This window comes from Photorhabdus namnaonensis, assembly GCF_001684335.1.
Lineage (GTDB): Bacteria > Pseudomonadota > Gammaproteobacteria > Enterobacterales > Enterobacteriaceae > Photorhabdus > Photorhabdus namnaonensis.
This window is the reverse complement of sequence record NZ_LOIC01000019.1, coordinates 1-44,017: the sequence shown is the minus strand read 5'-3', so window position 1 is coordinate 44,017 and position 44,017 is coordinate 1. Positions and strand designations below refer to the sequence as shown.

25 protein-coding genes, 1 pseudogene and 1 other annotated feature are annotated in these 44,017 nt (G+C 44.8%); of the genes and pseudogenes, 10 read left to right on the top strand and 16 right to left on the bottom strand.

Annotation, left to right across the window (positions count from 1 at the left end):
• Positions 1-68: 68 nt before the first annotated feature.
• A complete protein-coding gene (locus Phpb_RS04645) occupies positions 69-1,190 on the bottom strand; it encodes an MFS transporter (RefSeq protein ID WP_082302528.1) in 1,122 nt (373 codons plus the stop codon).
• A 378-nt stretch (positions 1,191-1,568) separates the two neighbouring features.
• Here Phpb_RS04645 and yaaA point away from each other — a divergent pair, with 378 nt between their 5' ends.
• Entirely contained in the window at positions 1,569-2,345 is a 777-nt protein-coding gene (gene yaaA, locus Phpb_RS04640) for a peroxide stress protein YaaA (protein ID WP_065389384.1), read from the top strand.
• Between the two features lie 57 nt (positions 2,346-2,402).
• Here yaaA and thrC read toward each other — a convergent pair whose 3' ends face one another.
• Genes thrC through thrA form a run of 3 tightly spaced genes read right to left on the bottom strand, consistent with a single transcriptional unit; the run spans position 2,403 to position 7,090 of the window.
• Entirely contained in the window at positions 2,403-3,695 is a 1,293-nt protein-coding gene (gene thrC, locus Phpb_RS04635; protein ID WP_065389383.1) for a threonine synthase, read from the bottom strand.
• Between the two features lie 3 nt (positions 3,696-3,698).
• Entirely contained in the window at positions 3,699-4,628 is a 930-nt protein-coding gene (thrB, locus tag Phpb_RS04630; protein WP_065389382.1) for a homoserine kinase, read from the bottom strand.
• 2 nt (positions 4,629-4,630) lie between these two features.
• Positions 4,631-7,090 (bottom strand): bifunctional aspartate kinase/homoserine dehydrogenase I, encoded by a 2,460-nt coding sequence (thrA, locus tag Phpb_RS04625; RefSeq protein ID WP_065389388.1) that lies wholly within the window; start codon positions 7,088-7,090, stop codon positions 4,631-4,633.
• 25 nt (positions 7,091-7,115) lie between these two features.
• Positions 7,116-7,235: a sequence feature (Thr leader region), on the bottom strand.
• Positions 7,236-7,899: 664 nt separating this feature from the next.
• Between thrA and arcA the strand changes: the two genes are divergently transcribed.
• On the top strand, positions 7,900-8,616 hold the full coding sequence (gene arcA / locus Phpb_RS04620; protein WP_036777051.1) for a two-component system response regulator ArcA: 717 nt from the start codon (positions 7,900-7,902) through the stop codon (positions 8,614-8,616).
• A 72-nt stretch (positions 8,617-8,688) separates the two neighbouring features.
• Here the strand turns inward: arcA and creA are convergent, their stop codons facing one another.
• Positions 8,689-9,174 carry a protein CreA gene (creA, locus tag Phpb_RS04615; RefSeq protein WP_075489390.1) on the bottom strand — a complete coding sequence of 162 codons (486 nt, stop codon included), beginning with the start codon at positions 9,172-9,174 and terminating at the stop codon, positions 8,689-8,691.
• A gap of 382 nt (positions 9,175-9,556) precedes the next feature.
• On the opposite strand from creA, the gene robA reads away from it, so the two are divergent.
• Positions 9,557-10,432, top strand: coding sequence for an MDR efflux pump AcrAB transcriptional activator RobA (gene robA / locus Phpb_RS04610; RefSeq protein WP_036777055.1), 876 nt, complete (start codon positions 9,557-9,559; stop codon positions 10,430-10,432).
• On the opposite strand, the gene gpmB is transcribed toward robA, so the two are convergent.
• On the bottom strand, positions 10,429-11,076 hold the full coding sequence (gene gpmB, locus Phpb_RS04605; RefSeq protein WP_065389381.1) for a 2,3-diphosphoglycerate-dependent phosphoglycerate mutase GpmB: 648 nt from the start codon (positions 11,074-11,076) through the stop codon (positions 10,429-10,431). The genes robA and gpmB overlap by 4 nt on opposite strands.
• 54 nt (positions 11,077-11,130) lie before the next feature.
• Here gpmB and yjjX point away from each other — a divergent pair, with 54 nt between their 5' ends.
• Complete coding sequence (gene yjjX / locus Phpb_RS04600) at positions 11,131-11,661, top strand: inosine/xanthosine triphosphatase (RefSeq protein WP_049583776.1); 531 nt, start codon at positions 11,131-11,133, stop codon at positions 11,659-11,661.
• Between the two features lie 35 nt (positions 11,662-11,696).
• Here the strand turns inward: yjjX and trpR are convergent, their stop codons facing one another.
• Both trpR and sltY read right to left on the bottom strand, forming a co-directional pair.
• Positions 11,697-12,017 (bottom strand): trp operon repressor, encoded by a 321-nt coding sequence (gene trpR / locus Phpb_RS04595; RefSeq protein ID WP_065389380.1) that lies wholly within the window; start codon positions 12,015-12,017, stop codon positions 11,697-11,699.
• 59 nt (positions 12,018-12,076) lie between these two features.
• Positions 12,077-13,993 carry a murein transglycosylase gene (sltY, locus tag Phpb_RS04590; protein WP_065389379.1) on the bottom strand — a complete coding sequence of 639 codons (1,917 nt, stop codon included), beginning with the start codon at positions 13,991-13,993 and terminating at the stop codon, positions 12,077-12,079.
• Positions 13,994-14,363: 370 nt separating this feature from the next.
• On the opposite strand from sltY, the gene ettA reads away from it, so the two are divergent.
• Positions 14,364-16,031 (top strand): energy-dependent translational throttle protein EttA, encoded by a 1,668-nt coding sequence (gene ettA / locus Phpb_RS04585; protein ID WP_065389386.1) that lies wholly within the window; start codon positions 14,364-14,366, stop codon positions 16,029-16,031.
• 38 nt (positions 16,032-16,069) lie between these two features.
• On the opposite strand, the gene Phpb_RS04580 is transcribed toward ettA, so the two are convergent.
• The 4 genes from Phpb_RS04580 to serB form a co-directional block, all read right to left on the bottom strand.
• Entirely contained in the window at positions 16,070-16,816 is a 747-nt protein-coding gene (locus Phpb_RS04580; RefSeq protein ID WP_065389378.1) for an ABC transporter ATP-binding protein, read from the bottom strand.
• A gap of 675 nt (positions 16,817-17,491) precedes the next feature.
• On the bottom strand, positions 17,492-18,727 hold the full coding sequence (nadR, locus tag Phpb_RS04575; RefSeq protein WP_065389377.1) for a multifunctional transcriptional regulator/nicotinamide-nucleotide adenylyltransferase/ribosylnicotinamide kinase NadR: 1,236 nt from the start codon (positions 18,725-18,727) through the stop codon (positions 17,492-17,494).
• Positions 18,728-18,741: 14 nt separating this feature from the next.
• Entirely contained in the window at positions 18,742-20,124 is a 1,383-nt protein-coding gene (gene radA, locus Phpb_RS04570; protein WP_065389376.1) for a DNA repair protein RadA, read from the bottom strand.
• Positions 20,125-20,145: 21 nt separating this feature from the next.
• Positions 20,146-21,123, bottom strand: coding sequence for a phosphoserine phosphatase (gene serB, locus Phpb_RS04565; RefSeq protein ID WP_065389375.1), 978 nt, complete (start codon positions 21,121-21,123; stop codon positions 20,146-20,148).
• A 115-nt stretch (positions 21,124-21,238) separates the two neighbouring features.
• On the opposite strand from serB, the gene Phpb_RS04560 reads away from it, so the two are divergent.
• From Phpb_RS04560 to Phpb_RS04545, 4 genes are all read left to right on the top strand, one after another.
• Entirely contained in the window at positions 21,239-21,877 is a 639-nt protein-coding gene (locus Phpb_RS04560; protein WP_065389374.1) for a YtjB family periplasmic protein, read from the top strand.
• A gap of 469 nt (positions 21,878-22,346) precedes the next feature.
• Positions 22,347-24,011: a ShlB/FhaC/HecB family hemolysin secretion/activation protein gene (locus Phpb_RS04555; protein WP_065389373.1), complete on the top strand. Its 1,665-nt coding sequence runs from the start codon at positions 22,347-22,349 to the stop codon at positions 24,009-24,011.
• A 59-nt stretch (positions 24,012-24,070) separates the two neighbouring features.
• On the top strand, positions 24,071-39,304 hold the full coding sequence (locus Phpb_RS27210) for a hemagglutinin repeat-containing protein (RefSeq protein WP_065389372.1): 15,234 nt from the start codon (positions 24,071-24,073) through the stop codon (positions 39,302-39,304).
• Between the two features lie 14 nt (positions 39,305-39,318).
• On the top strand, positions 39,319-39,591 hold the full coding sequence (locus tag Phpb_RS04545; RefSeq protein WP_065389371.1) for a contact-dependent growth inhibition system immunity protein: 273 nt from the start codon (positions 39,319-39,321) through the stop codon (positions 39,589-39,591).
• A 124-nt stretch (positions 39,592-39,715) separates the two neighbouring features.
• On the opposite strand, the gene Phpb_RS04540 is transcribed toward Phpb_RS04545, so the two are convergent.
• The 3 genes and pseudogenes from Phpb_RS04540 to Phpb_RS04530 form a co-directional block, all read right to left on the bottom strand.
• Entirely contained in the window at positions 39,716-39,973 is a 258-nt protein-coding gene (locus Phpb_RS04540) for a hypothetical protein (RefSeq protein WP_065389370.1), read from the bottom strand.
• Positions 39,974-40,038: 65 nt separating this feature from the next.
• Positions 40,039-40,212: pseudogene (locus Phpb_RS27495) on the bottom strand (IS4 family transposase); the annotation flags it as partial.
• Between the two features lie 124 nt (positions 40,213-40,336).
• Complete coding sequence (locus tag Phpb_RS04530; RefSeq protein ID WP_205634736.1) at positions 40,337-40,801, bottom strand: avidin/streptavidin family protein; 465 nt, start codon at positions 40,799-40,801, stop codon at positions 40,337-40,339.
• 543 nt (positions 40,802-41,344) lie between these two features.
• Between Phpb_RS04530 and Phpb_RS04525 the strand changes: the two genes are divergently transcribed.
• Positions 41,345-41,608 carry a hypothetical protein gene (locus Phpb_RS04525; RefSeq protein ID WP_205634735.1) on the top strand — a complete coding sequence of 88 codons (264 nt, stop codon included), beginning with the start codon at positions 41,345-41,347 and terminating at the stop codon, positions 41,606-41,608.
• 368 nt (positions 41,609-41,976) lie between these two features.
• Here Phpb_RS04525 and Phpb_RS04520 read toward each other — a convergent pair whose 3' ends face one another.
• The gene (locus Phpb_RS04520) at positions 41,977-43,659 is read right to left on the bottom strand and encodes a hypothetical protein (protein WP_065389368.1); all 1,683 of its coding nucleotides are present in this window, start codon (positions 43,657-43,659) and stop codon (positions 41,977-41,979) included.
• Positions 43,660-44,017 lie beyond the last annotated feature (358 nt).

The window sequence follows — 44,017 nt, the reverse complement described above, 5'->3', positions numbered from 1 at the left end:
TTGATGCCTTTTTGGCATCGTTTTCATCACAGCAAAAGCCAGGAAGACAAAAAATGAGTGTAGCACTATTATGAAATCTTATTTAGCAAAGGGATTAACCATATTATTATAATACCAAAGGCTGACTGGTAACTTCTTGAAATTGCATCCGAAGACGATATTATTCTCGCAAAATATTTTTCTGGCGTTAGTTCTTGTCCTGATGTATAGAGAGATATCCTTAAAAAAGAGAGTCCGACAAAAATAAGCATAGTGCCCAACGTATAGTATAATAGGACAATTCTTGACAAAGGCATGGCCCAAAGAATACTCCCAATTGCAATCAAAAGAGAACCAAGAAAGAAAGATTGTTTCAGCTTATTTATATTAAAACAAGAGTCAGATAAATAAGATCCTAATAACATTGCAACAGAAGCTAAAAAGGAGAAATAAGCAACCAAATCAGAAAAAGAAAACGAGTATAATCCACCAAATAAAGAGACGATTGTTGTATAGCTTGAAGTCATTATATAGGTTGAAATCACCTGATATGACACCATTGCGGTTAGAATACTTATCCTGAACAATAATATATTTCTCTGGATATTATTCTTTATAATATATTCCAATCCACCATATTTCATAGAAATATCTTTTTCCTTTATTTTAGTTCCCCAATCGCTGATAAAAAAGAGAAATATAATTGATAAAATAAAACACATTGATTCAATAAGAAACAAGGATCGTATTGACATCATATTTATCAAAAAACCGGCTATCAATGGAGAAGATATAGAGAGTAACCCATAATAGAGTTGTTGCTTTGATATAAAAGCAACTCTTTCTTCTGAGCTGACAAATATCTGGTATGCCGCTGACCTTATCGATATATTTAAACCTGAAAAAAATGACAGCAGGAAAGATATGAAAAATAATAAATATATATTATTCACAAACACAGCAAGGAATATTGTTACCGCCCGAAATAAATCCGAATAAATACAAATAATTCGCATATTAAACCGAGCGGTTAACCCACCAATAACCGCAAAAACCAATATACTCGCCATTAACCTCACAGATACCATTAAAGACGTGTCTATTTCCGATCTTGTAATTGAGTATACAAGTGAAATAAGCGATATTTCACTGATTCCTGTACCAAAGATAGATATTATATCTGAGGATAATAGCTTGTTTTTATTCTCCATGTTTTATCCCATTTATACATTTTTATCCAATCGATTTCAATCAAATAAGAAATTGGTAATATTGTACACTTTATTACCTTTAGAATAATTACACTATTACAATCCAAGAAAAATAGATCAAATTCACAAAAATTAATATTTAAAAAATCAATAAACTTTATTTGTATTTATATATAAAATTAAATTAAAATATACCATGATAAATTATTTAAATATTATTCTCATTAAAGGTAATATCGGTCAATAAAATGGAGTGTAAAATTATCAGCTTGTTACCTCATAGATATTAAACACACAGTTTCCGCTATCATTGTTACTCATTCTTTATTATCCTATCTTTTGTTAAATTAACTTAATCTGAACAGCCGGGACAATATTATGCTTATCACTATTTCACCTGCAAAAACCCTTGATTATGAAAGCCCGTTTGCCACGGAAAAATATAGCCAGCCAGCATTACTCGACCAGTCAGAACAGCTAATTAGCCTCTGTCGTAAACTGACGCCTGCCCAAATTGCGAGTTTGATGGGTATCAGCGATAAACTTGCTGGCTTGAATGCCGCTCGTTTTGGTGAATGGCATGCTGATTTCACGCCAGAAAATGCCCGTCAAGCTATTCTGGCGTTTAAAGGTGATGTTTACACTGGTATGCAGGCAGAAGCTTTTTCTGATAAGGATTTTGATTTTGCTCAGAATCATCTGCGTATCCTGTCTGGTCTTTACGGTGTACTTCGTCCGTTGGATCTGATGCAACCTTACCGGCTGGAAATGGGGATCAAGCTGGAAAATAAACGTGGTAAAGATCTCTACGCTTTCTGGGGAGATTTGATCACGGAAAAGCTCAATGAGGCTCTGGAACAACAAGGTGATAATGTGTTGGTTAATTTGGCTTCCGATGAATATTTCAAATCCGTGAATACGAAAAAACTAGCCGGTAAAATTATTAAACCCGTCTTTCTTGATGAGAAAAACGGTAAATATAAGATTATTAGCTTTTACGCGAAAAAAGCTCGTGGGCTAATGAGCCGGTTTATTATTCAGAACCAATTAACCCAAACTGACCGTCTGGTAGAGTTTAATCTGGATGGCTACGCCTTTGATGAGTCACTGTCCAAAGGAAATGAACTGGTATTTAAACGCCCTGAACAACACTAAGGCTTTATTATTTAATCATAAACGCCGCATGATTTGTGCGGCGCCTACCCTCTATTGCTATTTAGGAACTCTTTCCATCAGGAAAGTACGTAATTCAGCAAAATCTGCCGGCAAATGATGGGATAATAAGCTTAAATCAGCCCTTTCAGCCAAAGCTTCCGGCAATGGTAATTCCTCCCCCAGAATTTGCTCCACGCTCTCTTTAAATTTCGCCGGATGTGCCGTACCGAGAAATAACCCGTATTCACCGTCTTGTAATTGATCACGCAGAACACGATAAGCAACCACAGCATGAGGTTCAGAGATGTAACCCAGTTTAGCCAACGCTTTAATCGTCTCTTTAGTCACGTCATCACTGACTACACCGTATCCTAATTCACTTAACGACCAAGATTGACGACGAAACAGTTCTTCAATACGTGGCCAATTGTTTGGCTGACTCACATCCATTGCGTTGGAAAGCGTGGCAACGGTCTGGTGAGGCTGCCATTTTCCATCCGTTAAATAACGTGGCACCGTATCGTTAACATTAGTGGCAGCGATAAAGCGTTTTACCGGCAATCCCATCGATTTTGCCAATAAACCCGCGGTCAAATCACCAAAATTCCCACTCGGTACAGAGATAACCAGTTGTTCACGTTTATCTTCTGGTAGTTGAGCAACCGCTTCAAAGTAGTAGCAAATTTGTGCTAACAAGCGGCTGATGTTAATTGAATTGGCTGAATTGAGATACAGAGCTTGTTTCAACTCCTGATCATCAAACGCCTGTTTAACCAACGCTTGGCAATCATCGAAATCGCCATCAATTGCCACCGTGTGAATATTACCGCCCAAGGTACAGAACAGTTTTTCCTGTAACGGGCTGATTTTGCCCTGCGGATAGAGGATCACCACTTGTACATTATTCAACCCATAAAAGGCATGCGCTACTGCGGCCCCTGTGTCGCCAGAAGTCGCCGTCAGGATGGTTACTGGCTGCTCACCAGCAACTTGTGCCAGTATTTGCGCCATGAAACGACCACCAAAATCCTTAAATGCCAGAGTCGGGCCGTGGAATAATTCCAACGCTGCAACATCTTCTTCTACTTTGGTAACAGGCGCCGGAAAAGTAAAAGCACACTTAACTCGTGTCGCCAATTGTTCTGGCGGAATTTCATCGCCAATAAACGCTGAGAGAATGCGACCGCTGCGAGTAACAAAATCCAGTTTTAACAGTTGGTCAATTTCTTCCCGACTAAATTCCGGTAAATCTTGCGGGAAGAAAAGCCCTTGCTGTTTGCCTAACCCCTGTTTGACTGCCTGTGCAAAACTTACCTGCTCGCCGTTGTCTTTCAAGTTATACAGTTTCATCAGTTACCCTATCTGTCGTGCGCCTGCGAGATCCAGACGGCAAATGTGTACAAAACCTTCATCATTCTGAACATAATGCTGTTGCAGCCACTCAGCCATTTCTTCTGCGGTTGCCATGTCATTACAAATAGAAAACAAGGTCGGGCCAGAACCAGAAATACCACACGCCAATGCTCCTATCCGTTTCGCGGTTTCACGCGCCTTAGCAAAACCCGGTAGCAGTTGAGTACGATATGGTTCAGCAACCACATCTTTCATCAATCCAGCGGCCAGATCGGGCTGATGTGTATGACAAGCATGAATAAAGCCAGCCAGAAAACGGCCATGATCGATAACATCCTGCTTCGAATAGTTCACAGGCAAAATCGCTCTGGCTTCCGCGGTAGAAACTTTAATGCCCGGATAGGCCATCACCCATAACCATTCATCAAACGAAGGTACCGGCTGACAGATAGTATCCCCCTGTTCCATAATCAGTTGTAAACCGCCGAGATAACATGGAGCAACATTATCGTAGTGAATACTGCCGGAAATACGCCCTTCCAGTTCCCCCATCATCGCCAGTAATTGGCTTTCACTAAACGGAAGACCTGCAAATTCATTCAGCGCCATCAAGCCAGCAACAACAGAACAAGCGCTAGAGCCAAGACCAGAGCCTATTGGCATATTTTTTTCCAGCGTCATTGCCACAGGTAGTTGTTTACCAAAATGATGACAGAATAATTGCCAGCATTGATAAACGATGTTGTGCTCCAGCTGCTCAGGTAACTTCCCCACAAACAACCCTTCATTACGCAAACTAAAGCTCTCCGCTGCCCGGACAGTAACGCAATCACCTAATAAATTACCATCAACCGGAGAGACCGCCGCTCCCAGCACATCAAACCCAACACTGACATTGCCAATAGATGCAGGCGCATAAACTTTAATCACAATTAAACTCCCTGTTTCCAGGACAAAGTACGCAGCATATCTGCGAACACACCTGCGGCAGTAACATCATTACCCGCCCCGTATCCCCGCAGTACCAGCGGTATTGGCTGATAGTAACGCGTGTAGAATGCTAACGCATTTTCGCCATTTTTGACTTTATAAAGCGGATCATTGCCATCTACTGCGGCGATTTTCACCTTACAACGGCCATCTTCAATTATGCCGACATAGCGCAGCACTTTTCCCTGCCCTTTGGCTTCTGCCACACGCTGGCTGAAAACCTGATCAAGAGAGGGTAAACGCTCAAGGAAAGTATCCACGCTGCCACCGTTATCAAAGGAAGCTGGCAGTACAGGCTCCACATCAATATCATCCAGTTCAAGTTCATAACCTGATTCACGAGCGAGGATCAACAACTTACGAGCAACATCCATACCGGACAGATCATCACGCGGATCAGGTTCGGTATAACCCTTCTCTTTTGCCAGCAACGTCGCCTGAGATAGTGACATTCCTTCATCCAGCATACCGAAAATAAAAGAGAGAGAACCGGAAAGAATGCCATTGAACTGAACCAGTTCATCACCCGCATTAAGCAGGTTTTGTAAATTCTCAATAACCGGCAGACCAGCCCCGACGTTAGTGTCATACAGGAATTTGCGTTTAGATTTCTCTGCCGCCTTACGAATCTGGTGATAATAAGCCATCGACGATGTATTGGCTTTTTTATTCGGCGTGACCACATTGAAGCCATCACTCAGAAAACTGGCGTATTGATCGGCAATTTGCTGATTAGAGGTACAATCCACTATAACCGGGTTCAGCAAATGGTACTCTTTCTCCAAACGGATCAGGCGACTCAAACTAAAAGGTTCTGTGGCCTCTGATAAACATTGCTGCCAATTATCAAGGCAAATGCCTCTCATGTCCGTCAGCATCGCCCGTGAATTAGCAATACCACATACCCTTAAATCGATGTGCTTTTGTTTCAACCAGGTTTGTTGACGACGAATCTGCTCAATTAAAACACTGCCTACACCACCAACACCGACAACAAAAACTTCGATCACCTGATCGGTATTAAATAACATCTGATGGCACAAACGAACGGCTGTCGTTGCCACTTCATTATCGATAACCGCGGAGATAGAACGTTCAGATGACCCCTGTGCGATAGCGACAATATTGATATTACCGCGCGCCAATGCCGAGAAGAAACGGGCGGAGATACCACGCAAAGTACGCATACCATCGCCCACAACCGAGATAATGGAAAGATTTTCCATCACATCCAAAGGATCAAGAACGCCCTCTTTCAGTTCAAGATAGAATTCTTCACTCAGCGCCTGACGCGCACGTTCCAATTCACGTTGAGGCACACAGAAGCTGATACTGTATTCTGAAGATGATTGAGTAATCAGCACAACAGAGATCCCTTTGCGAGACATGACAGCAAATACCCTAGCCGCCATCCCCACCATCCCCTTCATGCCAGGGCCTGATACGTTAATCATCGCCATATTGCTCAGATTAGTAATCCCTTTTACCGGCGTACTTTCATCTTTCTGCCCGTCGCCGATAAGTGTTCCCGGCGCATCTGGATTAACGGTATTCTTAATCAAACAGGGGATCTGAAATTGAGCAATCGGAGCAATAGTCCGCGGATGCAACACCTTGGCGCCGAAATAAGAGAGTTCCATCGCTTCCTGATAGGACATGCCTTTGAGTAACCGTGCATCCGGCACGACTCTGGGATCACAGGTATAAACACCATCCACATCAGTCCAGATTTCGCAACATTTAGCTCGCAAACAAGCCGCCAAAACAGCAGCGGAATAGTCAGAACCATTACGCCCCAGGACAACTAGCTCCCCTTTATCATTCCCAGCCGTAAATCCAGCCATCAGGACAATATGGTCATCAGGAATATTCAGAGAAGCAATACGCTTGGTGGATTCGTTGATATCTACCGTAGATTCAAGGTAATGACCTTGTGCCAGCAGATTTTTCACTGGATCAATCACCGTGACTTTATGACCACGTGCCTGCAATACAGACTCCATGATGGCGATAGAGAGTTTTTCACCACGACAAATCAGGGAAGCGTTAATGCTGTCCGGGCATTGACCCAGTAACGAAATACCATGCAGAACCTGTTTCAATTGCGCAAGTTCTTGCTCAACCATCATTTTTAACCGTTCATAAGCAAAACCAGGTTGCGCCTGTGCCAATCCCTGTAATAAATCAGCAAAGATCTGCTCTGCATCATGAATATGGGTAATGATCTCTTGCCCGGAGACCGTTTTTTCAATCATCGCCACTAAATGATTGGTAATTTTTGCCGGTGCGGAAAGCACCAATGCAACTCCTCCCTGAGAAAGTTTTTTTTCTGCAATATCGGCAACGCTCAGCACACGTTGGTAATTAGCGACCGAAGTTCCTCCAAATTTAAGCACTCGCATTAACATTTTTCTCCTGATTCCGCGCCAAAAAAAAGCCCGCATCTGATTTGGATGCGGGCTTTTTTCTCTGTTTTATGTATGCGTCAGCCCGCCCCGCAACCTGTGGTTCCGGTGGTGATAATAATTGTGGTTTTCAGGCTGATAGTTTGCATAGGTTCCTGTCTGTCATTTAATGGGTTCGACCCTATATTGGTTAAATGAATCTGTGCACAAAGTCAAACATTTTCTCTAAACAATTTTATTTTTTCGATATTTTTAGTAATGGAATAATTCATCTCATGGTCATCAAGACAAACAAATATTTCTTGTTGAAGCCAATTTTTTAGTTGTTAAATCCATTTTTAACAAAATTAACAATATATTTTATCTTTTCGTAAAAATCAGCTATTTTTGTTCACTGCCAAACTCAACAGAGATTATTTTCCGTACAAAACCACTCTGTACGTTAACAGAAATTTGTCATTTGCATGACAGAATACAAGGTATAAAATAACCAATATAAATAATATTAACGTGCTACAATCAATTTTGATGTACGTCAATAAAAGGTAGTTTTTTTAGATGGTAAATGCATCGCAAGCTGTTATATTGCTGTTAATGGACTAACATAACACTGTTTAACCAGTTTTTTGGGTATATACCCACCAAAGGAAAAGCAACTTTTACTTTCAGTGTAAAACATATCAATAAATGTTATTACTGATTTAAGCTATAATTTCAGTGATGACAAATAATAACCAGTAAATATCCTGAGATAAGAGTAGTTTGAATCATTCTGATTTATTTTTAAGCGATTCTAGGTAGCAACCATGCAAACCCCGCACATTTTGATTGTTGAAGACGAAATTGTCACTCGCAATACCCTAAAAAGCATTTTCGAAGCTGAAGGGTATATAGTTTATGAAGCCACCGATGGTTCAGAGATGCACCACATTCTGTCAAACAATGACATTAACTTGGTGATTATGGACATTAACCTTCCAGGCAAAAATGGCTTGTTGCTTGCCCGCGAACTGCGTGAGCAAGCAAATGTCGCCCTGATGTTCCTGACCGGCCGTGACAACGAAGTAGACAAAATCCTTGGCTTGGAAATTGGTGCTGATGATTACATCACCAAACCATTTAATCCGCGTGAATTAACTATTCGCGCCCGCAACCTGCTTTCTCGCACCATGAATCTGAGTAATGTCAGCGAGGAACGTCGCCAAGTTGAGAGTTATAAATTCAACGGTTGGGAATTAGATATCAATAGCCGTTCTCTGATCAGCCCGGCGGGCGAGCAATATAAATTGCCGCGCAGCGAGTTCCGCGCCATGCTTCATTTCTGTGAAAATCCAGGCAAAATCCAAACGCGCGCAGATTTACTGAGAAAAATGACAGGTCGTGAATTGAAACCTCATGACCGTACCGTTGATGTAACGATTCGTCGCATCCGTAAACATTTCGAATCGACGCCAGATACGATGGAAATTATCGCCACCATTCACGGCGAAGGCTATCGCTTCTGTGGTGATTTGGAAGCATAACTTGAACTGCCAGTGTCAGTAAGCCTCTAAAAATGACGGATGGGATATCCCTGTGGGAACCCATCCTGCCCCTCAATTCCCTACCGTCTTCCACGGCATAATCGGTACAGCGCTGATCGCATTCTTCGGTGAACCATCGATCATCTTATCGGAATATGTCAGATAGACTAATGCATTACGGTTTGCATCATAGAAACGAACGACTTGAAGTTTTTTAAACACCAGTGAAGTTCGTTTCTGGAAAACCACCTGACCTTTTTTACTGCTCTTTTTAATCTTGTCTGTTAGTTCAACCTCTCCAACCTGCTGACAAGAAATCGCCGCATCAGAAGTATCTTCCGCCAGCCCTAAGCCCCCTTTTATTCCTCCTGTTTTTGCCCTGCTCAGGTAGCAAGTCACATTTTTAACATCAGGATCATCAAATGCTTCCACGACAATTTTGTGATCAGGCCCGATAAATTTAAAAACAGTGTCTACCGAGCCAATCTCTTCTGCCTGAGTCGCCACAGGTATGAACAACAATGTTGTCGTTACTAGTATCTTTATGATTTTTAACATATATAGTCTCGTACCTTAATTAATTCAGCGTAAAATTTCACCACCAAGATACCAAATAGGCGGCAATACCCTCTAATAACAATAATTACTTATTAGAATAATTTCACAAAGTAATGAGTGAAATAATAATACGAATAAGTATCCTATTGTAAATATAAGACTTGTTTTACACTTAGCACTTATATCCAGTAGAGTTATTGTTGAATGCCACGCTTGTCAATAAATTATGAACACCAACAGTACGCAGACACCGAACAGATATGCAATACATAGGAATGATTCGTTTTACTCACTCTGTAAACCTGTTCAAGCGGCAAACAAAATAGCCTAGCAGTATAGGTTCTTATATTGTTCTTTCTGGTCTTAACGACTAAGGAGATGTATGGATCAAACCGGCATCATTCGTGATTTATTACGTTGGCTAGACAATCATCTAGATCAACCGTTATCACTCAATAATGTTGCAGCTAAAGCAGGTTATTCTAAATGGCACCTGCAACGTATGTTTAAAGACATTACCGGCCAGGCTATTGGCTCCTATATCCGTGCCAGAAGGTTATCACGGGCAGCCGTTGCTTTACGTTTAACCAGCCGCCCTATTCTGGATATTGCTTTACAGTACCAGTTTGACTCCCAACAAACTTTCACTCGCGCATTTAAAAAACAATTTAATAAAACACCTGCACTTTATCGTCTCAGTGAGGAGTGGTGCGCCACGGGTATTTGCCCGCCCATATTGCTGGATAAAAGGTATATTCCCGAAGCAACTTATCTCACCCTAGAGGAACAGCCACTGGTTGGTATAGAACAGACCTGTTCTTATACACTGGAACAATGGTCCAGTTTTTGTACTGAAATGCGACACAATTTCTGGACATATTATCTGCAAAATGCAGAAGTGTTACCTCCTGTACTTTATGGCCTTCATCATGCGACTCCCAATCCAGAAAAAGAAGATGAACAAACCGTGTTGTACACAACGGCGGTAGAACCCCAATATGCCCAGTTTGATGTGGCAGGCAGCCAACCTGTTACATTACCGGCTGGAGAATACGTCTCATTTAGTTACTACGGCACCAAAGATGGCTTACAGGATTTCCTGTTTACCGTCTATGGTATTTGCCTGCCAATGCTAAACCTGACGCGTAGGAAAGGATACGATATCGAACGATATTATCTTACCAATACCAATGATAGGGATAAGGAAGCGGCGAACCATATCATCGAATTTCAGTATCTCATTCCTATCCAGCATTAACGTTGTAATTCATCCAGTGCGGGCGTATCCAGATGTGTGATATCGCCTGCCGTTTCCACAATCCAGCCTGACGCCAGCCACGGACTTTGTTGATAATCCACTCTGGACAGAGAGCAATTTCGCAAGCGAAGACGGCGTTCAGCATGGGCGGGCAATCCCAGTATCGTGCTAACCAAACATCCCAAAGCAATGCCATGACTGACTAACAATGGCCGACTACCAACCGGCAGCTTACGGCAGCTTTCCAGCGCGGCTCTCATACGCGCAGCGAGTTCATCCATCGATTCGCCTTCGGGGATACGTCCCCCCGGCGTGCCATCAAGGACTTTCTTACGCCAGTTCTCCTCTTCCGAGGTCAAGGAATCAATATTTCTACGTTCAAGCACCCCCATGTGCAATTCACGCAAACGTGGCTCCAGAATAACTTCACAACCACAAACCTCAGCAATGATCTCTGCCGTTCGGCGTGTCCGTCCAAGATCGCTGGTAATAACATGGGTAATACTTTCAGATTTTACTCTTTGCGCCACTAATCTGGCTTGATGTTCGCCTGTTTCGGTCAAAGGGCTGTCAGATTGTCCCTGAATACGACGTGCCGCATTCCATTCGGACTCCCCATGCCGAACAAGATATACCTGTAACATTTTCATTTTCCGTTATACTGCGTAAATACTCGTTCAAAGGATAACTCACCTATTATGTATCACGTTATTGCCGCCACCACCAACCCTGCAAAAATTAAAGCCATTAGTCTCGCCTTTGATGATGTTTTTGGGCCAGGTACTTATCGGATCGAAGATATCAATGTAGACAGTAGCGTCCCACAACAACCTATTGGTAACACGGAAACCCGTACCGGCGCCCGTCAGCGTGTCATGGCTGCCAGACAAGTTCGTCCTGAAGCAGATTTTTGGGTCGGTGTGGAAGCGGGTATTGAAGACGATATGACCTTTGCCTGGATGGTGGTGGAATATCAGCAAATTCGCGGAGAATCTCGTTCAGCCAGTTTAATGCTGCCAGAAAAAATTCTTGATGGCATTCGAGAAGGTCGGGAATTAGGCCATGAAATGGCCTACCTTACAGGCATTGATAACATCAAACAGAAAGATGGGGCGATTGGCTTTTTTACTGATGGCATACTGACTCGTACCAGTGTGTACCACCAAGCTCTGATACTCGCGTTGGTGCCGGTACACCATGAAATTTATAAAGAGCTGAACGCCCGTTAAACAGGCGCTCACCCTAGGCCGCAGTCGGCGGCCTGCTATTTTAATAATTGCTGTTCCAACCACGCTTTCACATCGTTTGAGGCAAATTTCAAGCTATTAGAGCCGCGCGTAATCGTCGCAATACCCACCCCAAGTTCATTTTTCAGCTCACGTTGACTCATTTTTCCATTCATCAACTCCTTGATAATTCGTACCCTGGTAGCCAGTGCTGTCCGTTCATCTGGCGTCAAGAATAACTGCAAAATCGGATGCTGTAGATTTTCAGCAAAAGCCTGTTGGAGTAATGTTACGAAACATTGCCAATCTTCATGATCTTGCGGCGAAAGTGCCGGGTCTGTCAGATGATTCGTCGTCATAATCAATTAGTCATCATACTATTTAACTAGTACAGCAGCATAACATAGTTTGCCATAAATCAATAACGCCTTTGCCACTCCGCGTTAGTCAGCACATTTGATGACTTACCCATGAAATGACTGTAGAAGAGATCATAAACCAAAACATTTTTGACATAATTGCGAGTTTCAGAAAATGGAATGCTTTCAATAAAAGCTATCGCATCCAGTCGCCCATCACTGTTAGATAACCAGCGCTCTACCCGAGTTGGTCCGGCATTATAGGCAGCGCTGGCAAGTATCCGATTATTTCCAAAGCGCTGATAAACTGACTCAAGATAAGCGGTACCGATTTCGATATTCGTCAGCGGGTTTATAAGTTGGCTACTGTTTACATATCCTTGAATGCCATTTCGCTTAACCGTATCCTCCGCCGTTTTTGGCATCACCTGCATTAACCCAATGGCCCCGACTGGCGAACTGGCCTGCGGATTCCAGGCACTTTCCTGACGGGCTATCGCCATCGCATAACTTTGAGAAATGCCTTTATTTGCAGTGAAATGACTAAATTCCCGCAGCCATGCCAATGGAAAACGTTCTTCAAGGTAGTCCCACATTTTTCCAGTTATTGTCGCCTGTACACTCAGAGCTGGCCATCTTTGATCGAAAGCATAACGCGCCAGTTGCTGTTGTTTTAATTTATCTTGGCTGGCGACCAGGTAGCTCCACTCTATGCGAGCAAGATTATCCATTTGCCAATATAGTAGTTCTCTCACTCTCTGTACTTCGGGTATTGAAGCAATAGCAGCATCTGGCTTTTTTGCGCTATTCATCACCAGCGGATAGCTGACATTCAGTTTCTGCGCAGCAACCATTGGATAAAAACCACGGCCTTCTGTCAGCTTACGCAATATCGCCTCACCTTCGCTTTTATTACCCTGCGCAAATAGAATGTTAGCTTGCCAATAACGCCATTCTTCTTTGTTCTGCTTCTCTAACGGTAGCAATTTTATCCATTGAGCTACACCACGCTCATCTGCACGACCCAACGCCAAACGAACACGACGCTCAAGCAATGCAACAGATTGGCTATCGCGAATCGCATCATCACGCCACTTTTCTTGTTCATCGCTCACCTCGCCCATTAACTGCCAGGCGACAATCTCTTTTAATCGCTGACGTTCACTTGCATTCATCTTTTGCACTCTGACAATTGATGGGATGATCGCTCTCGCCTGTTCCGGATCTTGACGTGCGAAACGCGAGAAAGCCGCTAAAGTAGCTACACGGGTAAAATCAGTCGGCCCGGTATGATTAGCAAAATCCGCTACAGTCGCAGGATCATCCTGTAATTTAATCAGACCTTCACTGATACTTTTGTATCCCAGTGGCAATTGTTTAGCGAGGTAACTGACCAGTGACGTATTCCCCGCTTTTAACGCCAGACTAATACGCTGTAATATCAGTTTCGCTGATAAATGACCGGTTTGCTGCCAAACATCAAATAATTTATCGCAACTGGCCGGTAAAGAATGTCCATTCAACCAAACCTCTTTCGCTCCCTGCCAGGCAACCTGTTCCTCACCTGTAGCCCATTTAGCAAAATAGTAATGACAGCGGGCGGTAATAGATTTCGGTGCAGTAGAAGTGAACGCCAATATCTCGCGCCAATCTTCGCGGCGTGCAAGCTCATTGACAAAACGGGATGATAAAGAACGTGCAGATGGCAAATTAGGGTAGCGATCAACAAAATCATGGACCAGCGTTGATGTAGCAAGTGACAGATCCTGAGTCAGCTCCCGGTATTGCAGATAAGGATAAAGCGGATAGTCTTTCAACGTTGGCATCAGCCTCGCGATTTCAGCCTTATCGCCGACATTCCACGCTTGTTTAATTTGCTGATATCTCTGCCGCTGATTTTCCAGAGAATCAGCACTTGCTGCTATAGAGATAAAAACCAACCCTACAGCTACCGCAAGGTATTGCCATTTAGCCATTATCACGCTCCTTCCGGAGATCAATCAAATAGGTTAATATTACGAATGTATAGACAGCATAATAATATAATTACTACCATTTACCACATAAATTTACCCTATGATGAGATATCTAACCACATATTCGTAGCAGGTAAGTTTTTTATCTAATAGATTGATTCACTTTAATAAGCTCAACCTAAGATCATTTTATTCGAGCAATTGGGTTCTAGAGTTTATTAACTTAAATCGGGTAAACTGTGACAAATCGTGTTCAGATGAACATCAATAATCTAAACGGATATAATCAGGTATCAACGCGCCCTGTCCATGCGACTTGCTTCGCAAAACAGGCATTATCACCATCAGAGATAGCGAGGCTTATAGCAACGTGGCTCAATACGTCTACACCATGCATCGGATCGGTAAAATTGTTCCCCCGAAACGTCATATTCTGAAAAATATCTCCTTGAGTTTCTTTCCAGGAGCAAAAATTGGCGTCCTTGGCCTTAATGGCGCCGGTAAATCGACCTTACTGCGCATTATGGCTGGCATCGATAAAGATATCGAAGGAGAAGCTCGCCCACAACCAGGAATTAAAATTGGCTATCTACCACAAGAGCCTAAATTAAACCTTGAGCACACTGTCCGCGAAGCAGTGGAAGAAGCGGTTAGCGAGGTAAAACACGCGCTGACTCGTTTGGATGAAGTCTACGCAGCCTATGCTGATCCTGACGCTGATTTTGACAAACTGGCTAAAGAACAAGGTGAACTGGAAGCGATTATTCAGTCCCACGATGGCCATAACCTTGATAACCAGCTTGAACGCGCCGCTGATGCCCTGCGTTTGCCGCCGTGGGATGCAAAAATCGAGCATCTCTCCGGGGGGGAGCGCCGCCGTGTGGCACTCTGCCGCTTGCTGCTGGAAAAACCCGATATGCTGCTACTGGACGAGCCAACTAACCACCTTGACGCCGAATCTGTCGCCTGGCTGGAACGCTTCCTGCACGATTACGAAGGTACCGTTGTCGCCATTACCCACGACCGTTACTTCCTTGATAACGTCGCTGGCTGGATTCTGGAACTTGACCGTGGTGAAGGTATTCCGTGGGAAGGTAACTACTCTTCATGGTTGGAACAGAAAGATGCTCGTCTTGCTCAAGAAGCCGCAACAGAAGCCGCGCGTCGTAAATCCATTGAGAAAGAGCTGGAATGGGTTCGCCAAAATCCGAAAGGCCGTCAGGCAAAAGGTAAAGCACGTCTGGCCCGTTTTGAAGAATTAAATAGCGTTGAATACCAGAAACGCAACGAAACCAGCGAACTGTTCATTCCACCAGGACCTCGCCTGGGCGACAAAGTTTTGGAAGTGGAAAATTTAACCAAATCCTATGGCGACCGGGTTCTGATTGATAATCTGAGCTTCTCTCTGCCAAAAGGAGCGATTGTTGGGATTATCGGGCCTAACGGCGCCGGTAAATCTACCCTGTTCCGTATGATCTCCAACCAGGAACAGCCCGATTCCGGCACTATCACGTTAGGTGAAACCGTCAAACTCGCTTCTGTCGATCAGTTCCGTGACAGCATGGATGATAAGAAAACCGTTTGGGAAGAGATTTCCGGCGGTCAGGATATTATGCGTATCGGTAACTTCGAGCTGCCAAGTCGCGCCTATGTTGGCCGTTTTAACTTCAAAGGTGTTGATCAAGGCAAACGTGTCGGTGAGTTGTCTGGTGGTGAAAGAGGACGGCTGCATCTGGCTAAACTGCTGCAAGTTGGCGGTAACATGCTGTTGCTCGACGAACCAACCAACGATCTGGACATTGAAACCTTGCGCGCACTGGAAAACGCCTTGCTGGAATTCCCAGGTTGTGCGATGGTTATTTCCCACGATCGTTGGTTCCTTGATCGTATCGCAACCCACATCATTGATTACCAAGATGAAGGTAAAGTCACTTTCTTTGAAGGTAACTTTAGTGAATACGAAGACTATAAAAAGCGGACTCTCGGCGCAGAAGCACTGGAACCTCATCGCATTAAATATAAGAGAATCAGCAAATAATCATATTGAAAATGGCCTGGAGACAGGCCGTTTTCCGCTCAATTATTTAGATATAAACTCATAGTCTTATTCATTATGTTATGGGTAAGATACGTATCATGGATAATCCTTCCTTCTTTCAACGTAATAATACGATCTGCATGTTTGATAAGCCTATTATCCTGTGAAGCCACAACAACCGTGCCTCTTTGGTTATGAGCAATAAAATTTAAGATATCAATCGCTATTTGGCAGTCATCATTATCAAGATAACGGGTTGGCTCATCAGCAAACAAATACCGAGGACTTTTCACAATGGCGCTGGCTATTGCCACCCGTTGTTTTTCATTATCACGTAATTCCTTGGGATATATATCTTTCTTATGTTTCAAACCAACAATATTCAGTGCCTTAGTTGCCCTGACTGTTGCTTCCTGATGAGAAGTCGTGATTCCACAAGAAAGAGATAATAGCAAATTATCCAGAACCGTAAGTTCATTAGATAAATTAATTCTTTGAAAGATAAAACCACAATTTATCAAATGAAATCTATCTAACTCGAAGTTATTCATCCTCCCCAATTCATTATCAGCAATTAATATTTTTCCTCCGTCGAGAGGCAATAACCCAGAAATCATTGCCAGCAAAGTACTTTTTCCTGAACAGAGATCCCCATTAATCAAAGTAAATTCACCTGGAAAAATAGAAAGAGTGATGTCTGAAATCATTTTCTGGTTAGCTTTACTTTTCGAAAAACCATATGAAATATCAATGGCTTCAATCGTAGCGATTTGATTCAAATTCATTATCTCAGCATAATTAATAGTGTAAGAAATCTGGCATTATCAGTAACTCTTACAGCCAGAGCAATCCGTAAAAATACAGATATTCATCATTATAAGATTACACAAACGAGGGAAAATCATATAAGAAATATCTCAATTGAAAGTATATCAATATTTCTACCAGTGACTATTTCAAATGACTATCTGCATGCTAAAATCAAAATTTTACTAAACAAGAGCAACCCACTCCTACCAACCATTCATTAACAATAGGCTACTATCTTGTTAGTACAAATAAAAAAATAACATCAGACAAATAATTTTTTATAGATAAAAACACCTTAATATCATAACAACATGTTAAAATTAATATTTAATCATCATAATAACAGCTACACATCTAACATTAAATTATTAATAAAAAGATCAACCCTCTCTTATTCCCAGACCAATCAAAAACCCAAGAACTTTTATTTATAAATCAACCGGGAAGTATTTAATTATTAATTTTGTTTTTATTCAAGAAATAAATAATCAATAGAAGTATCAAAAATATTAATAGCTGTTATATATTTTATTACTTACAGGAAATAAAAATATCCACCCACAATGCATATTGTGATTGGATATATATTTATTAATTTATCATATAAAATATTATATATAAATCTAATTACAAACGATTCAACTAACGTGTCATTTAGGATTAGCCGCTAAAAGTTGCTGAATGAGTTCAATACAACGTAGGAAACGCTGATCATAATCAGGTGAATCCACATTGACATATTCAATACTATTACTTTTCAGCATATCCTCCAACAGTTGCTGGAACTCTTTACGATCCTGTTCGCTGCCAAGACTACGCAAACCATCAGCAACCCAAGGGGTGTTGTTTTCCAGTAAAATGACTAAATCAAATCGGTATTCATCAATTAATGCCTGAACAAACGGATGTTCACGTCCTTCATATCGCTTACAGAATGCTTGGGTAGTGACAAAATCGGTATCTATAAATGCGACTTTATTCGCATATTTTACGGCAAAATCAATATACTGAGCTTGCCCTAACGCAATCTTGTCATAGTCCGAATATTGCAGCGCCATCTCATCTCCCCCCAGATGAGAAAAAACATAATCACGACCATATTCCCAAGCGCTTGTCGTATTAAAAATATTTGCCAATTTGTTAACTAACGTAGACTTACCACTGGATTCTCCACCAAGAATCGCTACGGTACGAACAAAGAAAGGTTTCACTTCCGTAGGAATATATTCCCAATGGCGGAATGGGTCCTGGCGAATATGCCGACCACTGATTTTCATAAATGAGCGTTGTGGATCGATAAGAATTGTCTCAATTCCTAAATGCTCTTTATATCGGCAAGCATCCTGAGTTTCGCTGGAGTATATATAAGTTGGATTAATGCCTTTTTTTGCCATAAAGGCTCTCATGCCTTCACTCCACACATCCCAACCATGTGGATAAGGTTCAATTCCCTGTTCATCAAAAGAATGAATATGAATATTTTTCTGATATTTAAACGTTTGTAGCAACCAGCGCAGACGATCACTCACCGTAGGTTGCTGAGACATAGAACTGCTTATAAACAGCTCCCGATCTCTAGGCTCATCATGGCAAAGCATAATATGCAACTCATCCACCTGACTACAGGCCCGTTGAATCAAATAGATATGCCCGGTATGCAAGGGATAAAACTTGCCAAATACCACTCCAACCGTTTTATTTTGTACAGGATATTGCAACCTCAGATAGTGATGGAGGGCAGCCAGTTTTTGGGCGCTGGGACTTTTAATTTTGTCATTAATTAATTGGCTGAGATAACCTTTGGTCATACCACTTGCATCGGCAACCTGTTGCAACGTATAACCTGTCTGTTTAATCGCTTCTTTAAGATAATCAAATTGACCCATATCTCCTACCCTGTTTAATCAAAATCTTCCATAACAGATAACGCATCCGCCAACTTTTTCACACCAAAAACTTGCATCTCTGGCAGCGCTTTTTTGGGCATATTGGCATAAGGCACTATCGCCCGTTTGAAACCATGTTTAGCGGCTTCGGATATGCGTTCCTGCCCACTGGGAACAGGGCGGATTTCTCCGGCCAGCCCCACCTCGCCAAATACAACTAAATCACGGGGTAACGGCCTATCCCGAAAACTGGAGACTAAAGAGAGCAGTAAAGCGAGATCCGCGCTGGTTTCCGCGACCTTAACGCCCCCCACCACATTCACAAACACATCCTGATCGGACATTTGCAAACCACCATGACGATGAAGAACCGCCAACAGAATAGCCAGCCGGTTTTGCTCCAACCCCACAGCCACCCGCCGTGGATTAGTCATCATAGAATGATCCACCAGCGCCTGAATCTCTACCAACAGAGGACGAGTCCCTTCCCACACCACCATGACAGAGCTGCCAGCGGTAACTTCATCACCACGGCTCAAGAAAATCGCTGATGGATTACTGACTTCACGTAATCCCTGTTCCGTCATGGCGAATACGCCAAGCTCATTAACCGCCCCAAAACGGTTTTTATGACTACGTAAAGTGCGGAAGCGGGAATCCGCTTCACCATCAAGCATCACAGAGCAATCAATACAGTGTTCCAACACTTTCGGCCCTGCCAACGAACCATCTTTGGTCACATGACCGACCATAACAATGGCAACACCACGAGTCTTAGCAAACCGAGTAAGATAAGCGGCGGTCTCTCTCACCTGAGCGACACTCCCCGGCGAAGATTGGATATCCGCCATATGCATCACCTGAATGGAGTCAATCACCATCAACTTTGGCTGCTCCTGCTCCGCAATCAGACAAATTTGTTCAATGCTGGTTTCTGACAACATATTCAGATTCTCTGCCGGCAACCCCAACCGGTGCGCACGCATTGCAACCTGCTGTAACGACTCCTCCCCGGTGACATATAAAGTTTTCATCTGCGCAGACAACTGACACATCGTCTGCAACAATAAGGTACTTTTCCCGGCTCCCGGATTACCGCCGATCAGAATCGCGCTACCGGGAACAACACCGCCGCCAAGCACCCGATCGAACTCTCTAAACCCGGTAGAAAAACGAGGAAGTTCTTCCAGACTAATCTCTGATAATTTCTGAACTCTGCTGACGCCAGCATCTCCCGCATACCCACTGAACCGCTCATTACGGGAGGAAGGCGCTGCGGCCAAGCGCACCTCAGTAATGGTATTCCAGGCATGACACGCACTACATTGCCCCTGCCAACGCGGATAATCCGCTCCACACTCATTACAAACAAATGCCCGCTTTGCTGCTTTAGCCACTCTGCACTCCTAAAAACCCTATTAACGTTCTTCGTGTTTGAGACCACAACTTAACACACACAATACTCCCATGAGATCAGCATGACGGATAGTCACTTTCGACTGTGCATAAACTTTCGGTTTAGCATGGTAAGCGATACCTAACCCTGCTTTACGGATCATCTTCAAATCATTAGCGCCATCACCAATCGCGACAGTCTGTTCCAATGGGATATCCAGTTTTTTCGCCAACTTCACCAATGTAGCAGCCTTATATTTAGCATCAACAATTGGCCCGATAACCTTACCTGTCAACTTGCCATTTTTTACTTCTAACTGATTGGCTACCGCCGCCATCAAACGTAAATTCCGACGCAAATGGTCAGCAAAATAGGTAAAACCACCCGACGCGATCGCCACATGCCAATCAAGGGATTGTAACTTACGCACTAAACTAGTCAGCCCCGGCATAAGTGGTAAATTTTCGACAACCTGCCGCAGAATATCAGCATCAGCCCCTGCCAACTGAGCAACTCGTTCCCGCAGACTATCAGAAAAATCCAACTCTCCTTGCATCGCTCGCTCGGTAATTTCAGCGACTTTATCACCTACGCCGGCCAAACGGGCTATTTCATCAATACATTCAATTTGAATTGCCGTTGAATCCATATCCATCACCAGCAAACCCGGTGACCGCAACCTTGGGATCTGCCCCAACGGAACCACATCCAACCGACATTCATCAGCCAGCCGCTTAATACGCGTAGTCAAATTCCCGGCAATACGTACCACCTGATAATCATCAATGCGCCATGAAGAGACGATGACAATAGCAGCGCCAAGCCGATGTTGAAAATTACTGATACGTTGTTTATCCAAGCCACGACCATATATCAACCAGCCACTGTCACCAGCCCGGTAATCCAATGGCATAACTTCTTCGCCACTTAACGAAAGTGGTAATCCCGGCCACTTATGAACCTCTTCCGGCAAATAGTGATAAGCCAGATTATTAGACATTAATCCCTACTCCTATAATCCCACATGATTTAACAGCAAAAAATTGTGCTTCAAACTATCCTCTCTGTACTGCATCTGGCAACATTGCGTTGGCCAAAGCTTGGAAGAGATAACGATGATCAAAGCTAAATTAAAATTCCGACTGCATAAAACAGCTATTATATTGATTTGCATTGCTTTATTAGTATTTCTAATGCAGGGCGTTTCTTATTTTAGCCGTTCTCACCAACAAGCCCAGATGGATCAATTTGAGGAATTGGCAAAAACCTTGGCAAAACAAGTCGCATTCAGCTTATCTGATTATATGGAGAGTGGCAGCAAAGATCTTAATAATGAGCGAATACAGGCTAATTTACATCATCTAACGACAAACAGCCGCATACTTGACGCCAGTGTCTATCTTAACAATGGGACACAGGTTGCCCATAGCGGAGAGGACGTCTCGGTGCGGGATCGTCTATCTTTGGATGGTAAAAAAGCCGGCAGCTATTTTAACTACCAGATAGTCACACCCATCCCAGGAAAAGAGGAGCCAAAAGGTTTTCTACGCCTGACACTGGATACCCACAAATTGGCAACAGAGTCCAAGCAGGTGGATAACACGACTAACTTACTTCGGATCATGATCTTACTCGCTTTAGCAATTGGTTTTATTCTGGCACATAACCTGTTGCAATTAGCCCCAAGCCGCTGGCAACAATCTCCTTATTTGCTGACAGCCAACAGCAAATCAAGTGAAGAAAAAGAGAAATAATTTCTCGCTAAATCATTATTTCACCTTGGTGATTGATTCTGACAATCACCAATAATTTAACCCATTTTCATATTTGCTGAAAAAAACACACAATAATGAATTAATAAAAAATCAAACCAGAGAAAATAACATCCCTCATTCATTTAATACCAGGGATAATAATTACCAATGTTATTTTAACCATAATTACATAATAATATCCTTAGTGACATTTATCACATATTTATCAATCTATAGAATTAAATCAAAAATACCTGACACCAACCATGCAACTCATTAATTAATAAGTCTTTTTACATTATTGCTCATTTTATAACAAAAATATATCTAATTGTTTTTATTATAAATTCCAAACAAACTGTATTTATCAATCATATCAGTACGCAAATCTATATATTGATTATTAAGTTAAATTAATGACTAATAGCGCCCCAAAAATTACATGTCGTGTGCGGGATGCCAAAGAATAATGCAAAAAAAGGCCATTGTTTTTACTAGCTTTCTTATTATTACTACCAGTGTTAAAGCCGCCGAAATATCAGATCAACAACTAATTCATCAACAGGAACGGCAGAAAGCGTTGGAAGCCCAATTAGCACCGCCGCCAGAAGATATTCGTCTGTCTGTTCCTGAAACAGCAGTACCTTCTGAATTTCCTGTCGATACGCCCTGTTTTCCTATTGCGCGTGTCGTTCTTGAAGGCACCGAACATTTTCCTCACTGGTTACCTTTAAAACGTTTAGCTCAACAGGGAGAAAACCACTGCCTGGGTACCCAAGGGATTAATATATTAATGACTCGGATACAAAACCGATTAATTAATCATGGCTATGTCACCAGCAGAGTATTAGCTCCCAGTCAGGATCTTAATTCCAAGACATTAAAGCTGATGATCTTACCGGGAAAAGTTGGGCATATTCGTTATACCACTGAAAGCGGTAATTATATCCAACGGATAACCACATTCCCTCCCCGTGAAGGAAAGTTGCTTGATTTACGGGATATCGAACAGGGATTAGAAAATTTACAACGTTTTCCTACCGTTCAAGCCAGCATGGAAATTGTACCGAATGATCAGTTAGGAGAAAGCGATATCGTACTGGACTGGCGTCAGTCAAGGCATTGGCGACTAGCTAGCTATCTGGATGATTCTGGTTCTAAAAGTACCGGGCGTTATCAAGGCGGATTAACTTTATATCTGGATAATCCTCTTGCGTTGAGTGATCTATTTTATATTTCCGGTGGGCGTGATATTCACTCTCCTTCTGGCCGCAGCAGCAAAAACTACACCATCCACTACTCCCTACCGGTGGGATACTGGATGGCAGGCATCACTGCCAGTAATTACGATTACAACCAAAAGGTAGCCAGGCCAAATGGAGACGACAAATACAGTGGCAAAAGCAAAAACCTGAATGTCCAACTCAGCCGAGTCCTGCATCGTAACGCCAGTCAGAAAACTTCGGTTAACAGTGAAATTTATCGTCGCACATCCAAGAGTTTTATTAATAACCTGGAAATCAGCGTACAGAGCCGGGAAACGGCTGGCTGGAAATTGGGATTATCTCATCGTCACTACATCGGTAAAGCGACTCTGGATGCCGGAGTGACTTACCAACAGGGAACACGCTGGTTTGGGGCTCAACCCGCACAAGAAGAGATCCGCGGTACAGCAACCGCCCTACTTAAAACAACCCAGTTTTCCGCGGCACTTTCTGCGCCGTTTACCCTATTTTCTCAACCATTCATCTATAAAACCCAGTACCTGCGCCAAATAAGCTCCAGGCCATTGACGCCACAGGATCAATTTTCAATCGGCAACCGCTGGACCGTACGCGGATTTGACGGCGAACGCACGCTAAATGGAGATCATGGTTGGTACAGCCGTAACGAACTGGAATGGCAAACGCCACTGAATGGTCAATCCCTGTATTTGGGCATGGATTATGGCGAAATTGGCGGGCCAGGAAATGAGCAACGCCTAGGGAAACATCTGGCAGGTGGCGTTCTAGGCTGTCGCGGCAGTCTTAAAGGCGTGAGCTATGACCTGTTTGCCGGTATCCCGCTATCCAAACCGGATGGCTTTCAAACCTCATCAGTCACCACCGGATTCAGTTTGTACTGGCAGTACTAATTCAGAATAACAACGCAGCCAAAGTTATCGCAGATAAAAAGTGTTAGTGGAGAAAAACAATGAACAAGCATCTGTATCGTATTATCTTTAACAAAGCCCGGAACATGCTGATGGTCGTGTCCGATATTGCCACCTCCGGGCAAGGTAGTACGGTACGCCGTCGTAGTCGTCGGCAATCACCACAATGCCTTTGCCGGTTAACGGCGTTAAGACTCAGTTTATTGTTAGCCACCGGTTGCATCTCCCTAACAGCGCAAGCAAATATCGTGGCCGACGGACAAGCGCCGGGTAATCAGCAACCAACTATCCTAAACAGTGCGAACGGTACGCCACAAATCGATATTCAAACCCCTAACGCCGCGGGTATCTCGCATAATACCTACACCCAATTTGATATTGATAAACGAGGCGTCATTCTTAACAACAGTCACAATGCCGTACAAACTCAACTGGGCGGCATGGTGGCGGGAAATCCGTGGCTTGCCAAAGCGGAAGCCAAAATTATTCTCAATGAAGTGAACAGCATTAACGCCAGCAAACTCAATGGTTGGATAGAAGTCGCCGGACAAAAAGCTGACGTTATTATAGCCAACCCGGCGGGTATCACCTGCAACGGTTGCGGATTCATTAACGCTCATCGCGCCACACTCACCACCGGACAGGCCATAATGGAACAAGGCCGGTTGAAAGGCTTTGATATTGAGCGTGGAGAAGTCCGCATTGAAGACCTGGGACTGGACAGCTCACAACAAAATTACACTGAAATTATTGCCCGCTCGGTGGTAATCAACGGCAAACTGCACGCGAAAGATCTCAAAATCACAACCGGACGTAATATCGTTGACGCGGCTCACCAGAATATTGAGAAAAAAACTGCTGACGGCAGCAAGAATCCATCATTTACGCTGGACGTAGCCGCACTCGGTGGCATGTACGCCAATAAAATCGTGCTGGTGGGTACCGAGTTTGGCGTAGGAGTACGTAACGCCGGCCACATCGGAGCAACCGCCGGTGACGTCCGTATCACGGTTGATGGACAGATTGAGAACAATGGCACAATCGCTGCACGAAGTAACACCACAATCAAAGCGGAGTCGATACAGAGCGCCAAAGGCAGCATCCTGGCCGCCGGAATTGATGATAAAGGGAAAGCCACGCTGCCCGGATCGCTGACACTGACCGCCAAACAGCAAATTCAGGCCAATGGAAAAAATCTGGCAACCAATACTCTGGAAGTACAGAGTAAAAAGATTGATCTCAGCGGCAGCCAAACTTCTGCCAACAACATTCAACTCACTGCCAGTCAGCAAGAGATTAGCACCGCCAACGCTACAGTCACCGCTGACCGCTTTACAGCCAAAACACCAAGCCTATTTAACAATGACGGCGGCACACTGGTAGCACGAGAAATCAACTTAACTACTCCAGACTTATCCAACAAGCAGGGGAAAGTTAATCAAACCGGCAACGGCGAGCTGGTACTGAACACCCAAACACTGAATAACCACGGCGGGACCATTCTCAATGAAGGGAAACGACTGGCTATCACCACAAGAAATCTGGACAACAGTCATGGAAAAATCGCCAATAACGGGAATGATCTGAACCTAATCGTCCACAAGGAGGCGAACAACACGGAAGGAGGGACAATTCAACTCTCCGGTAAAGGTAAACTGTCACTCAACACCCATCAGTGGATAGGTGACGGAGGTAAACTGCTCTCCAATGGTGAACTGGATGTACAAGCCCACAACCTGCAACTGAACAAAGAAGCAGTCACTACCGCCGACAAAATTACAATAAAAACGGACACATTGAGCCATCAGAGTGGAATAATGCAACAGAATGGCAAAGATAATATGTCCCTCACTGCCAAGACTCTGAATAACCAAAATGGCGAGATTAAAGGTAATGGCAACCTGAAAATCGATGCCGCCACCTTAGATAACAGCAAAGGCAAAATCGCTGCAACCGGCGGCGGCACAGAACTGATCATTGAGAAAAACATTGAAAACGCTAACGGACGAATCGAAGCCAAAACAACGCTCACTACAAAAAGTCAGGCGTTGAACAATCACCAAGGATTATTACTGGCTCAACGAATAGACAGCCAAACCAAAGGGCATAAATTCACCAATACCGCAGGACAAGTCATTGCCCAAGAAAAACTCACCCTAAACAGCGGTGAGCTGGATAACACGTCTGGTTTGTTACAATCTGGCAGTGACATGATAGTCAATACTCATGGGCAGAGACTGACTAACGCTAAAAGTGATGACAAAAACAAAAAAGGCATATTAAGCAACGGTAATCTGGAACTCCGCACAGGGGATATCAACAACACCGCCGGCATTATTTCCGCTAAAGGAAAAACCACCCTTAACGCCGGTAACGTTGACAATACCGATGGTCAACTCTTATCACAACAGATGGCGGAACTGACCACACAGACATTAAATAACACTCGTGGACAGATCCAATCAGAATCAAGCCTGTTGCTGGATACCCAAAACCAAACCCTGACCAATATCAACAGTGGCAAAACTGGCGGTATCATTGCCAAGGACTCATTACGCATTTCCAGCGGTAAACTGACTAATGACGCAGGCGTTATCCGCGGTCATGGCATCAATATTGACACCCATCAGCAAGCACTGAGCAACCAAAGCGGCGCCATAACCAGCAAGAAAAACCTTCAACTCGATAGCGGAGAACTCAATAGTACAAGCGGGAAAATAGAATCCACCGGCGATATGACGTTGGACACCCACGGGAAAAAACTAACCACCGCTAAAAGCAGCGACACCGGTGGCGTTATCAGTGAGGGGACGCTGACCTTAACCACAGGCGAGATCGACAACCACGATGGCACCATCGCTGGAACGGGAACAACAACGATAACGGGTGGAGAACTCCACAACCAACGAGGAAAACTTGTCAGCAAAACCGGCCCCCTGACATTAACGGTAAACAAAACTGACAACAGCGGCGGGTTACTACAATCCGCTAGTGACCTGACACTGGATACGCAAGGTGGGCTGCTAACCAACACCAACAGCGGCAAAGACCGGGGCATAATCAGCATAGGCAACATGAAGTTGACGACCCAAGGCGTTAACAACGATGCCGGCCTGATCCATGCGGGTAAAAACCTGATCCTTGACGGGCAAAAGGGAACCATAACCAACCGCGACAGCCAGCCTAATCAGGGTATCCGTAGCTCAGGAGACTTGACGCTGACTGCAAGCGCTATTGATAACCATCAAGGATCTGTAGAAGCTGATAAACAACTCACCGTGACATCCGGGACAGTTAACAATACCGGCGGCCTGTTGAAATCCGGCACAACCCTGTCGCTCAACACCCAAGGCCAGAAACTGACTAACGCACAGAGCGGAGAAAAACGTGGTATCCGCAGCGGCAGTGATCTGACACTGGAAGCCGGTGAAATTGATAACACCGCTGGCCTGATAGATGCACAAGGTGAAACCACGCTAACTAGCCAAAACCTCAACAACACCGGCGGTAAAATCCTCTCGCGGAAAAAAGCCGATCTGACAACACAAGCGGTCAACAACCAACGTGGACAGATACAATCCTCAACCAGTCTGAAATTAGATACACAACAGCATGAACTGACTAGCACCGACGGCAGGATCATCGCGGAAAATGACTTGGAACTGGCTACCGGTAAATTGATCAATGACCACGGATCTATCCGTGGCGATCAAACCCACATTAACACTCATCAGCAAGCGCTAAATAACGTGGCTGGCACCATATTCAGTAAGAAAAACCTACAGCTCGATAGCGGAGAACTTAACAGTACTGGCGGGAGAATAGAGTCTACCGGCGATATGACGCTGGATACGCATGGAAAAAAACTGACCAATGCCAAAAGCGGCAAAACCGGTGGCATTATCAGTAAAGGAACAATGACGCTGACCACCGGCGAAATCGACAACCAAGATGGTTTGATCAAAGGTACAGGAACAACCATCGTTACCGGCGGTGCACTGAAAAACCAAGACGGAACTCTCGCCAGTGAAACCAGCGCACTCACCTTAACCGTGAAAAAAACCGATAACAGCGGCGGCCTGTTGAAATCCGCTGGTGATTTGACACTCGATACACAAGGTGAGCTGCTGACTAACCTCAACAGCGGCGAGACCGGAGGCATAATCGGTACAGGCAATGTCAAGCTGACCGCTCAAGGCATCAATAATGAAGCTGGCTGGATACATGCGGATAAAAACCTGACTCTAGATGGGAAACAAGGCAAAATCACCAACCGCAACAGCCAGCCTAAACAGGGGATCTCAAGCCAGGGAGAGTTGGTAATAACCGCAGGCGCCATCGATAACCAACAGGGAAGAGTCATCGCCGATAAGCAGCTCAACGTGACATCAACAGGAGCCGTTGATAATACCAGCGGCAAAATGCTCAGCCAGCATCAACAACTCACCATGAATACCGGTGAACTGAATAACACGAGTGGTTTGCTGCAATCCAAAACAATTCTTTCACTCAACACCCACGGCCAAAAGCTGACTAATACGCAAAGCGGGAATGACCTCGGCATACGCAGCGGCAGTGACCTGACACTGGAGGCCGGTGAAATTGATAACACCGCCGGCAAGATAGATTCACAAGGCAAAACCACGCTAACCAGCCAAAACCTCAACAACACCAGCGGCAGGATCGTCGCGGAAGACGCTTTAGAACTGACTACCGGTAAACTGATCAATGACCACGGCGATATTCGTGGTAACGAAACCCACATTAACACTCACCAGCAAGCACTAACCAACGTGGCTGGCACCATATTCAGTAAGAAAAATCTAAAACTCGACAGTGGAGAACTCAATAGTACAAGCGGAAGAATAGAATCCACCGGCGATATGACGCTGAACACGCATGGAGAAAAACTGACCAACGCCAAAAGCGGTGAGACCAAAGGCGTTATCAGTAAAGGAACATTGACGCTAACCACTGGCGAGATCGACAACCAAGATGGTTTTATCAAAGGTACAGGAACAACCACCGTTACCGGCGGTGAACTGAAAAACCAAGGCGGAACCCTCGCCAGTGAAACCGGCTCACTCACATTGACCGTGAAAAAAACCGATAACAGCGGCGGCCTGTTGAAATCCAAGGATGATTTGACACTCGATACACAAGGTGAACTACTGACTAACCTCAACAGCGGCAAGACTGGAGGCATAATCAGTACAGGCAATGTCAAGCTGACTACTCAAGGCATCAATAACGAAGCTGGCTGGATCCACGCGGATCAAAACCTGACTCTAGATGGGAAACAAGGCAAAATAATCAACCGCAACAGCCAGCCTAAACAGGGGATCTCAAGCCAGGGAGAGTTGACAATAACTGCGGGCGCTATCGATAACCAACAGGGAAGAGTCATCGCCGATAAACAACTCAACGTGACATCAACAGGAACCGTTGATAATACCAGCGGTAAAATAGTCAGCCAGAATCAACAACTCACCATGAATACCGGTGAACTGAATAACACGAGTGGTTTGCTGCAATCCAAAACAATTCTTTCACTCAACACCCACGGCCAAAAGCTGACTAATACGCAAAGCGGGAATGACCTCGGCATACGCAGCGACAGTGACCTAACCCTAGAAACCGGTGAAATTGATAACACTGACGGTAAAATCCTCTCGAAAGGAAAAGCCGATCTGACAACACAAGCAGTCAACAACCAACGTGGGCTGATACAATCCTCAGCCAGTCTGAAATTAGATACACAACAGCATGAACTCACTAACACCGATAGCGGTAAAAACGGAATCGTCGCAGAAGATGCCTTGGAACTGACTACCGGCAAACTGATCAATGACCGTGGCGATATTCGTGGTAATGAAACCCGCATTAACACTCACCAGCAAGCACTAAACAACGTGGCTGGCACCATATTCAGTAAGAAAAACCTACAGCTCGATAGCGGAGAACTCAATAGTACAAGCGGAAGAATAGAATCTACCGGCGATATGACTCTGAACACTCATGGAGAAAAACTGACCAACGCCAAAAGCGGTGAGACCAAAGGCGTTATCAGTAAAGGAATTATGACTCTGACCACCGGTGAAATCGACAACCAAGATGGTTTTATCAAAGGTACAGGAGCAACCACTGTTACCGGAGGTGAACTGAAAAACCAAGGCGGAACCCTCGCCAGTGAAACCGGCTCACTCACATTGACCGTGAAAAAAACCGATAACAGCGGCGGTCTGTTGAAATCCAAAGGTGATCTGACACTCGATACACAAGGTGAACTACTGACTAACCTCAACAGCGGCAAGACCGGAGGCATAATCAGTGCAGGCAATGTCAAGCTGACTACTCAAGGCATAAATAACGAAGCTGGCTGGATCCATGCGGATAAAAACCTAACTCTAGATGGGCAACAAGGCAAAATAACCAACCGCAACAGCCAGCCTAAACAGGGGATCTCAAGCAAGGGAGAATTGACAATAACCGCGGGCACTATCGATAACCAACAGGGAAGAGTCATCGCCGATAAGCAGCTTAACGTGACATCAACAGGCGCCGTTGATAATACCAACGGTAAAATGGCCAGCCAGCATCAACAACTCACCATGAACACCGGTGAACTGAATAACACGAGTGGTTTGCTGCAATCCAAAACAGCCCTTTCACTCAACACTCACGGCCAAAAACTGACTAATACGCAAAGCGGGAATGACCTCGGCATACTCAGCGGCAGTGACCTGACACTGGAGGCCGGTGAAATTGATAACACCGCCGGCAAGATAGATTCACAAGGCGAAACCACCCTAACCAGCCAAAACCTCAACAACACCGACGGTAAAATCCTCTCGAAAGGAAAAGCCGATCTGACAACACAAGCGGTCAACAACCAAAGCGGACTAATACAATCCTCAGCCAGTCTGAAACTGGATACCCAACAGCAGAAACTAACGAATACCAATAGTGGAAAATTTAACGGAATCCTCGCACTAGGTGGCTTAAAACTGATTACAGGTGAACTCATCAATGATCTCGGATATATCCGTAGCGATGAAACACATATTGATACGCATAAACAGACATTAAGCAATCTGGCTGGCACCATATTTAGCAATAAAAATCTGCGGCTCAACAGCGGGAAGCTCGACAGCACCAGCGGGCTGATAAAGTCTGATGGCAACATGACGCTGGATACTCACGGAGAGAAACTGATCAACGCCAAAAGCGGTAAGACCAAAGGCGTTATCAGTAAAGGAACTATGACACTGACCACCGGTGAAATCGACAATCAGGATGGTGCGATCATCGGTACAGGAGCCACAACAGTTACCGGCGGTAAACTGAAAAACCAAGGCGGAACACTCATCAGCGAAAAAGATGCGCTGACATTATCGGTGAACCAAACTGACAATAGCGGCGGCTTGTTGCAATCCGCAGGTAAGCTGACTCTCAATACGCACGGCCATTCCCTGACCAATAAAAACAGTGTTGATAAAGGCGGCATTCGCAGCCAAGACGATATATCCATTACCAGCGGTGACTTACATAATCAGGTCGGCATGATTACTAGTCGTAAAATCACAACCCTGAACACTGCCGCCGTGAATAATACTCAGGGCACCATTGCTGGTACTCAACAGATAAAACTCACTACCCAAGCATTCAATAACCAACAAGGCACCGTCGATTCTGATGGCAACCTGAACCTCAACACCCAAGGCCAACGCTTGGATAACCAAGGTGACAAAGATAAATCAGGCGAATTCTCTGCCCAAGGAGATTTGACACTGGATATCGGTGAGTTAAACAACGACGCCGGTTTTATCGCCGCTGATGGCAAAACTAAGATTACCAGTACCACCCTCACCAATAAAAAAGGACGGATTGCGGGCAACAGTGGACTGGACATTCATAGCCAAACACTTACCAATCACAGTGGCTCATTAAAGTCAGCAAAAACTATCAATATTGACACGAACGGGCAGCTACTGAACAACCAACACGGCCAGATTATGAGCGATGGCAACACCACTGTAACCAGCGGCAAACTGGATAACCAACACGGACACATTCAGGGTAAAAAACTCACCATCGACACCGGGCAAGCCGATACGGATAACCAAGACGGTAAGCTATTGTCAACAGACACCATGAGCCTGAAGGCCCTACAGCTCGACAACCGCCGCGGGCAGGTCAACGCCATAGGTGACGCGACGATTGACGCGCAAGAACAAACGAACAACACTGGCGGCTTTATCCACAGTGACCACCAACTGACACTCAAAACAGCAGAACTCATTAACCGAGAGGCTAATCACCCTGACCAGGGTATCGAAGCCCAAGACCTGATAATTGAAGCTCAACAGGTGGATAACACCCAAGGCGCATTACGGGGAACCAACCGCCTACAAGCCATCATTAGCCAATCACTGAAAAACGAACAAGGTCTGGTTTCTGGTGGAAAACAACTCACCATCAAAGATGAAACCCAGAAACTGACGGTGAATAACCAGCAAGGTACACTGATTGGGAGTGAAAAGGTCAATATTAAAGCCAACTCCTTGAGCGGTGACGGCCAGACCTTATCGCAGGGCGATATGGAGGTAATATTAAAACAGGACTTCCACAACACTGGTAACATCGCCGCCGACGGTAAGCTGTCTCTGAAAACCGACGGCAACATTATCAATGACAGCACAATTAAAGCTTGGCAAACATTGCATCTGGGAGCCCAAAACCTCACCAATACCCAGACTGCGGAAATCAGTGCCAAGCAAACCGAAGTCAATGTCCGCAACACGCTGACCAACACCGGATTCATTGACGGCGAATTGACCCATCTCACCGCTAAAGTACTGGACAACACCGGAACCGGACGTATTTACGGTGACCAAATAGCCCTCAAGACCGGCACTCTCAATAACACAGCGAAAGATGGCAAAGCCGCTGTCATTGCCGCCCGGGACCGATTAGATATCGGCACCGGGACTCTCAACAACAGTGACCATGCCCTGATTTACAGCGTGGGTGACATGCGCATTGGTGGACAACTGGATGAGAATCTGACTGCTACCAGTCTGGCCGGGATGCTCAACAACGACGCGGCAACCATTGAAGCCAGAGGTAACCTAAGGATTGATGCCACTATTATCAAAAATACCAACAAAGGTCTGGTCACCCAAGTCGTAGAAACAGAAAAATCCCAGCGTCATGAAGCAGTATTAAGCGGCCATACCACCCGCTATGACTGGTCACAGGTGAAAATTATCTGGATAGATACTTTTTTTGATTTATACTATGCAATTATGCCTGACGGCAATAAAAATAATAAATTTTACGAGTATCTGTACTCCCGTACCATCACAGAAACCCAGATAAAAGAGAGTGATCCGGGTAAAATTCTGTCCGGGGGTAATATGACCCTGAACAGCACAATGCTAACCAACAACGACAGTCAAATCGTGGCAGGCGCAACCCTGAGCGGTAATATTGACGAGTTGCACAATAACGCCACCAAAGGCGAACGTGTCACTACAGATCAAGGCAGCCAGAAACGATGGAAACGAAGATCGGCATTTAAAAAACATACAAGACACTGGCGCGATTATCGCCCAGCACCGACAATCGAAACCATTGACCTGAAAGCCCTAGCCTGGCAGGGCAATACTCGTCCAGACGCCACCGGCATAACAATCGGTGACAGGCAGCAAAGCCGTGTTCAAAGCGCGCCGGTTGGGATTAACCAGACCTCAAGAATGGCGGAAGCCGGTGAAGTTACGTTCACAAACGCCACTATCAACGCCATCACACTACCGAACAGGGGCATACCGATCGATCGTCCATTTCTTTCTCCTACAGGCCAACAAACCGAGCAGATATTATCGTCCGGCACCGTGGCACTACCAAACCGGGACGCATTGCCTGAACACCCCACACTTCCGCCTACCGGTCAACAAACTGAGCAAATATTATCGTCCGGCACCGTGGCACTACCAAACCGGGACGCACTGCCCGAACACCCCACACTTCCGCCCACTAGTCAACAAACTGAGCAGATATTATCGTCCGGCACCGTGGCACTACCAAACCGGGACGCATTGCCTGAACACCCCACACTCTCGCCGGCTCAACAGACTGAACGAGTACTCCCCCCTGCCACTGTCACCCTACCAAACAGTGTTACATTAGATGAACGTCCACTGGTGTTACCGACCGGCCAACAATTTGAACTAACACTACCACCGGATACCGTCAAAGGCCAAAGCGTCGAACCGCTGATCCGCGTCATCGCCCCAGACACCCGCTTGCCGGACAACAGCCTGTTTGTCGTACAGCCGGGCAGTGACAGCCATTATCTGGTGGAGACCGACCCTAAATTCACCCAGTATAAAAAATGGCTGGGTACGGATTATATGCAACAACAGTTAACTCTTGACCCGACACTGGCACATAAACGCCTGGGAGATGGGTTCTACGAACAGCGTCTAGTGCGTGAGCAAATCACCCAACTGACCGGGCAGCGTTATCTGGCCGGACACAACAACGATGAAACCCAGTTCAAAGCACTAATGGAAGCTGGCGTTGCCTTCAGCAAACGGCAACAACTTACCCCCGGTATTGCACTGAGCCCGTCACAGATGGCACTGCTCACCTCAGACATTATCTGGTTGACCAACCGGACCGTGACTCTGGCAGATGGCACAAAACAGACCGTGACCGTGCCACAAGTCTACGCTCGCGTGAACAAAGGCGACCTGACCGGTGACGGCGCCCTGCTCTCCGGCAAAAACGTGACAATAAATAGCCGAGGAGATATCACCAACAGCGGCGCCATCAGCGGACGTGAAATAACCAAACTGACAGCGAACAATCTGACCAACAGCGGCTTTATCCAAAGCGGCAAAGTGGATTTAACCGCCCGACAGGACATCACCAACCTCGGCGGACAAATTCAGGGCCGCGACCACGTTTCCGCACGGGCAAACCGGGATATCATCAGTACCTCTACCCTGCGCGGAGAAGGTGCTGACCGCTGGCTGGACCGACAGGCGGGTATTTACGTCCAAAATGACAACGGCACCGTGTCGTTGAAAGCCCTTAACAACATCCGTCTCACAGCCAGTAACGTGGAGAATGCTGGTAAAGACAGTCACACTGAGATAATAGCAGGTCGTGACTTGACGTTGGATACCCTCAAAATACAGCACACTGAAAATAGTAATAGAAGAAAATATAACTCCCGCCACCTAACGCAACAAACAGAAATGGGTAGCCAGGTGAATAGCGGAGGAAATCTAAACGTACAAGCAGATCAAGATATCTCACTCACCGCTAGCCAGTTAAGAGCCCAAAATAGCGTCATCCTGTTGGCTGGACAGGATATTCACCTAAATGCGGCTCAGAAATCATACCATCTAGTAGATAACGGATATGAAGTACGCCAGACCAGCAAAGAAGTTAGCCATATCTCTAGCGGCGATAAACTATCGTTGAACGCTGGCCGAGATATCTCCACTCAAGCAACAAAAATGACAGCCAAAAGTTCCGCACAACTAATAGCAGGCCGTAATATGACACACGGTGCTATCGAACAAGTGGACTACAAAGCCAGCAAAGGCCATAAAAGACAAGTGATAGATGAGCACCGCCGTCAGCAAGTAACAGAAATCACCAGCGGCAAAAACACGGCACTAACAGCTGGACATGACCTGATATTAAAAGGTACACAGGTTCAAGCGAAAAATGATATAACCGCACAAGCAGGTCATGACATTGCGCTTAAGTCAGTGACCGAAAGCGATTACCATTTCTTTGAAGAGACTAAAACCAAGAGAAAAAGGTTTTCAAAAACCACTACTCATACAGTGCGTGAAGATTTTGTCACTCATGAAAAGGGAGCTACCCTGTCCGGCAATAACATTCAAGTCGTAGCCGATCATAATATTACCATGTTAGGCTCTGCTGTTGCAGGGGATCAGAAGGTAGCCGTAATTGCCGGGAATGATATCAATGTGATGTCTAGCGCTGAACAACAGACCCATTACTCAATGACTCAAAAGAAAAAGAGCGGGTTATTCAGCAGCGGTGGTATCGGCTTCACCATCGGTAAAGCCAAACAAAAATCCACCACCGACATTGACAGTAACCTCAGCAAAGGCAGTACTGTAGGCAGCAGCCAAGGCAGTGTAACACTCAACGCCGGGCAACAGCTCAACATTCACGGCAGTGATGCGGTGGCTGGCCGCGATATGCAACTTTCCGGTCAAAACATTAACATCACCAGCGCAGAAAACAGTCACACCGCCATCACCAAAACCGAACAGAAACAAAGCGGCCTGACCGTAGCCCTGTCCGGCACCGCAGGCGGGGCCCTGAATTCCGCTGTTCAAACCGTTCAGGCGGCCAGAAGTGAAAGTGACAGCCGTATCAAGGCTTTACAAGGCACCAAAGCCGCCCTGAGCGGAGTACAGGCTGTCCAGGCAGCCCGGCTGGCCAACGCCAAAGGCGGTGACGACAAAGCCAACAACAATCTGGTTGGCGTCAACCTCTCCTACGGCAGCCAATCCTCCCGGTCAGAACTGAAACAGCATCAGACCACTCAACAGGGCAGCAGCCTGATGACCGGGGATAATCTCACCCTCACCGCTTCCGGTGCTCCAGACCAGAACGGCGATATTCGTATTCAGGGCGGCCAGTTGCAGGCGGGTAAAGACCTGCAACTCAATGCCAGCCGGGATATCCAGCTCTCCTCCAGCCAGAACACCGAACAGACCACCGGCAAAAACAGCAGTCGCGGTGGTTCACTAGGCGTCGGTTTCACTGCCGGACCGGGGGGCACGGGTATCAACCTCTCCGCCAGTGTCAACTACGGCAAAGGCCGTGAAAGCGGCAACGGCGTCAGCCATAATGAAACTACGCTGGATGCGGGACAAACCGTCACCCTCAACGCCGGTCGGGATGCGACGCTCAAAGGCGCTCAGGTCAGCGGCGAACAGATTACCGCCGACGTCAAACGCCACCTGACGCTCAGCAGCGAACAGGACAGCAACCGCTACGATATGAAGCAACAAAACGTCAGTGCCGGCATCAGTGCCAATGTCGGTCCGGGTTCAGGCGGCTCATTGAACCTCAGCGCCAGCCGCGACAAAATCCACAGCAACTTTGACTCCGTACAAGAGCAAACTGGACTGTTTGCCGGTAAAGGCGGCTATCAAGTGAAAGTGGGTGAACACACCCAACTTGACGGTGCAGTCATTGCCAGTACCGCAGACAAAGACAAAAACACCCTCGATACCGGCACTCTCGGCTTTGGCGATATCAAAAACAAAGCGGATTTTAAAACTGAACACCATAGCGTGAATATCAGCACTGGCGGCTCAGTCGGCGGCATGTTACTCAGTAATATGGCGGCCAATACCCTGGGCGGCGCTAACCGGGAAGGCCACGCCCAAAGCACCACTCATGCCGCGGTCAGTGACGGCGCCCTGATTATCCGGGATAAAGACAACCAGCAACAGGATATCACCCCCCTCAGCCGGGATACCGACCATGCCAACAATGCCCTCAGTCCTATCTTTGACAAAGAGAAAGAGCAGCAACGGCTGAAACAGGCCCAACTGATTGGCGAAATCAGTGCGCAGGTGATTGATATCGCCAGTACCGAAGGGGCCATTATCGCCACTAAAGCGGCCCACGCTAAACTGGAAAACATCAGTGACCTGGATAGAGAAGCGGCTCAAAAGAAACTGGAAAACGCAGGCAAAACCAACATTACGCCTGAGCAAATTAAAGACCAGATTTACAAAACCGCCTATAACCAGGCATTAAATGAGTCTGGCCTTGGTACAGGAGGGAAATATCACACTGCTTTACAGGCGGCTACCGCGGCCATTCAGGGACTCGCGGGCGGAAATATTGGTCAGGCGCTGGCAGGTGGCGCTTCCCCTTACCTGGCTGGCGTGATTAAAGACCTGACTACCGACCCGAAAACCCATCAAGTCGATGTCGTCACCAATACCCTGGCCCATGCCATTCTGGGGGCAGTAGCCGCCGAAGTCAGTGGTAACAATGCGCTGGCGGGCGCAACAGGAGCGGCGGGCGGTGAACTGGCCGCACGAGAACTGATGAAGCATATTCACGGAGAAAATGCTAAAGTCAGTGACTTAAGTGAAGAGGAAAAACAGACCATCAGCACCCTCTCCACCCTGGCGGCAGGGCTGGCAGGCGGCATTGCCGGTGACTCCACCGGAAGCGCCGTCACCGGTGCCCAGGCCGGGAAGAATGCGATTGAGAATAACTTCCTGAGTGTGAATGAGCTGGACAACTTTGCGCACCAAGCCCGGACCTGTGAAGGGGAAAGTTGCAAGCAGGTGATCAAGGATATGGTGGAGACCAATATCCGTAATCAGCAGGAAATGATGGATTTCTGCAACAGCAACCCGAACCAATGTGCGCAGAAGTATGGTTATCTGGTTGATCAGTGGCCGGTGTTTGAGCATACCCTCAAAAATATGGACCGGGACGGCACATTGCCGGTTGAGTTCAGAAATTACCTGTCGGCAGTGAATACGCTAGGTCAGGCGGCTACAGGCAAGGTAGGCGAACTCGGCTGGTCAAAGCGCTTTGAGGCAATGGGCATGAGTCCTGAAACTGCCCAAGCAATGGCGATGACATTACCGATTGTGGTTGAGGGAGCCAGAGGGGCGAAGTCCTCACCATCATCTTCGAAAGTCACGACAAATAACCAAGGCATTAATTGGAAAGCCAGTGAAGGGCAATACAGTCAGAAGAATCAAGGCACAGTCACAAATGTTGAGTCTCCGGCAGGTAAATTTGATGGGAAGACATCGCGTAACGAAACAGGTGAAGTGACACAGAGTACTACTGTCAAAGCGGAAACCAGTAAGACATTAATATATCATGAGAATTTTGGTGGTCATGCGATAGAAAGGCATGTTGGTAAATCTGATGCTCAATTACTTGCTAGATTTAAGAATGAACCAAGAGTACTGGCATCATCGACATTTACTGATATGAAAACGGCAGAATGGGCAGTAGGTAATGGTATAGCAGCAAACAGGGATAAATTAACCACATTTATGGCAGGAAATGACACAAGAATAGTATTTGAGCATAAAATGCCAGTGAATGTAGGGCGAGTAATACCAAAAGGCAGCACAAAGTCTCATGAGTCAAACAATATAGTGATTGTTATTGATAAAGATCCTTTAATGCCTAACGGTTACCGTATCCAAACTGCTTATCCTAAATAAATTGGGAGAAAGGAATGAAAATAGAAAATATTCGTTATTTATTAGGTTGTTACTTCCATCAAGATTGGGACTGTGAGGCACCAACAGATGAGGGAATCATGAAGCTTTTTGTGGAAAAAGAGCAGACAGAGAAAGTTATGCTTTTAAAAAAGGAATTTGAAGAGATATTGAATAGTAGTGAGGAGTTAACAGAGAATTTTCTTTATGAGAATAATGGATATTATTCTCCATCAGAGGATGGATTAACCGTCTTGCAATGGTTCAAAAAGTTGAATGATTATTTATAGTTAATATCTAAAGTACCAATAGATAGGAAGATCCCAGCCAAATGAACCGCCCCCCGAAAGTTGGACACCCAATAAGTAGGGGAAAGCTCTGTATGAAGAATTACAGGAAATATTCACTCACATTTTAAGTGGGTACTGCTTCATTAAACTTGGTAGAACACAGCAGACAGACCAGTAAAGGCTTACTCTCAAAATCCTCCGTCGAAACCCACGATGAAGTGCATAAACGCCGAGCGCAGAGCACTACGCTCAGCGGCGACAGCGTGACTGTACCGGCCGGGAATAATCTGAATATCACTGGCAGTAATGTGGCGACACTCAGGATGTTAATCTGGCCGTAGGCAATCAGCTCACCATCACCACCGCTGATGAAGCTCGTCATGAAACACTCTTCAAACAAGGGATATCCCCCCAGTCAACGGCAATCACACATAAGGAGAGTTGTCAGATTAACACCGAGATAATACGGTTAAAAATCAGGGGAATATCATTATGAAGTGACGCATTCCCCAACAGACGATCTACACGTTTTATTTTGTTTTTAACCTGAATCCACTCCGGCAAAAATCGCCCAACCCTAGCCAATATCAGTGATGCCCCTCTGGTCAACACGACAGTGGCTTGACGAGCAGGCATAGCAGTTTATCTCGCTGAAATTATTGGTACTATCAGTAGATCACATAACGTTATGCCTGCCCCATTTTTTCTGGTATTCCTCAGCGCACGGCGGCGGGGAGATTCAGTCTTATTTGTTTATTCTATGAAATGTATCAGTTCCTGAGTTTATTGATGCCCATTCGTCTTTAATATCCTCAGGTCTACTGGTCATCATCCATAAGGTAGTAATTTTTTCTGGAAAACTATTTTTAGCCGTTGTTGTCTGTGTTGTTACAATGAAAGGTGAATTTATATCAATTTGACCTACCCATGAAGTTATCGCAGCATATTCATCCCAATTCACAAGAAAGACAATGAGGTTTCCACATATGTTCCCTGTGATACTTCCTGTCGTTGAACCTCCCCCTGCGCTTACAGCGCTAATATATTTACCTGTAAAAAATGCGCTTTTATTTGGTTGTATAATTTCTATTGTAGAACCAAGTTCGTTAGCCCATTTTCCTGATATGTCTGCATTGTTACTATCTATGTTATCTAAGCCGATCATTCTCTTTGTAGCGACAGATTTTCTAATTATTTCTTCAAGTAACATAGGTCCTCTCCACTAAGTATGATTGAACTTTTTTGGTGTCTTAATGACAATGATAAGTATAATTCATATCTTTTATCTTTCGTGTTGTTTTGTTGAAGAAAATTAATTTGCTGATATATATGACTTTATAATCTAATGACACTCTGATCAATATATATTATGTAGAGTAATTTATTATAGAAATAATGGTGGAATGGTTTTATTTAATTAGAAAATTATTTTTTCCATAGTCGGAATGAAACATTGATTTTTTTAGCGATTAAATATTTTTCACTACATTTAAAGTAATAAAACCCCGTATGACAACGGGGTTGTGGAGAAATTAATTTAATTTATTACCTTAGTTTATTGCTTTAATGTTTATTAATATGATGTGCGTTAATTGATTTTAATCCCAGATCACATTAAAGACATAAAAAGCAGCATAGTTTAAATAAAATCGTAGACTAGACTGATTAAAACAATGTAAAGCCGTTTAATCCAGCGTATTTTACAGTTTTAAATAATAAATTAAAAACAATAACACTACAATTAACCAGAATAATGTACAGACTCAATTGGTTTGAAGCTTTTAGCTATTTACTCAATAAAGCTGAAAAACTATCTATTCCTGAATTAGAAAAAGCATTGTTCTACTTTTATTGCGCAAAAAAAGATCCGAAACCATATCCTGTTCCTAAGGGGCTTTTTGATAAATTGATAGAAAGGTATCAGGTATTAAAAACCGAGTCTTATGCAGATTTTTATCATCTGCATGAAACATACAATGATTTTATTAAAGCTTATTTTGTAGTGAATCGTATTTGAAACCACATAGACTCGCATTTATCCCTTTTTTCTGCTCACATTAACTGTAAATGAAAAGTACTCTCTGTTCGCATTAAGTAAAAATGTGCTCGCATTTATTCTGTCCCGCTCGCATTTTATTGCGCCGGACTCACAATAAATGCAAATCAAAAACTGGTAGATTGACGTAAATTTTTTTCGGAATTACGGAACCGCGGTCAGTATGCAACCAGTCATCATGAGTGTATAACCCCATAAGCACGCGCCGATCCATCTGAAAACATGTAATATCCGCGCCTGAAACCGGATATCTCGGTCTCAGGCAGTAGCGTTCGGATAAGACCCAATGACAAAAACCTTTTGCACTGTCGTTACAGTTTTCCCTGACTTTACTTCTGGAGCTGACGAAGGGACAGGCTGTAAATATACTCATATGCGGGAGACTGTTCCGGATAGACTAACTGAATCTGCAAGGGCAACTCGATTCCAGGGTCAATCGTGTGGCCACTCTTGTTCGTCAGGTAAACCATCTCGCCATCCACACGTTTTTCCAGCCAGTTTTTTTGTGTTTCATACCAGGTGTCGGACACCCTGGCTCCCAGAGGGAGCTCGAAAGAAAGTTCCCACAAGGTCACCCGGACGTTGGCTGACTTCATTGTCAACATATAGCTGTATTTATATCCCCCCTCCTCAACCCAACTGCTCTGGAATGTCTGTAAAACCTCAAGCTCCCTCTCCGCGGTGACATTAACCAATGCAACCTTGTTACTGTCACCATCGTTCGTGTATCCGGGCGGCAGCGTCAGCGAACAGATAAGCCGGGTGCTGCCTGTTTTATCGACAACCGGAATGAGTTCAACATCACTCACGACTGAATCATTCGGGGGAAGATAAACTTCAGGCGAGAAATCACCTACAGTAAAAAGAGTTGTATCACCCGACACTATATCCACCCCAAGGCTGTCAACTGGCTGTTCACTTTCGTTGGTAAATTTGACAAGGATCTGACGGGACTCACCAGTCACTAAAGAAATATCCCGATCCAGGGTAATGCGGAGCGTTACAGCAGTCTGGACTTTTACCTGTACAACACGCTGTGAGTCCCCCGTATTATCGAATTCCTCTGGCAGAATGAGGCTAAACGTCAGAGCCGACTCCCCGTTCTTAAGTCCTGTAACAGGAACAGGGACAGTAACGCTATCGTTCAACGGAATCGTTCCTGGTTGGGAAAACGTCCCTACAGACAGAATATCCCTATTCGCCGCAACAGCTTTAAGTTCCGTTACCGGAATATCCATAGTACTTAAATTTTTGATGATTAACTCAACAGATTCCGTTTTATTTAATCCTATACTGATTGGGTCGATTGATTCCATTGTCAACTGAACGGAAAAAAATTCTACTCGAACCTGTACGGGATAAACATTATCACCTTGGTTAATAAATCCGACTGGAGTATGGAGGGTAAAGGTTAATGACGTCTGACCTGCTCGACTACCGGTTACAGGTACTCTGACAATAATGGCGCTTTTTGCCGGGACAGTTCCGGGTTGTTCAAATGCACCTATGGACACCACGCCAGCATTGCTAACGCTTACCTCTAACGTGGTGTCTGGCACCATAATATCACTCAGGTTCTCAATTGTTAGTTCAAGCTCGACAGATTCTTTAATTTTCAGGACGACAGGGCTGGCAGAGGACATTTTCAGTTCAACCAGCTCAACCGGTGCGGCTACAACAGACCGAGTTTTATCATTCCACCCCTGTTCGACAAGTGACGGGATATCACTCATTGAGGAAACATTCAGGATTTGTCCATTAAGGTTAAGGCCAGCTACGAGGGTTGCAGCCTGACTCATCTTGTTTACCACACAGGAAACTCCGTCATGGTGACCCACATCAAAACCATAATATTCGAGCTGCGCCTGGTCGAGCTGAACATTTGGCGCAATCAGTAGGATATCACCCAGTTCTTCCATGTTAAAATTAATATTGGTATAAAGTGCCATTTTTCCCTGGGGACATTTATCTTTTCCCGCGGCATTTTTAATCAGTTCGACATCATCGCTCATAGGTTAATACCTCATGTTGATTTAATTAAAAGGAAATGTCATTTTCATGAAATTTATCAGAATGCATACATTACCTTGCCTTGAATCAAGCAAAAATAAGATTAGGTCGAAAATATTATCCTGTAAAGTTAGGTGCCTAATTCAAACTACCATGCTGCATGCAACTATCACGACACATTAATAATTAGCCTATCCCTCTGAGTTTAAATGATAAATAATAAAATGAAATACTCATAGAGAAACATTAACTTCTGATATATATAATAGACATAAATAAGATTTCATAATAGTGCTACACTCATTTTTTGTCTTCCTGGCTTTTGCTGTGATGAAAACGATGCCAAAAAGGCATCAACAT

Bases quoted from the DNA above. Each gene is read 5' to 3' on its own strand.
- Phpb_RS04555 (WP_065389373.1), top strand. From the start codon at position 22,347: ATGCAAAAAAAGGCCATTGTTTTTACTAGCTTTCTTATTATTACTACC.
- Phpb_RS04525 (WP_205634735.1), top strand. From the start codon at position 41,345: ATGTACAGACTCAATTGGTTTGAAGCTTTTAGCTATTTACTCAATAAA.
- Phpb_RS04530 (WP_205634736.1), bottom strand. From the start codon at position 40,801: ATGTTACTTGAAGAAATAATTAGAAAATCTGTCGCTACAAAGAGAATG.
- yjjX (WP_049583776.1), top strand. From the start codon at position 11,131: ATGTATCACGTTATTGCCGCCACCACCAACCCTGCAAAAATTAAAGCC.
- Phpb_RS04540 (WP_065389370.1), bottom strand. From the start codon at position 39,973: ATGACGAGCTTCATCAGCGGTGGTGATGGTGAGCTGATTGCCTACGGC.
- Phpb_RS04520 (WP_065389368.1), bottom strand. From the start codon at position 43,659: ATGAGCGATGATGTCGAACTGATTAAAAATGCCGCGGGAAAAGATAAA.
- trpR (WP_065389380.1), bottom strand. From the start codon at position 12,017: ATGACGACGAATCATCTGACAGACCCGGCACTTTCGCCGCAAGATCAT.
- creA (WP_075489390.1), bottom strand. From the start codon at position 9,174: ATGTTAAAAATCATAAAGATACTAGTAACGACAACATTGTTGTTCATA.
- thrA (WP_065389388.1), bottom strand. From the start codon at position 7,090: ATGCGAGTGCTTAAATTTGGAGGAACTTCGGTCGCTAATTACCAACGT.
- Phpb_RS04645 (WP_082302528.1), bottom strand. From the start codon at position 1,190: ATGGAGAATAAAAACAAGCTATTATCCTCAGATATAATATCTATCTTT.
- arcA (WP_036777051.1), top strand. From the start codon at position 7,900: ATGCAAACCCCGCACATTTTGATTGTTGAAGACGAAATTGTCACTCGC.
- nadR (WP_065389377.1), bottom strand. From the start codon at position 18,727: ATGGGTCAATTTGATTATCTTAAAGAAGCGATTAAACAGACAGGTTAT.
- Phpb_RS04580 (WP_065389378.1), bottom strand. From the start codon at position 16,816: ATGAATTTGAATCAAATCGCTACGATTGAAGCCATTGATATTTCATAT.
- Phpb_RS04560 (WP_065389374.1), top strand. From the start codon at position 21,239: ATGATCAAAGCTAAATTAAAATTCCGACTGCATAAAACAGCTATTATA.
- gpmB (WP_065389381.1), bottom strand. From the start codon at position 11,076: ATGTTACAGGTATATCTTGTTCGGCATGGGGAGTCCGAATGGAATGCG.
- thrC (WP_065389383.1), bottom strand. From the start codon at position 3,695: ATGAAACTGTATAACTTGAAAGACAACGGCGAGCAGGTAAGTTTTGCA.
- sltY (WP_065389379.1), bottom strand. From the start codon at position 13,993: ATGGCTAAATGGCAATACCTTGCGGTAGCTGTAGGGTTGGTTTTTATC.
- Phpb_RS27210 (WP_065389372.1), top strand. From the start codon at position 24,071: ATGAACAAGCATCTGTATCGTATTATCTTTAACAAAGCCCGGAACATG.
- yaaA (WP_065389384.1), top strand. From the start codon at position 1,569: ATGCTTATCACTATTTCACCTGCAAAAACCCTTGATTATGAAAGCCCG.
- robA (WP_036777055.1), top strand. From the start codon at position 9,557: ATGGATCAAACCGGCATCATTCGTGATTTATTACGTTGGCTAGACAAT.
- serB (WP_065389375.1), bottom strand. From the start codon at position 21,123: ATGTCTAATAATCTGGCTTATCACTATTTGCCGGAAGAGGTTCATAAG.
- Phpb_RS04545 (WP_065389371.1), top strand. From the start codon at position 39,319: ATGAAAATAGAAAATATTCGTTATTTATTAGGTTGTTACTTCCATCAA.